Annotated in this window: 49 protein-coding genes and 1 pseudogene; 24 read left to right on the top strand and 26 right to left on the bottom strand. The window is 69.8% G+C overall.

The annotated features are described in order from the left end of the window. From ON27_RS26770 to ON27_RS26760, 3 genes are all read right to left on the bottom strand, one after another. On the bottom strand, window positions 1-678 hold a 678-nt coding region (locus ON27_RS26770; RefSeq protein WP_043733745.1), incomplete at its 3' end, for an exodeoxyribonuclease III. Window positions 679-712: 34 nt separating this feature from the next. Beyond that, on the bottom strand, window positions 713-1,720 hold the full coding sequence (locus ON27_RS26765) for an N-acetylglutamate synthase, CG3035 family (RefSeq protein ID WP_043733741.1): 1,008 nt from the start codon (window positions 1,718-1,720) through the stop codon (window positions 713-715). Continuing rightward, complete coding sequence (locus ON27_RS26760) at window positions 1,710-2,300, bottom strand: peptide deformylase (RefSeq protein ID WP_043733739.1); 591 nt, start codon at window positions 2,298-2,300, stop codon at window positions 1,710-1,712. Before ON27_RS26760 ends, ON27_RS26765 begins: the two co-directional genes overlap by 11 nt. 181 nt (window positions 2,301-2,481) lie before the next feature. On the opposite strand from ON27_RS26760, the gene napA reads away from it, so the two are divergent. From napA to ON27_RS26735, 5 genes are all read left to right on the top strand, one after another. Next, window positions 2,482-2,835: a nucleoid-associated protein NapA gene (napA, locus tag ON27_RS26755; RefSeq protein WP_043733737.1), complete on the top strand. Its 354-nt coding sequence runs from the start codon at window positions 2,482-2,484 to the stop codon at window positions 2,833-2,835. 48 nt (window positions 2,836-2,883) lie between these two features. Then, window positions 2,884-3,456 (top strand): LytR C-terminal domain-containing protein, encoded by a 573-nt coding sequence (locus ON27_RS26750; RefSeq protein WP_043733734.1) that lies wholly within the window; start codon window positions 2,884-2,886, stop codon window positions 3,454-3,456. A 158-nt stretch (window positions 3,457-3,614) separates the two neighbouring features. Then, window positions 3,615-4,298, top strand: a complete 684-nt coding sequence (gene sodC, locus ON27_RS26745) for a superoxide dismutase[Cu-Zn] (protein ID WP_043733732.1) — start codon at window positions 3,615-3,617, stop codon at window positions 4,296-4,298. Window positions 4,299-4,310: 12 nt separating this feature from the next. Next, the gene (locus ON27_RS26740) at window positions 4,311-5,456 is read left to right on the top strand and encodes a glutamate--cysteine ligase (protein ID WP_043733729.1); all 1,146 of its coding nucleotides are present in this window, start codon (window positions 4,311-4,313) and stop codon (window positions 5,454-5,456) included. 76 nt (window positions 5,457-5,532) lie between these two features. Beyond that, window positions 5,533-6,891: a phosphatase PAP2 family protein gene (locus ON27_RS26735; protein ID WP_051047021.1), complete on the top strand. Its 1,359-nt coding sequence runs from the start codon at window positions 5,533-5,535 to the stop codon at window positions 6,889-6,891. A gap of 11 nt (window positions 6,892-6,902) precedes the next feature. On the opposite strand, the gene mnhG is transcribed toward ON27_RS26735, so the two are convergent. The 13 genes from mnhG to ON27_RS26670 all read right to left on the bottom strand — a co-directional run bounded on the left by mnhG (window position 6,903) and on the right by ON27_RS26670 (window position 21,132). Then, window positions 6,903-7,238 carry a monovalent cation/H(+) antiporter subunit G gene (mnhG, locus tag ON27_RS26730; protein ID WP_043733725.1) on the bottom strand — a complete coding sequence of 112 codons (336 nt, stop codon included), beginning with the start codon at window positions 7,236-7,238 and terminating at the stop codon, window positions 6,903-6,905. Beyond that, on the bottom strand, window positions 7,235-7,495 hold the full coding sequence (locus ON27_RS26725; RefSeq protein ID WP_043733772.1) for a monovalent cation/H+ antiporter complex subunit F: 261 nt from the start codon (window positions 7,493-7,495) through the stop codon (window positions 7,235-7,237). Before ON27_RS26725 ends, mnhG begins: the two co-directional genes overlap by 4 nt. Next, window positions 7,492-8,067, bottom strand: coding sequence for a Na+/H+ antiporter subunit E (locus tag ON27_RS26720; protein ID WP_043733722.1), 576 nt, complete (start codon window positions 8,065-8,067; stop codon window positions 7,492-7,494). The genes ON27_RS26725 and ON27_RS26720 overlap by 4 nt, the downstream gene beginning before the upstream one ends. Then, window positions 8,064-9,677, bottom strand: coding sequence for a Na+/H+ antiporter subunit D (locus ON27_RS26715; RefSeq protein WP_174377882.1), 1,614 nt, complete (start codon window positions 9,675-9,677; stop codon window positions 8,064-8,066). The genes ON27_RS26720 and ON27_RS26715 overlap by 4 nt, the downstream gene beginning before the upstream one ends. Then, window positions 9,674-10,051 carry a Na(+)/H(+) antiporter subunit C gene (locus ON27_RS26710; RefSeq protein WP_043733720.1) on the bottom strand — a complete coding sequence of 126 codons (378 nt, stop codon included), beginning with the start codon at window positions 10,049-10,051 and terminating at the stop codon, window positions 9,674-9,676. The genes ON27_RS26715 and ON27_RS26710 overlap by 4 nt, the downstream gene beginning before the upstream one ends. Further along, window positions 10,048-12,951: a Na+/H+ antiporter subunit A gene (locus tag ON27_RS26705; RefSeq protein ID WP_043733717.1), complete on the bottom strand. Its 2,904-nt coding sequence runs from the start codon at window positions 12,949-12,951 to the stop codon at window positions 10,048-10,050. The genes ON27_RS26710 and ON27_RS26705 overlap by 4 nt, the downstream gene beginning before the upstream one ends. A gap of 107 nt (window positions 12,952-13,058) precedes the next feature. Next, window positions 13,059-14,366 (bottom strand): hypothetical protein, encoded by a 1,308-nt coding sequence (locus ON27_RS26700; RefSeq protein WP_043733715.1) that lies wholly within the window; start codon window positions 14,364-14,366, stop codon window positions 13,059-13,061. A gap of 130 nt (window positions 14,367-14,496) precedes the next feature. Further along, the gene (locus ON27_RS26695; RefSeq protein WP_043733713.1) at window positions 14,497-16,764 is read right to left on the bottom strand and encodes an AAA family ATPase; all 2,268 of its coding nucleotides are present in this window, start codon (window positions 16,762-16,764) and stop codon (window positions 14,497-14,499) included. Window positions 16,765-16,838: 74 nt separating this feature from the next. Further along, window positions 16,839-17,276, bottom strand: a complete 438-nt coding sequence (locus ON27_RS26690) for a hypothetical protein (RefSeq protein ID WP_043733710.1) — start codon at window positions 17,274-17,276, stop codon at window positions 16,839-16,841. Window positions 17,277-17,347: 71 nt separating this feature from the next. Next, entirely contained in the window at window positions 17,348-17,701 is a 354-nt protein-coding gene (locus tag ON27_RS26685) for a UBP-type zinc finger domain-containing protein (RefSeq protein ID WP_043733707.1), read from the bottom strand. After that, window positions 17,698-19,200: an ATP-binding protein gene (locus ON27_RS26680; RefSeq protein WP_043733704.1), complete on the bottom strand. Its 1,503-nt coding sequence runs from the start codon at window positions 19,198-19,200 to the stop codon at window positions 17,698-17,700. The genes ON27_RS26685 and ON27_RS26680 overlap by 4 nt, the downstream gene beginning before the upstream one ends. Before the next feature lie 13 nt (window positions 19,201-19,213). Beyond that, window positions 19,214-20,881 (bottom strand): NAD(P)/FAD-dependent oxidoreductase, encoded by a 1,668-nt coding sequence (locus tag ON27_RS26675; protein ID WP_043733701.1) that lies wholly within the window; start codon window positions 20,879-20,881, stop codon window positions 19,214-19,216. A gap of 53 nt (window positions 20,882-20,934) precedes the next feature. Further along, window positions 20,935-21,132: a hypothetical protein gene (locus ON27_RS26670; protein ID WP_043733698.1), complete on the bottom strand. Its 198-nt coding sequence runs from the start codon at window positions 21,130-21,132 to the stop codon at window positions 20,935-20,937. A 206-nt stretch (window positions 21,133-21,338) separates the two neighbouring features. Here ON27_RS26670 and ON27_RS26665 point away from each other — a divergent pair, with 206 nt between their 5' ends. Next, the gene (locus tag ON27_RS26665) at window positions 21,339-21,794 is read left to right on the top strand and encodes an SRPBCC family protein (RefSeq protein ID WP_043733695.1); all 456 of its coding nucleotides are present in this window, start codon (window positions 21,339-21,341) and stop codon (window positions 21,792-21,794) included. 110 nt (window positions 21,795-21,904) lie between these two features. On the opposite strand, the gene ON27_RS26660 is transcribed toward ON27_RS26665, so the two are convergent. Continuing rightward, a complete protein-coding gene (locus ON27_RS26660; RefSeq protein WP_043733693.1) occupies window positions 21,905-22,933 on the bottom strand; it encodes a beta-ketoacyl-ACP synthase III in 1,029 nt (342 codons plus the stop codon). A 222-nt stretch (window positions 22,934-23,155) separates the two neighbouring features. Here ON27_RS26660 and ON27_RS26655 point away from each other — a divergent pair, with 222 nt between their 5' ends. The 7 genes from ON27_RS26655 (at window position 23,156) to ON27_RS26625 (ending at window position 28,449) form a co-directional block, all read left to right on the top strand. Then, the gene (locus tag ON27_RS26655) at window positions 23,156-23,428 is read left to right on the top strand and encodes a GlsB/YeaQ/YmgE family stress response membrane protein (RefSeq protein ID WP_043733691.1); all 273 of its coding nucleotides are present in this window, start codon (window positions 23,156-23,158) and stop codon (window positions 23,426-23,428) included. A 103-nt stretch (window positions 23,429-23,531) separates the two neighbouring features. Next, window positions 23,532-24,260, top strand: coding sequence for a phosphatidylserine decarboxylase (locus ON27_RS26650; protein WP_043733688.1), 729 nt, complete (start codon window positions 23,532-23,534; stop codon window positions 24,258-24,260). Then, the gene (locus ON27_RS26645; protein WP_051047020.1) at window positions 24,260-25,177 is read left to right on the top strand and encodes a CDP-alcohol phosphatidyltransferase family protein; all 918 of its coding nucleotides are present in this window, start codon (window positions 24,260-24,262) and stop codon (window positions 25,175-25,177) included. The genes ON27_RS26650 and ON27_RS26645 overlap by 1 nt, the downstream gene beginning before the upstream one ends. A 146-nt stretch (window positions 25,178-25,323) precedes the next feature. Then, on the top strand, window positions 25,324-26,238 hold the full coding sequence (locus ON27_RS26640; protein ID WP_051047019.1) for an RNA polymerase sigma-70 factor: 915 nt from the start codon (window positions 25,324-25,326) through the stop codon (window positions 26,236-26,238). Window positions 26,239-26,319: 81 nt separating this feature from the next. Further along, a complete protein-coding gene (locus tag ON27_RS26635; protein ID WP_043733685.1) occupies window positions 26,320-27,408 on the top strand; it encodes an NAD(P)/FAD-dependent oxidoreductase in 1,089 nt (362 codons plus the stop codon). Between the two features lie 77 nt (window positions 27,409-27,485). Beyond that, window positions 27,486-28,211, top strand: a complete 726-nt coding sequence (locus ON27_RS26630; protein WP_043733684.1) for a Clp protease N-terminal domain-containing protein — start codon at window positions 27,486-27,488, stop codon at window positions 28,209-28,211. A gap of 7 nt (window positions 28,212-28,218) precedes the next feature. Then, window positions 28,219-28,449, top strand: coding sequence for a hypothetical protein (locus tag ON27_RS26625; RefSeq protein WP_043733682.1), 231 nt, complete (start codon window positions 28,219-28,221; stop codon window positions 28,447-28,449). Here the strand turns inward: ON27_RS26625 and ON27_RS26620 are convergent, their stop codons facing one another. Continuing rightward, window positions 28,450-29,124 (bottom strand): suppressor of fused domain protein, encoded by a 675-nt coding sequence (locus ON27_RS26620; protein ID WP_043733680.1) that lies wholly within the window; start codon window positions 29,122-29,124, stop codon window positions 28,450-28,452. Between the two features lie 62 nt (window positions 29,125-29,186). Continuing rightward, the gene (locus ON27_RS26615) at window positions 29,187-31,244 is read right to left on the bottom strand and encodes an NAD(+) synthase (RefSeq protein ID WP_083887827.1); all 2,058 of its coding nucleotides are present in this window, start codon (window positions 31,242-31,244) and stop codon (window positions 29,187-29,189) included. A gap of 190 nt (window positions 31,245-31,434) precedes the next feature. Here ON27_RS26615 and ON27_RS26610 point away from each other — a divergent pair, with 190 nt between their 5' ends. Together ON27_RS26610 and groL are read left to right on the top strand one after the other, a co-directional pair. Beyond that, entirely contained in the window at window positions 31,435-31,728 is a 294-nt protein-coding gene (locus tag ON27_RS26610; RefSeq protein WP_043733678.1) for a hypothetical protein, read from the top strand. A 223-nt stretch (window positions 31,729-31,951) separates the two neighbouring features. Beyond that, window positions 31,952-33,577, top strand: coding sequence for a chaperonin GroEL (gene groL, locus ON27_RS26605; protein WP_043733757.1), 1,626 nt, complete (start codon window positions 31,952-31,954; stop codon window positions 33,575-33,577). A gap of 74 nt (window positions 33,578-33,651) precedes the next feature. Here groL and ON27_RS26600 read toward each other — a convergent pair whose 3' ends face one another. Further along, window positions 33,652-34,671, bottom strand: a complete 1,020-nt coding sequence (locus ON27_RS26600; protein WP_245560174.1) for an SMP-30/gluconolactonase/LRE family protein — start codon at window positions 34,669-34,671, stop codon at window positions 33,652-33,654. 101 nt (window positions 34,672-34,772) lie between these two features. On the opposite strand from ON27_RS26600, the gene ON27_RS26595 reads away from it, so the two are divergent. The 4 genes from ON27_RS26595 to ON27_RS26580 all read left to right on the top strand — a co-directional run bounded on the left by ON27_RS26595 (window position 34,773) and on the right by ON27_RS26580 (window position 37,976). After that, a complete protein-coding gene (locus ON27_RS26595; RefSeq protein WP_245560172.1) occupies window positions 34,773-35,225 on the top strand; it encodes a MarR family winged helix-turn-helix transcriptional regulator in 453 nt (150 codons plus the stop codon). Between the two features lie 80 nt (window positions 35,226-35,305). Further along, on the top strand, window positions 35,306-36,112 hold the full coding sequence (locus ON27_RS26590; protein ID WP_043733676.1) for an HAD-IIA family hydrolase: 807 nt from the start codon (window positions 35,306-35,308) through the stop codon (window positions 36,110-36,112). A gap of 325 nt (window positions 36,113-36,437) precedes the next feature. Further along, the gene (locus tag ON27_RS26585; protein ID WP_245560162.1) at window positions 36,438-37,070 is read left to right on the top strand and encodes a TetR/AcrR family transcriptional regulator; all 633 of its coding nucleotides are present in this window, start codon (window positions 36,438-36,440) and stop codon (window positions 37,068-37,070) included. 48 nt (window positions 37,071-37,118) lie between these two features. Then, complete coding sequence (locus ON27_RS26580) at window positions 37,119-37,976, top strand: alpha/beta hydrolase family protein (protein WP_043733673.1); 858 nt, start codon at window positions 37,119-37,121, stop codon at window positions 37,974-37,976. 31 nt (window positions 37,977-38,007) lie between these two features. Here the strand turns inward: ON27_RS26580 and ON27_RS26575 are convergent, their stop codons facing one another. Both ON27_RS26575 and ON27_RS26570 read right to left on the bottom strand, forming a co-directional pair. After that, window positions 38,008-40,065: a prolyl oligopeptidase family serine peptidase gene (locus ON27_RS26575; RefSeq protein ID WP_043733671.1), complete on the bottom strand. Its 2,058-nt coding sequence runs from the start codon at window positions 40,063-40,065 to the stop codon at window positions 38,008-38,010. Between the two features lie 33 nt (window positions 40,066-40,098). Further along, complete coding sequence (locus tag ON27_RS26570) at window positions 40,099-40,641, bottom strand: AMIN-like domain-containing (lipo)protein (protein WP_043733750.1); 543 nt, start codon at window positions 40,639-40,641, stop codon at window positions 40,099-40,101. 220 nt (window positions 40,642-40,861) lie between these two features. Between ON27_RS26570 and ON27_RS26565 the strand changes: the two genes are divergently transcribed. The 3 genes from ON27_RS26565 to ON27_RS45905 all read left to right on the top strand — a co-directional run bounded on the left by ON27_RS26565 (window position 40,862) and on the right by ON27_RS45905 (window position 42,807). Then, entirely contained in the window at window positions 40,862-41,836 is a 975-nt protein-coding gene (locus ON27_RS26565) for a dipeptidase (protein WP_043733669.1), read from the top strand. Between the two features lie 148 nt (window positions 41,837-41,984). Further along, window positions 41,985-42,359 carry a hypothetical protein gene (locus ON27_RS26560; protein ID WP_043733666.1) on the top strand — a complete coding sequence of 125 codons (375 nt, stop codon included), beginning with the start codon at window positions 41,985-41,987 and terminating at the stop codon, window positions 42,357-42,359. 73 nt (window positions 42,360-42,432) lie between these two features. Beyond that, window positions 42,433-42,807 (top strand): hypothetical protein, encoded by a 375-nt coding sequence (locus ON27_RS45905; RefSeq protein ID WP_043733664.1) that lies wholly within the window; start codon window positions 42,433-42,435, stop codon window positions 42,805-42,807. A 32-nt stretch (window positions 42,808-42,839) separates the two neighbouring features. Here the strand turns inward: ON27_RS45905 and ON27_RS26550 are convergent. Together ON27_RS26550 and ON27_RS26545 are read right to left on the bottom strand one after the other, a co-directional pair. Next, window positions 42,840-43,864 (bottom strand): annotated as a pseudogene (locus ON27_RS26550) (NADP-dependent oxidoreductase). A 129-nt stretch (window positions 43,865-43,993) separates the two neighbouring features. Further along, a complete protein-coding gene (locus tag ON27_RS26545) occupies window positions 43,994-45,049 on the bottom strand; it encodes an AraC family transcriptional regulator (protein WP_051047018.1) in 1,056 nt (351 codons plus the stop codon). A 131-nt stretch (window positions 45,050-45,180) separates the two neighbouring features. Between ON27_RS26545 and lpdA the strand changes: the two genes are divergently transcribed. Both lpdA and ON27_RS26535 read left to right on the top strand, forming a co-directional pair. Then, on the top strand, window positions 45,181-46,584 hold the full coding sequence (gene lpdA, locus ON27_RS26540) for a dihydrolipoyl dehydrogenase (RefSeq protein ID WP_043733660.1): 1,404 nt from the start codon (window positions 45,181-45,183) through the stop codon (window positions 46,582-46,584). A gap of 128 nt (window positions 46,585-46,712) precedes the next feature. Then, on the top strand, window positions 46,713-47,420 hold the full coding sequence (locus tag ON27_RS26535; protein WP_043733658.1) for a polysaccharide deacetylase family protein: 708 nt from the start codon (window positions 46,713-46,715) through the stop codon (window positions 47,418-47,420). A gap of 10 nt (window positions 47,421-47,430) precedes the next feature. Here ON27_RS26535 and ON27_RS26530 read toward each other — a convergent pair whose 3' ends face one another. Both ON27_RS26530 and ON27_RS26525 read right to left on the bottom strand, forming a co-directional pair. Further along, the gene (locus ON27_RS26530) at window positions 47,431-47,859 is read right to left on the bottom strand and encodes a PPOX class F420-dependent oxidoreductase (protein ID WP_051047017.1); all 429 of its coding nucleotides are present in this window, start codon (window positions 47,857-47,859) and stop codon (window positions 47,431-47,433) included. A gap of 43 nt (window positions 47,860-47,902) precedes the next feature. Beyond that, window positions 47,903-48,189 (bottom strand): winged helix-turn-helix transcriptional regulator (locus ON27_RS26525; protein WP_043733650.1); only part of this gene is annotated, 287 nt, incomplete at its 5' end.

Here is a 48,189-nt window from a genome sequence, read left to right as displayed (position 1 = left end):
TTTGCGCGGGAAGCGCAGCTGCGTGTAGTCCCAGTAGGTGTAGACGCCGGGCCCCGGTGCGAACGGACGCATGACGTCGGCGTAACCGGCGTCGACGACGGCCTGGAAGGCATCGCGCTCCGGCTGCGAAGTGTGCGTCTTGTCGGCGAAGTACTCCACGGACCACACATCGTCGTCGGTGGGCGCGATGTTCCAGTCGCCCACCAGCGCGATCTTCGCCCGCGGGTCCTCGGCCAGCCAGCGGGCGCCGTTGTCCCGCAGCGCGGCAAGCCATTCCAGCTTGTAGGCGTAGTGCGGATCGCCCAGCGTGCGGCCGTTGGGCACGTACAGGCTCCACACGCGCACGCCACCGCAGGTGGCCCCGAGCGCGCGGGACTCGACCACCGGCGTGCTGATCAGCGACTCGCCCGCGTCCTTGTCGAACCCGGGCTGGCCGAGGAAGGCGAACTCGACGTCGGCGAGGCCGACCCGGGAAGCGATCGCCACGCCGTTCCACTGGTTGATGCCCAGGTGGGCCACCTCGTAGCCGAGTTCGTCGAAGCGCTCGAACGGGAACTGGTCGTCCCGGCACTTGGTCTCCTGCAGGGCGAGCACGTCGATGTCCTGGCGGTCGAGCCAGTCCGCGACACGGTCGAGCCGGGAGCGGATCGAGTTGACGTTCCAGGTGGCGAGACGCACTGCGGCCTTCCTTCGCACTGTTGACAGGTCTGTTCTACCGCAGGCCGCCGGGCCCGGCGAGCGGTTCCGGCGCGGCGTAGCGGTAGGCGTGGTGTTCGACGAAACCCAGGTCGCGGTACATCGCGACGGCCGGCTCGTTGGCGGCCTCCACCTGGAGATAGGCATGTGTCGCGCCGCGGTCGTTGCCCCAGCGCACCAGCTCGGCGCAGACCAGCGAACCGAGACCGTGCCTGCGGTGCGCGGCGGCGACGGCCACGCAGGTGAGGCCGACCCAGCGGCGTCCGTCCGGGGCGGTGGTGAGCGCAGCGCGGCCGATCGCGATGGGCCGCGGCAGGCCGAGCGAGGCGAAGCCGAGTTCGCCGTCGATGACCGCGGTCAGCACCTCGGGGTCCGGCGCGGGAGCCGAATACGCCCGCGCGGCCGGATCTTCACCGCCGTAGCGGTGCAGCTCCAGCCAATCGGCGTCCGGGGCGGGCGCGATCCGCACCATCGAAGGCCCCTGAGGCAGTACGAAGTTGTCGATATCGATGGCCAGAACGAGCGTCTCCCGCCAGCTGTGCCAGCCGGGAGGCGCCGGGGCCAGCCGGTCGGGCAGCGCGAGCCGCAACGGCAGGCCGTGCGCGGTGTACCACTCGCCGATGCGGTGCAGCGTGTCCGCGGACGCGACGGCTGGGCTCGCGGAACTGCCCAGCGGCACAGCGGAATTCGCTCGACCGGTGTACCCGTGGCCGGCCCGCGCCAGCCAGCCGTCGATCCAGGTGTGCTCGACACCGGGCCAGGCGTAGGCGGCCGCCGCCTCCAGCGCGCGGATCTCCTTCGTGCGGATCGGGCGGGGACCGATGGCCTTCAGCGCGATCACGCGGTCCGGCGCGACCGAGACGATCTCGCCGCCCGCGCCGCGCACGGTCGGCGGGTCCAGCGACACGAGCTCGCCGATCACGTCGGTCAGCGGTTGGGGATAACCCGCGGGAAGTTGATAGCGCAGCACCACGCGGCGGCCGAGCGGGATATCGGGCAGGCCGGCGGCGGGGTCAGTCGTCATGCCCGAACGGGTCCGGGTCGGTGCCGGGCAGCCAGCTCAGACCCGGTGTGCCCCAGCCGTTGCGCTTGATCGCCTTCTTGGCCGCCCGTGCGTTGCGGCCGATCAGGACGTCCACGTAGAGATAGCCGTCCAGGTGCCCGACCTCGTGCTGGAGCATGCGGGCGAAGAAGCCCTTGCCCTCCACCTCGACCGGCTCGCCGTGCTCGTCGGTGCCGGTCACCTTGGCCCATTCGGCGCGGCCGGTGGGGAACTGCTCGCCGGGCACCGACAGGCAGCCCTCCTCGTCGTCGTCCGGGTCGGGCATGGTCTCCGGGATCTCCGAGGTCTCCAGCACCGGATTGATCACCGCGCCGCGGCGCCGGGTGGCGGTGCCGTCCGGGCCGAGGTCCGGGCAGTCGTAGACGAACAGGCGCAGCCCGACGCCCACCTGGTTGGCCGCGAGTCCGACGCCGTGCGCCGCGTCGAGCGTGTCGTACATGTCCGCGATGAGCGGAGCCAATTCCTCCGGCGATCGGTCGACCCGCGCGGTCGGGTTGTGCAGAACCGGGTCGCCGACGATCACGATCGGGAGGATTGCCATGGGCCAATTATTGCCGTGGGGGCCGCGTCACAGCGCCTCGGGTGTCCGCGCCGCCGGGAAGACTACCGGCGGGTAGGGAACACGCCGCGCCGCGGACCGGCGATTTCCCGCGAGCGTGGTTGAATATCCCGCGACGTACAAGCACCATTTTCGTCTGGTGGTCACTCGGCGAGGGAGCGAGATGGACGGCGCAGCGGCACGGAATCTTTCCGCGACCCAGGACGGCCCTGCCGCGAGCGAAGACGGCACGGCTGCAGCCGCCGCGGCCGAGCAGGCCGGCGGCGACGGACTGAGCCGCCGCGAGCTCGACATCCTGGCCTTCGAGCGGCAGTGGTGGAAGTACGCGGGGGCGAAGGAGGAGGCGATTCGCGAGCTGTTCGCCATGTCGCCGACCCGGTACTACCAGGTGCTGAACGCGGTGGTCGACCGGCCGGAGGCGCTCGCCGCCGATCCGATGCTGGTGAAGCGGCTGCGCAGGCTGCGAGCGAGCAGGCAGAAGGCGCGGTCGGCGCGGCGCCTGGGATTCCAGGTCTGACCCGGCGATGCCGACCCGGACCCGCCCGGTGCGACTAGGCTCGCGAGGGTGAGCTACCCGAATCCCACCTCCGGTGGGCCACCGTTGCGTGCCCTGGCGATGGTGCTGATCGCGTTGGCCATCGTCTTCGCGGGCCTCGGCGCGATGTCGCTGTCGAATTCCGACGCCGATACCGACGCCTCGGGAACCAGCGAAACGCCGACCTCGAGCGCGTCCGCCGTGCCGCAGGTCCCGGCGAGCACGACCGTGCCGAAGGCGCCGACCTCGGCCGCGGCCTCGTCCACCGCGGCGGCGACCGGCACGCCGACCACCACCGCCGCGGCGACCACCACCACCACCGCGGCCCGTGCGGTGCCGGTGCGCGTGCTCAACAACAGCATGGTGGCCGGGCTCGCCGCCAAGACGGCCGACCAGCTCTCGGCGAGTGGCTGGACGATCGCGGAAACCGGCAACTACCCGGGCGCGAATATCGCGAAAACCACGGTCTTCTACGGCAATTCACCCGGTGAGAAGGAGGCGGCGCAGGCCATCGCCGACGAACTCGGCGCGTCGGTCGCGCCGAAATCGAGCGGGATCGGGGACTCCGGGCCGGGTGTAACGGTGATCGTCACGGGTAATTGACCCGTGACCGCCGCGCACACGCGGCCCGGCGGAGGCCGGATGAGGGCGCGCCGCCCTGTCGAGGGCGTGACATGGCGGGCGTGGCATCATCTTGTCCGGTAACGAACGTGTCCACCCAGCTTTACTCGTAAACTCGGTACTCGTAAAGGAGTTCCCCGATGGCCCCGTCCACTACTCGACGCCCGTCCTGGCGGACTGTGACCCCGGTGCTCGCGGTCGCGGTCTTCGGCCTCGCCGCCTGCTCGAACAGCCAGGAGTCGAGTGACGTCCAGGGAACGACGCCGCCGGTGTGGACCGGGGCCTCCGCCCCGGCCGGGCTGCCGAGCACCGAGCACGGCACGCCGCACACCGCCTCCGGGGCGAGCGTGCAGCTCAAAGACCCCTCGGGCGCCTCGGTCGGCACCGCGAGCTTCGTCGAGGAGGGCAACCACCTGCAGGTCACCGTGGAGGCGCACGGCCTGCGTCCCGGTTTCCACGGCATGCACGTGCACCAGGTCGGCAAGTGCGAGGCGAATTCGGTCGCGCCGACCGGCGGCCCGGCGGGCGATTTCCTGTCCGCGGGCGGTCATCTACAGGTCGGCAGCGCCAACGCGCACCCGGCCAGCGGTGACCTGACCTCGCTGGAGGTGCGCTCCGATGGCGCCGCCAAGCTGGTCACCACCACCGATTCGGTCACGCTGGACGAGGTGAAGGGCAAGGCCCTGATCATCCACGCCGACGCCGACAACTTCGGCAACATCCCCAACCGTTACGTCCGCGCCGATGGCGTCGCGGGCCCCGACGAATCGACCCTAGCGACGGGCGACGCGGGTGGCCGTGTCGCCTGTGGCGTGATCCAGTAACGCGGGTGGCATATGGCCGGGGCAGGAATCGAACACGTTCCCTTCGAGGGTTCGCCCCGGCCCACCATCGGGGTCGAATGGGAGATCGCGCTGGTGGACAAAGTGACCCGCGATCTGTCGAATACCGCTGCGGCGGTGTTCGATTCGCTCGGTGACCTGCATGCCCACGACGGCACGCCACAGGTGACCAAGGAGCTGCTGCGCAACACTGTGGAACTCGTCACCGGCGTGCACGATACCGTGGGCGCGGCGGTGGAGGACCTGACCGGCACCATGAACACGGTGCGGCGCGCGGCCGACCCGCTCGGGGTCGACCTGTTCTGCGCGGGCACCCATCCGTTCGCGCAGTGGTCGGCCCAGCAGCTGACCCGGTCGGAGCACTACGACGAGCTGATCGAGCGCACCCAGTGGTGGGGCCGCCAGATGATGATCTGGGGCGTGCACGTGCACGTCGGAGTCTCCCACCGCGACAAGGTGTTCCCGATCCTCAACTCGTTGCTGCTGTCGTATCCGCATCTGCTCGCGCTGTCCGCGGCTTCGCCGATGTGGTCCGGGTCGGACACCGGTTACGCCAGCAACCGGACGCTGATGTTCCAGCAGTTGCCGACCGCGGGCCTGCCGTTCCAGTTCGAGAACTGGACGCAGTTCGAGCATTTCGTGCACGACCAGATCAAGACCGGGGTGTTCACCCAGCTCGGCGGCATGCACTGGGATATCCGCCCGGCGCCCAAGTGGGGCACCATCGAGGTGCGGGTGTGCGACGGCATCTCCACACGCGCCGAACTCGCCGCGATGGCCGCGCTCATCCACTGCCTGATCGTCGACCTGGATCGCCGCGTCGAGAACGGGGAGGACCTGCCGACGCTGCCGCCTTGGCATGTGCAGGAGAACAAGTGGCGGGCCGCGCGTTACGGGCTGGACGCGATCATCATCACCGACGCCGACAGCAACGAGCGCTTGGTCACCGACGACCTGAACGATCTGTTGAACCGGCTGGAGCCGACGGCGGCGCGGCTGGGCTGCGCGGACGAACTCGCGCTGGTGGCCGAGATCCCCAAGCGGGGCGCCTCTTATCAGCGGCAGCGCCGGGTGGCCGCGGCAGCACAGGGCGACCTGGTCGCGGTGGTGGACGCGCTGGTCGAGGAGCTGAAACAGTAGCGTCCGCCCGCGGGTAGGTCGGCTGCTGTTCAGCTGGCCAGGGGGACGGCGTTCACCCCCCGTTTACTATGGTCGGATGCTGGTCGAAGACCCGGGTTTCAGAGCAGGAAGTGCGGCGCCGAGCCGCCACGTGCCACAGACCCGGGTTCGGGTCGTCGCGGCGGTGGCCGCGGTGCCGGTTCTGCTGATCGTGCTCCAAAGCATCGCCGCCTGGCGGGGATTCGAAGGCCCGCTGGAAAGCTTGGCGCGGGATTACGTCGGCACACCCAAATCCATGTCGGTGCCCTGGGCCGGGCTGGTGCTCGCGCTGGTGGGCATTTCGGCCCGGCGGCGGGTGATCGCGGTCGGCGCCGCGGTGACGATCGACGTGGTGTGGGCGGGCGCTCGCCTGCTGGCGGGGGAACCGTTCGCGGTCGGCAACGGCCCGGTGCTCGTGCTGACCGGCCTCGCGCTGGTGGCTTGGCTGCGCTGGTCCGGCGTCGAACGGCGCGACGCGCTGCGCGCGGCCGCGCTCGGCGCGTTGCTCATCTTGGCCACCAAGGTCGGCGACGTGTGGCTGCACGTCACCGTGATCGGCAAGCCCACAGTGCTGGACGAGTACGTGATGCTGGCCGACCACGCGCTGGGTGACCCGTCGTGGGTGCTCGGCCGGGCGGTCGACGCGCTCGGGCCGGTGGTCTACGCGGTGCTGCACTGGGTCTACATCGAGCTGCCTGTGGCGGCCATCGTCGTGGCTGTGTGGCAGCTGCGCCGAGTGGCGTCGTCGGGCCGGTGGCCGTCGCATTATCTGGTGCGGACCTTCCTGGTGCTCGGGCTGATCGGCCCCCTGGTGTATGTGCTGTTTCCGGTGGTCGGGCCGATGTTCGCCTACGGCCCGGACGGCAACGGGCTGCAACTGGGGAACTATTGGCCTGCCGTGGTGCCGCCGATCGACCGGAATCCGATGCCGCTGCCGTTCGACGCGGCGGTTCCGCGCAATTGCATGCCCTCCATGCACACGGCGTGGGCGCTGTCGGTGTTCCTGCACACCCGCCGCGGCATCGACGGCGAGGCCGCTCCGAGCTGGCTGCGCTGGGGCGGCACGTTCTGGCTGCTGGCCACCCTGGCCGCCACCCTCGGTTTCGGTTACCACTACGGCGTCGACCTGGTCGCGGGCGCGGTGCTGTGCCTCACCGTCGAGTCGGCGCTGCGCGAGCCGGAGCGCGGCTGGGGATGGTTCCGGGTGCGGCTGGTCGCCGCCGGTGCGGCCGTGCTGGCCGCGCTGCTGCTGTCCTACCGGTACCTCGCCGTGCCGATGGCCGAATACCCGGTGCTCGCGGGCACCGTCGTGCTCGGGTTGCTGGCCGGACTGGCGGCGGCGTTCCACGCGACGTGGTTCGCGACCGTGCGGCAGGAGCGGGAGGCCGAACGGGAAGTCGAGCCGGCCACGCCCTGAGGCCGGGCGGGCTAGTCGACGTCGTCGTCGCGCAGTTCGTTGACGCGCAGCAGACCGTCGCGGTGGCGCTGCTCACGGTAGGCCGTGCGGCCGATGATGTGCGCGATCACCGGGGCGGTGAGCAGCGTGAACAGCCCGACCAGCACCAGCGCCCAGACGTTGCCGTGGCCGCGCAACTGGATCGCGGCGCCCATGAGCACCAGGATCAACCCGACCACCTGCGGTTTGGTGGCGGCGTGCATCCGGGTCAGCGTGTCGGGGAAGCGCACGATCCCGATCGCGGCGGTCAGCGCGAGCGTCGAGCCGAACAGGATCAGGGCGCCGGCGAGCACCTGCCAGAGGTTCATTTGTTATCCCGCACCCGGAATCGGGACACCGCGGCGGAGCCCAGGAAGCCGACCAGCGCCAGCGCGACGATCGCGGGCAGCACGGTGGTGTCGGCGCTGTAGGCCGCCCACACGGCCAGTCCGGAGGCGGCGATGGCCATCAGCGAGTCGACGGCGACGACCCGGTCCAGCGTGCTCGGCCCGACCACGACGCGGTAGGTGGTGAGCAGGGCGGCCGCGGTCAGGATGACGGCGGCCAGGATGGCGACGACGGTCACGCGGGCGCCTCCGGCGGCGTGGTCGGCCGGGAGAAAGGCCATCCGGTCGGGCGTTCGAACGCTTCGATCAGCAGGCGTTCCAGCCGCCGGGTGGTCCGGTAGAAGGCGGCGACGGCCGCGTCGCTGCCCACGTCCAGAACGTGCACGTAGACGACGTAGCGCCCCCGGTCGATCTCCAGCACCATGGTGCCGGGAATCAGGTTGAGCAGGTCGGTCCACAGCACCAGCACCAGATCCGATCGGGTGGCCGAGTACACCCGCAGCACTCCGGACACCGGCGTCGCGGCGGGGCGGATCGCGAACCAGGCGACCTGGAGACTGGACTCCAGCGCGTAATAGGCGCTCACCACGAGCAGTTCGACCAGCGGAAGCGGGTTCAGCCGACCGGTCACCGGCACCCGCGGCAGGGGCAGCGCCACCATGATCAGCGCGCCGACCAGCAGCCCGCCCAGTACGTTCGCGAGGCTCAGATCGCCCCACAGGGCCAGCCAGACGACGGTCAGCCAGATCAGGATGCCGACCCGGACCACCGTGTCGCGCCGCCATCCCCGGCCGGTCTGCTCGGCGGTCATCGCGGACCTCCCGGGCGCTCGGGTGCGCCGCCGAGCACCGCGCCGATGTACACGCCGGGATCGCGCAGGTCGATCGCCGCCCGGTCGGCGATCGCGAGGATCGGACCGGCCAGCACCGACAGGCACAGGCCGACCGCGACGAGCGTCGCGGTGGACAGCACCATCAGCGGCGGCATCCGGCCGGGATCGGCGCGCTCGTCGTAGTGCACGTCGGTCGTTTCCTCGATCAGCGTCGGCGGCTTCGCCGCGGTGAGATGTCCCTCGGGCGCGTCTTCGCGCGGCCGCCAGAACGCTTTGCTCCACACCCGGGCGACCGTGTAGAGGGTGAGCAGGCTGGTGAGCACCGCGCCGCCCACCAAGACCCAGGCCAGCGCAGTGCCCTGCTCGGCGCCCGCCTGCAGGAGCGCCACCTTGCCGACGAACCCCGAGAACGGCGGAATGCCACCGAGATTGAGCGCGGGGACCAAGAACAGCACGGCCAGCAGCGGGCTGGCCGCGGCGAGCCCGCCCAACCGGCGCAGCGAGGTCGATCCGGCTTGCCGCTCGATCAGTCCGGCCACCAGGAACAGCGCGGTCTGCACCAAGATGTGGTGCGCCACGTAGAACACCGCGCCCGCCAGCCCGCCCGCGTTGGCCAACCCCACCCCGAACACCATGTATCCGATGTGACTGACCAGCGTGAACGACAGCAGACGGCGGATATCGCTCTGCGCGATCGCGCCGAGGATGCCCACGAGCATGGTGAGCAGACCGCCCACCAGCAGCACCGAGTCGAAGCCGCCGTCGGGAAACAGCAGCGAGTGCGTCCGGATGATCGCGTAGACGCCCACTTTGGTGAGCAGACCCGCGAACACGGCGGTGACCGGGGCCGGGGCGGTCGGATAGGAGTCGGGCAGCCAGTTCGACAGCGGGAAGACGGCGGCTTTGATGCCGAAGGCCACCAGCAGCACCGCGAAGACGGCCGTGCGGGTGCCCTCCGGCACGGCGCCGAACCGCACCGCGAGCTGGGCGAGATTCAACGTCCCGGTAGCCGCGTAGGTCAGCCCGATACCGGTGAGGAAGATCAGCGACGAGACCGTCGAGACCATCACGTATGCCACGCCCGCGCGGATGCGTTCGGTGGTCGCGCCCACGGTGAGCAGCACGAACGACGCCGCGAGCAGGATCTCGAAGCCTACGAAGAGGTTGAACAGGTCACCGGCCAGGAAGGCGGCCGAGACGCCCGCGGTCAGCACGAGATAGGTGGGGCGGTAGATGGAGGTCGGCTGCCGCTCGTCACCGTCGCGGATGTTCTGGCCCGCGCCGTAGAGCGCGACCGACAGCAGCACGATCGACGAGACGAGCAGCATCGCCGCCGAGAGCCGGTCCACCACCAGCGTGATGCCGATCGGGGCCGCCCAGTTGCCGACCTGCAACGCGGTGGTGCCGTCCCGGTCGACCAGGACCAGCAGCAGCGCGCAGATCACCACGACGCAGGCCAGCGCGCCGACGCTGATCGCGCTCTGGACGCGGGGCCTGCGGCCGAACACGAGCGTGCCCGCCGCGCCGAGCAGCGGAACGAGCACCGGCAGCGGCATGAGGACCGGCAGCAGGCCGGGAGCGGGGTTCACGTCTCCGGGTCCTCTCCGGCCCGCCGCCGCGCGACCTCCGCGTCCTCCTCGTCGTTGGCGACGTCGTCGCTGGTGGTGAGCATGTAGGCGCGGTAAGCGAGCGCGAGCACGAACGCCGCGATGCCCATGGTGATCACGATCGCGGTGAGCACCATCGCCTGGGCGAGCGGATCGGCCATCTCCTCGGTCTCGGCGGCGCCCCGGATGGGCGGTTCGCCGTCGCCGCCGCCCGCGGTGAGGATCAGCAGGTTCACCGCGTTGCCGAACAGGATCAGCCCGAGCAGCATCTTCGACACCGCGCGTTCCAGGATCAGATAGACCCCGCACGCCACCAGGATGCCGATCACCACCAGCAAGGTCAGATTGGCCGTCATGCGCCCGGACCGCCGTTCCCCGCCGGGGTCCGCGCGTCGGCCAGCTCGCTGTCCAGCCGTGCGCCGAGGCTGCGCAGCACGTCCAGCACCAGGCCGACCACGATGAGATAGACGCCGAGATCGAACAGCAGCGCGGTGACCACCTTGACGTGCCCGACCACCGGCAGCGAGACCTCGATGATCGCCGAGGACAGCGGGGGCGCGCCGAGCAGCAGCGACGACACCGCGGTGCCCGCCGCCAGCAGCAGGCCCGCCCCGAGCACATGGCCCGCGTCGACGGGCAGCGCCTCGCCCAGTTCGTAACGGCCGCCGGCGAGATACCGCAGGGTCAGCGCGAGCCCGGCGGTGAGCCCGCCCGCGAATCCGCCGCCGGGAGCGTTGTGGCCGGAGAAGAAGAAATAGACCGACAGCACCATGATGGTGGGGAACACCAGGCGCGTGGTGAGCTGCAGGACCATCGACCGCTCGGCCCGGTCCACCAGCCGGCCCGCGGGCAGCCAGCTCACCAGCGCCGGATCGTAGTCGGGTGAGTCCGCCGCCCGCGGCGCGCTGCCGAAACGCCTGCTGCGGAACACCAACGAGGCCACGCCGGTCGCCGCGACGACGAGTACCGAGATCTCGCCCAGGGTGTCCCATGCCCGCAGGTCGACGAGCAGGACGTTGACGGCGTTCTTGCCGCCGCCGAACTCGTAGGCGGCGTCGGGGATCAGCGGCCAGATCGGTTCGGCGGTACGGGCCGCGACGGCGAATCCGGCCAGGACCGAGACCACCGTTCCCGTCGCCACGGCCAGCAGCGCCCTGCGCACTTTGAACGCGGTCCTGCGGCGCGCCTCGATCCGCGCGGGGAAAGCGCGCAGGACGAGGACGAAGATCACCAGCGTCAGCGTCTCGACCAGGAATTGGGTGAGGGCGAGATCGGGCGCACCGTGCAGCGCGAAGATCACACCGCTGCCGTAACCGGTCACTCCGACGACCAGCACGCTGGCCAATCGGTTGCGCAGCACCGTCGCGGCGAGCGCGGTCACCGCCATGATCGCGCCGATGGCCAATTGCAGGGGCGAATCCCACAGGCGCAGGGTGACTCCGGTGCGGGCGCCGAGGGCGAGCAGGACCGTCGGCAGGATGATCAGCGTGACCAGGATCGCGGCCTGACTCAGCGGCAGCGATCCCCGCTGCACGGCGCCGGTCATCCGCAGGGAGAGGGTGTCCATCGCGCGCAGCGTGGCGTCGTAGGCGCGGTCGGCGTTGCCCAGGCGCGGCCGCGCCGATTCCGGGAAGCGGTCGCGCAGCCGGTACAGCAGGACGCCCACGGCGACGATCAGCAGCGTCGCGGCCAGGGCAGGGGTGAATCCGTGCCACAGCGCGAGGTGCGCAACCGGCGGACCGGTGAGCGTTTCGGCATAGGGGCGCAATCGAGCGTCGAGCCAGGACGGCGCCAGACCGGCCACCAGGCTCGCGACGGCGAGAAGCGCCGGCGCCGCCAGGAAAAGGGCGCCTGGCGGGTGCCAGCGGAGGTGACCGCCGGATTCCGGCTGGTCCGCGGCGACGGGTATCTCGCTCGGGTGGTGGGCGAGCGGAGTGGCGCCGGGACCGGGCTGCGCTCGGACGCCCTTGTCGGCGAAGGCGCCCTGGACGAACCGGATGCTGTAGGCGACCGTCAGCATCGAACCGAGCACGACGCCGGCCAGCACCACGCCACGCACGGGCGCGGTGAGCACGTCCGCGTCCAGGACGGCGCTCAGCGCGCTCTCCTTGCCGACGAAGCCGAGCAGCGGCGGGAGACCGGCCATGCTGAGCGCGGCGAGGATCGCGGTGCCGTACAGCACCGGAGCCCGGCGGCCGAGACCGGACAGCCTGCGCAGATCGCGGGTCCCCGCACCGTGATCGATGATCCCGACCACCAGGAACAGGCACGCTTTGAACAGCGCGTGCGCGACGATCATCGTCACGCCCGCCAAGGCGGCGGCGGGTGTGCCGATGCCGACCAGCACGATCAGGAACCCCAGCTGGCTCACGGTGCCGAAGGCCAGCACCAGTTTCAGGTCCACCACCTGGAGTGCGCGCAGTCCGGCCAGCAGCATCGAGGCCAGGCCGAGGGTGAGCACCAGCGGGTGCCACACCGGGTTGTGCGCGAACACCGGCGCGAGCCGGGCGATCAGGTACACGCCGGCCTTCACCATGGCCGCGGCGTGCAGGTAGGCGCTCACCGGCGTCGGCGCGGCCATCGCGCCGGGCAGCCAGAAATGCAGTGGCACCACCGCGGATTTGGTCAGCGCGCCCACCAGCAGCAGCGCGACCGCGACGTCGACCGCGACCCCGCTGGGCGGCTGGGCCGCCAGCAGATCCGACAGCAGATAGCTGCCGTTCGCCGTGCCCAGCACGACGATCCCGGCCAGCATCGCCAATCCGCCCGCGCCGGTCACCAGCAGCGCCTGGATCGCCGACCTCCGGCTGGCCGCCTGCTCGGCGTTGTGCCCGATCAGCAGGAACGACAGCACCGTCGTCGCTTCCCAGAACACGTAGAGCAGCACCATGTTGTCGCTGGTGACCAGGCCGAACATAGCGCCGGCGAACGCGACCAGCTCGGCGGCGAAAACGCCGAGCCGCGGCTCGTCTTCCTCGAAGTATCCGGCGCAGTACACCAGCACCAGCGCTCCGATGCCGAGCACGAGCGCGCACAGCACGGCCGCGAGCGGGTCGAAACGCAGGTCGATGTTCAGCGCGATGCTCGGCGCCCAGGTCAGATGAACTCGCCGCGGCTCGGACCAATTCGCGATCACCCAGCCGAGACAGCCGAGCGGCACCAGCGCCAGCAGGTAGAAAGCGTTGCGCCCCAGTGCCCGCACCCACAGCGGTGCCGTCAACGCGGCCGCGGCATGGGCGAGCAGGATTACGAGCAAACCTCACTCCGTCGGGTAGGGGCGGCGGGGTGTTCGGGACAATCCTACGTAAGGCCCGTATTTTTCGCGGAATAGGTATGGCGGCCGTCATGCCTACGGGCCGGGAGCTATATATCCGCTAATGATTCGCTTTCGGTTTGCCCCTTTGCTGGACGCTTGCTGCGCGGCCGGAATTTGCGCAGTACGACCAGTCCGACGGCGCTGCCGACGACAATGGCGAGCGCGGTGCGGCCCGGCGTCGTGTCGTGTACCGCCACGTCCTCGCGCCAGTCCTTGAACTTGTCCGGCATCACCGAGACCGCGGAGGGCAGGTAGAGCGCGGTGATCGCGAGGACGCCGCTGGGCGCGTAGTGCGGTCGCGCCGTGCCGCAGCAGTAGCCGGCGGTCAACGCGATGACGCCGCTGATCAGCGCGAAGGCGACCGTGCCCGCGGAGGTCGAGGTGACGATGGCGAAGACCGCGATGCCCGCCAGCAGCAGGATGGCGAGGGCGGCCGAGGGCATGCGGGCGCCGATGGCGAGCCCGGCCGCGGTCAAGGCGATCAGCACCGCGGAGGTCCAGCCGGGCCGGACCGCGTAACCCACGGCGTCGACGGCCGCGGTGAGGCTCACGGCCAGGTAGACGCCGGTGCCGTCGCGGCCGGGCAGCAGCATGGCCGCGGCGGTCGCGCTGACGATCGTCGCGGCGACGACGATCCCGACCTCGACCGCGTGACTCTCGGCGGGCAGCTTGCTGTACTGACGGCCCAGCCACTCGGTGCCGGCCAGGACCACCAGCGCGAGCACCATCGCGGCGAGGATCGGCGCCACCGGCAGCGCGATCGCCATCCCCGGCGTCTTCGGCTCCGCTGTGCGCTTCCAGTTGTGCAACGTGCTGATCACCAGCAGGGCCAGCGCCGCTCCGAGCATCCACCGCGTCGGGGTCTCCAGCACCGCGTACGCGTCGGCGTTGAGGTTCAGCAGTTCCGCCAGGTCGCCGAAGCCGAAGAACCCGACTCCGCCCACCGCGAACGCCGCGCCGGGCAGCGGGCGGCGCAGCACGACGGCCCCCAGCCCGCCGAGCAGTACGGCGGCACACACCGAGTCGATGTAGTTCTGCGTGGTGAGCACCTCGGCCGTCGACACCTGACGTCCGGCGAAGTGGTTGATCAGTTGCACGGCGGCGGCGGCGGTCGCTGTCGCCCACCCGGTCAGCGGCCGCGTGGTGGTGGTGACCAGCACGGCGACCGCCACGGCGACGATCATCCCCAGCGCCGCGCTGCGCGGCACGCTGTTGAGCAGGCCCGCGATCCGGTACGACGTGGACTGGCCGTCCGCTCCGACGGTGACCGGCAGGAACAGCGTGACGCCCGCGACCGCGGCTCCGGTGAAGGCCGTGGTCGCGTCGACGATCTCGCCGACCCTGACCCTGCGCACGATTGTCGAACATACCCGTGGTGTGCACGCGATCTAGTGATTGCCCGAAATTCGCCCGCAAATGTCTCGAGCAGGAAAACTGCGGCTCAAGTCGAATTACCGGGAAATGGCTACAGTTCCGGACTTGGTCCTAGCCGCGACTGTCGGCGTACCGGCGCAACGTGTCGATCTGCGACGGGTCCAGCGAGGGCCGCACCACCGCCCGGGCAGCCAGCACGTCGGCCGCGGTGACGTCGGCCGCGTGCACGTCCCGGCGCATCGCCGCGAGCGCGGACTCGCGCAGCAGCGCCGCGCAGTCGGCGGCGGAGTAACCGTCCAGTTCCTCGGCGAGCGCGTCCAGATCGACGTCGTCGGACAGCGGCACCGCGCGGCCCGCCGTGCGCAAGATCTCCCGGCGAGCGGCGGCGTCCGGCGGCGGTACGAAGACCAGCCGTTCCAGCCTGCCCGGCCGCAGCAGCGCCGGGTCGATCAGCTCCGGCCGGTTGGTCGCGCCGAGCACCACCACGTCACGCAGCGGTTCCACGCCGTCGAGTTCGGTGAGCAGTGCCGCGACCACCCGGTCGGCGACACCGGCGTCGGCGCTCTGGCCGCGGCGCGGGGCCAGCGCGTCCACCTCGTCCAGGAAGATCAGCGACGGCGCGGAATCGCGCGCCCGCTGGAACAATTCGCGCACCGCGCGCTCGGACGAGCCGACCCACCGGTCCAGCAGTTCGGCGCCCTTGACCGCGTGCACGCTGAGCTGGCCGCTGCCGGCCAGCGCTCGCACCAGGAAGGTCTTGCCGCAGCCCGGCGGGCCGTAGAGCAGGACTCCGCGCGGCGGCTCGATGCCGAGGCGGGCGAAGGAGTCGGGGTGGCGCAGCGGCCACAGCACCGCCTCGGTCAGCGCCTGCTTGGTCTCCGTCATGTCGCCGACGTCGTCCAGGCCCAGGCTGCCGATGGCGAGTTCCTCCATGCCCGAGCGCGACAGCGGCCGGATCACCTCGAGCGCGCCGAGCAGGTCGGGTTGGGTGAGCTGGGGCTCACCGTGCTCCCTGGCCCGCGACGCCGCGCGCAGCGCCGCCTCCCGGCACAGCGCCGCCAGATCCGACACCACGAATCCCGGCGTGCGGGCGGCGATCTCGTCGAGTTCCAGCGCGGCGGTCGGCACCCGGCGCAGCAACTGCTCCAGCAGGGCCGCGCGCACCGCGGCGGAGGGCAGCGGCAGCGCGAGTTCCCGATCGCACAGGTCAGGTCCCCGCAGCCGCTGGTCGATCCCGGCGGGATGCGCCGTGGTGGCGAGGAACGCGACGCCGGGCTCGGCGATCGCCGCGCGCAACTGGTCGAGGATGAGCGTGGCGACCGGCTCGGCGGCCGCGGGCAGCAGCGCGTCGATGTCGCTGATCAGCAGGACGCCGCCCTTGCCGCAGCCGATGTCGGCCACCGCCTCGGCGACCACGCGCAGCCGCGCACCGCTCTCGGCCGCGCCGATGGTCGGGCCGTCCAACTCCACCACGCGCCGCGGCGCCGCGACCGAGCGGGCCAGCGTCGCTTTGCCGACCCCGGCCGGGCCGGTGATCAGCACGCCGAGGTGCGGACGCGCGCCGAGCGTGCGCAGCAGTTCGGGCTCGTCCAAGGCCAAGCTGAGCCACTCGGCGAGCTTCGCGGCCTGGCTACGGGAGCCGGCCAGGTCTTCGACCGAGATGCGCGCGGTGGCGTCGCCGCTCGCCGCGATTCGGCCGACCGTGGCGCCGTTGGTGCCCGCGGCCGTGTCGAAGACGGCGGCTTCGACGGCGCCGCGCGAAGCCTCGCCCACCGGAATCGGTGTTCCGGCCGAGGCCAGATCGGCGGCGTCGCGCGCGGCGACCGCTCCCGCGCCCCAGACGACGGCGGTGTTCGGCTGCACGCTCACCGGCCCGCGCGGATCGGTGCCGGTGACGGTGAGCAACTCCGTGGTCCAGGCGATGCCGAAGGTGCGCGACAGCGCCTGGGTGGCCGCCGTGGAGCTGATGTCGGGGCCCAGGTCGCGCGGCAACAGCGAGACCGCGTCGCCGACCGTGACGACCTTCCCGAGCAGCGCCTGCCGCAGGGTCGCGGCCGGAATCGTCCGGGTGGCGTGCACCGAGCCGCTCACCGTGATCTGTTTCGCGCCGTAGACCGTCGCGGGGGAGATCACCACGGTGGCGTCTTCGCGCAACCCGGCGTTGGACAGCGTGACGTCATCGAGCAGGGCGACCCCGGCGGGCGTGCCCTGGCGCGCCACGCCGACCACCGCGGCCGTGCGCCGTGAGCCGACCAGCATGATGCCGTCCCACTCCCGCAAGCCCAACGCGGTCAGCGCCTCCGGATGCAGCCGCACCACCCCGCGCCGGGCGTCGGCGGCCGAGGGATTCAAGCGGGCGGTGAGTGCCAGTTCTGCCACTGTGCCATTCTGCCGCGCGGGCCCGCCATCGGTCACGGTTCATCGTTCCGGAGGCGGTGGAACAGGCTCGCCGGCTACTTCTCCACGATTCCGGCGGCGACCGCGACCGAGGTGTCGGCGACGCTCGGCGACAGGCACACCAGTTTGGCGGTGCCCAGCGCGACGTTCGGGCTGCCGTCGAACGGGCCGCCGGGGTTCTCCGCGAGGATCTGCTCGATCAGCGCCTTCTCGCCCTCGGTGTCCAGTTTCCGGAACTCGCCGCAGGTGGTGCTGGACGCCGGGCCGAGCGCGGCGTCGCCGCGTCTCGTCGTGACCGGCGCGTCCGTGTCTGCCGGGGTGTCCGGCGTCGCCGTGCCGGGAGCGGTGGTGCGCGCGGCCGAGGCGGACGTGGTCGCGCTCGCGGAGCCCTTGCGCAAACCGTTCGCGTCGGTGGACTCGTCCGCTCCGCCGCAGCCTGCCAGCAGGAAACCCACCGTCCCGACGGCCAGGACGATGGCGGAAATTCGTTTCATACCGTGCTTCCCGGGTGGATCGTGACGCCGGAGTCCCCGGCGTTCGCAGCAGCGTACCGGTTGCGAGGGGATCAGTGGATGTGTGCCCGCCAATCCGCGGGAACGCGTCCGCGCGGGCCGGGCACGCCCTGATCAGCCGGATGACTGTGCGGTGGAGCCAACTCCGGCCCCTCGGTGTACATCTCCCCGGTGTCGAAGTTGTAGTACCAGTCCTCGCCCGGCTCGAAACTCTGGATGAACGGGTGACCGGTGCTCTTGGCGTGCCCGGTCGCGTGCTGCGCGGGGGAGGTGTCGCAGCAGCCGACATGCCCGCATTGGGCGCAGCGCCGCAGATGCACCCACCAACCGGAGTTCTGCTCGCACTCCGCGCAACCGGGGCCGCTGGGCGGTACGGCGGGATCGATGCCCGCGAGGTTCTCGGTCATGACTGTCCTTCCGTGTTCGCGGGAGTGCCGCCGTCGATCTGCTCCTGTTCGGGGCGGTGCAGCGGCAACCAGACGGTGAACCTGGTGTCGCCCGGCTCGGAGTCCACCCGGATGTCGCCGTTGTGCTTGTTGACCACGATGCGGAACGAGATGTCCAGCCCGAGGCCGGTGCCCTCGCCCATCGGTTTGGTGGTGAAGAACGGTTCGAAGATCCGGTTGCGCGCCTCCGGCGCGATGCCGGGTCCGGTGTCGCCGATCTCGACGACGGCGCAGTCTTTCTCGAGTCTGGTGCGGATGCTCAAGGTGCCCGCGCCGTTCATCGCGTACACCGCGTTGTCGATCAGGTTGGTCCACACCTGGTTGAGTTCGGCGGCGTAGCACGGCACCTGCGGCAAGGTGCGGTCGTACTCCTTCACCACGCGCACCTCGTCGCCGATCTTGCGGCTGAGCATCACCAGCGTGCTGTCGAGCAGTTCGTGGATGTCGACCACCTGGAACGGCGCCCGGTCCATCTGCGAGTACTGCTTCGCGGCGCCGACCAGCGAGGAGATGCGGGTGGTCGAGTCGCCGATCTCGTTCATCAGCAGTTCGGTCTCGATGGTGTAGTTCAGCCAGCGGACGGCGCCCTGGAAGACCTGCTCCGGTGCGCCCTCCAGGGTGGCGGCCACCCGTTCCAGCCAGTCGGTGTCGAAACCGGCCTGCACGAAGTTCGGCGCGAGGTTCCAGGCGTCGGCGACGCCGTGCTCCTCCAGCCATTCCCCGAGCAGGTCCTCGCGGTCGGCGGCCTCCATCGGCGAGAGTTCCGGCGCCTTCGCGACCTGGGCGGCCGCCTCCTCCTGCAGGCGCACCAGCGCGCCCAGCGACGACGGATCGAACTTGCCCTCCGCCATCATCGCGAGCTTGTGCCGCATGCCCGCGACCCGTTCGCGCAAGCCGGCGGTGGCGCGCACCGCGGCGGCGGCCGGATTGTTCAGTTCGTGGGTGAGGCCCGCCGACAGCGAACCGAGCGCGAGCAGCCGTTCGCGCTCACCGATGCGCGCGTTGGTGTTGCGGTTGCCGAAGAACACGCCCTCGAGCAGGTGCACGGCCATCGGGAACCACTCGTGCATCATCCGGGCGAAGACCTCGGCGTCCAGGACGTAGAACCGCGACGGCCGCGTCACGTACATCGAGCCGCTGTAGGTCTGCTCGACCTTGTCGCCGATGTAGGACATCCAGGCGCCCGCGTAGGAGCCGTGGTGCTCGGTGCGGACCAGCTCGATCTCGGTGCCCGCGGACTGCTTGGTGAGCACCACCTCGCCGTCCATCAGCACGTAGAAGCAGGTGGCCGGGTCGCCCTCGCGGAAGACGAGACCGGGTTCGATGGTCTCGATCCGGCCGTCTGCGCACAGCCATTGCAGCTGCTCGTCGTTCAGCTTCTCGAACAGGAACAGGGTGCGCAGCTCGGCGGGGTCGCACACCAGCCTGCTGCTGCGGTCCGCGGTCTGGTTCGAAGTCATTGCGGCCTCCTGGTCAGGCGAGATAACGGTGGACGAGCATGACGGCCATCGCGCCTTCTCCGACGGCGGAGGCGACGCGCTTGGCCGACTCGGCGTGCACGTCGCCCGCCACGAACACCCCGGGCACGCTCGTCTCCAGATGGTGCGGTGGCCGCGACAGCTCCCAGCCCGCGGGCCGGGCGCCGTCGACCATCAGGTCCGGCCCGGCGAGCACGTACCCCGCGTCGTCGCGCGTGACGACGCCGTCGAGCCATTCCGTCTGCGGCGCGGCGCCGATGAACAGGAACAACCGCTCCGCGTCGGCCTTCTCCTCGGCGCCGGTCCGGTTGTCGCGCAGCACGATCTGCCGCAGGTGATCGTCGCCGTCGGCGGCGACCACCTCGGTGTTGGTGTGCACCTCGATGTTGGCGATCTGCGCGATCTGCTGGATCAGGTAGTGCGACATGGACTGCTCCAGCGAATCCGCCCGGACCAGCAGGTGCACGGTGCGCGCGTTGCGGGACAGGAACACCGCGGCCTGTCCCGCCGAGTTCGCGCCACCCACGATGTAGACCTCGTGATCGGCGCATTCGGACGCCTCGGTCATGGCCGAGCCGTAGTAGACGCCGCGCCCGGTGAAGTCGTCGACGCCCGGCGCCGGGTGCCGGCGATAGTCGACGCCGGTCGCGATGATCACGGTGTGCGCGCACAGGCTGCCGCCGTCGGCGAACCGCACGGTGCGCGCGGACCCGTGCACCTCCAGCGCCACCACCTCGCGCGTGGTGACCACCTCGGCGCCGAATTTCGCGGCCTGCCGCCGCGCCCGATCGGCGAGTTGGGCGCCGGACAGGCCGTCGGGGAAGCCGAGGTAGTTCTCGATGCGCGAGCTCTGCCCGGCCTGCCCGCCGGTCGCGGTGCGTTCCACGAGCACGGTGCGCAGTCCCTCGGACGCCCCGTAGACCGCCGCGCCCAGACCGGCGGGACCGCCGCCGACCACGATCAAGTCGTAGAACTCCCCGGCCGGAGCGACGGTCAGGCCGACGTTCTGGGCCAGTTCGCTGTCGGAGGGCTGCACCAGCGCCTCGCCCGCCGAGGTGATCACCACCGGGCATCGCTCCGGGTCGGCTCCCGCGGCCTCCAGCAGGCGCGCGCCCTCGGGCTCGTCGGCCAGGTACCACCGGTAGGGCAGCTGGTTGCGCGCGAGGAATTCACGGACCTGCGAGGACCGCGGCGACCAGCGATTGCCGACCACCTTGGTCTCGGTGACCGGCCGATGCTCGCTGCCGCGCCAGGCCTCCAGCAGCCCGTCCAGCACCGGGTAGAGCTTCTCCTCGGGCGGATCCCACGGCTTGAGCAGGTAATGGTCCAGGTCGACGACGTTGATCGCGTCGATCGCCGCGTTCGTGTCGGCATAGGCGGTCAGCAGCACGCGGCGCGCGTAGGGGTGCAGGTCCATCGCCTGCTCCAAGAATTCGATGCCGTCCATGCCCGGCATCCGATAGTCGGCGATCAACACCGCGACCGGCTGGCCGCGCAGCTTCATCTCACGCAGCGCCTCCAGCGCCTGCGCACCCGACTCCGCGCGCAGAATCCGGTAATCGGCGCCGTAACGGCGGCGCAGGTCGCGCACGACCGCACGGGAAACGCCTGGATCGTCGTCGACGCTCAGGATGGCCGGTTTGGTGGCAGCGGGTGAACTCACCTGACGAGTATGGAGCCTGTCGGTGCGGTCTGTCGTGGGCGTTCGCCGAGGGCTCAGAGCCGATGACGCCGGACGAGATCGAACTCACGCGGAGTGAGCAGGCGCTCCAGCCGTTCTTCCCGCGCGGCCGCGCGGGCGGTGCGCGGCAATGCCGTCGTGCCGCGGAATCTTCGCCCGTCCTCGGGCTCGATGGCGGGCAGTAGCGGAACCCGGTCCGCGGGTCGCCGATGCAGCAAGGAGCGCAGTTTCACGGCCGATCACCTCACGTTGGACGCCGAAAGTTGGAGGCAGTGTCTGTGCTTGATCTATCTGCGATTGTGCGCCGCGCATTACAGCGGCGGGTGCGGCGGTAGCGAAAATGTGACGCAACTGTCGTCCCGTCTAAAATGTGCGCGCATCGTCCACACGCGTTCGGACAACCGGCCATCGGTCCGTCGCTCGTATCCCGGAGGCAGCGTTGCCGAAAAATCTCGAAGCCACCATCGACATCGCCGCGCCCCCGGAGCGGGTGTGGGCGGTGGTCGCCGATCTGAAGCGGATGCCGGAGTTCAGCCCGCAGTGCGTGCGCATGACGGCGCTGGGCGCGCTGAAGGCGGGCACCTGGACGATCAACTTCAACCGGGACGGCAAGAAGTACTGGCCGACCACCGGGCGCATCGTGCGGGTCGAGCCCAACCGGGCATTCGCCTTCCGGATCAACGAGAACCGGACGGTATGGAGCTACACCCTGGAACCGACCGAGTCCGGCACGCGACTGATCGAGCGGCGCGACGTGCCCAACGGCACCAGCTGGTTCTCCCGGAAGGCGATCGACGCCGTGCTCGGCGGCGAGGCGTCGTTCGAGGAGGCGCTGGTGCGCGGCATGAACGAGACGCTGGGCAAGATCAAGAAAGCGGTCGAGGCGGGCGCCTGAGCGCCGCGCGGCGACCCGTTCGCCGCGACGCACAAGTCACGCGATGCTCGCCGCGGCAGCGTCACGGTGGACCGTGACCGGCGCCGCGGCGAGCATCGGCGAATGCGGTGTTACTTCCAGTCGGGCAGGGTCACGACCTGCGCCGCGTAGGAGAGCCCTGCGCCGAACGCGATGAGCAGCGCCGTGTCCCCCGGCTTCGACTCACCCTTGCGCAGCAGCGCCTCCATGGCCAGCGGGATCGAGGCGGCCGAGGTGTTACCCGCCTCCTCGATGTCGTTGGCCAGCGCGCAGTGCTCGGGCAGCTTCAGCACCCGGGCCATGATCTCGATGATCCGGCCGTTGGCCTGGTGCGGGATCATCGCGTCCAGGTCCTCGGGGGACAGGCCCGCACGGTCGATGGCGTCGCGGCACACCTTCTCCAGCGAGTGCGCGGCCCACCGGAACACCGCGGTGCCTTCCATGGCCAGATAGGGCCGCACCGCGTCCAGGCCCTTCTCGTCGATCTCGTGGAAGTACTCCATCCAGTCCTTGTCCTGCCGGATGGCGTGGTGCTGGGTGCCGTCCGAGCCCCACACGGTGGGGCCGATGCCCGGCTCGTCGGCGGGGCCGACGATCACCGCGCCCGCGCCGTCGGCGAAGAGGAAGGCGGTGGAGCGGTCGGTCGGGTTCACCGTGTTCGTGAGCTTCTCCACGCCGATCACGAGCACATGTGCGGCGGTACCGGCCCGGACCAGGTCCGACGCCAGCGCGATGGAGTGGCAGAAGCCCGCGCAACCGGCCGAGACGTCGAAGGCGGCGGCGCCGTTCATGCCGAGTTCGGTGGCGATGCGCGGGGCGGCGGCCGGTGTCAGCAGCAGATGGGTCGAGGTAGCAACGATCACGCAATCGACTTGGTCGACCGCGATGCCCGAGGACTCCAGCGCGCCGCGCGCGGCGGCGACGCTCATGCTCTGAATCGTTTCCGATTCGTCGGCGAATCGCCGGGTCCTGATGCCCGACCTGGTGCGGATCCACTCGTCGCTGGAGTTGATCGGACCTGCCACCTCGTCGTTGGTGACCACTCGAGCAGGGCGGTAAACGCCGAGCCCGAGAAGCGCCGTGTGCTCAGCCCCGGTGGTCTGGGCGATTCGAGCAGCCATCTGCGTCTCCTATGTACCTGCGGCGGCGCCGCCGGGTGTTCCCCGAAAGCATCGAAATCGGTCCCTCATCAGCCTCCTGCCCATCGGTGGATAGACATGAGGCTTCCTCATATTAGCCCGAAAGTCGCTCATTCGCCGCGCGTATTCGGACAATCGCTGGGTATCTCGTCCACGCACGCCACTGCTGCACGAGGCGTGGCCCAACTAGGATGCGAGGACACCATGCTCGGTCTCGGGATTATCGGATGGATCATCATCGGCGGTCTGGCCGGATGGATCGCCAGCAAGATCATGAAGACGGACGCTCAGCAGGGCATTCTGCTGAATATCGTCGTCGGCGTGATCGGCGGTCTGCTCGGCGGGTTCATGCTCAAGCTGTTCGGCGTGGACGTCGAGGGCGGCGGCCTCTGGTTCAGCTTCTTCACCTGCCTGGGCGGTGCCGTCATCCTGTTGTTCCTGGTGCGCCTGGTCACCGGCGCACGAGTGAGGTCCTGACCCCACGTGCCACGGGCTCCTTTCCCGTAAGGTGTGAACGCTTGCGCCCGTCCTATCGTGGAGGGGGCGCAACCCGTTTGCATCGAGCACGAAAGAGGAGCCTGTGGCCCGCCGTCCCACCCCGCCCGGCACGCCTGAACGCACCGGAGTCGGCCACGTCGTCGACCTGGTCCGCAACGCGATCCCTCCGTTGCATCCCGCCGGGCTCCCGTTCGTCGCCGCACCCCTCGCGGTCGCCGTCGTCGGCGGCAAGCGTAAATGGGTGCGGCGCACGGGTCTGTTCGCCGCGGCGGCGTGCGCGACCTTCTTCCGTCATCCGCATCGCGTGCCGCCGAACCGGCCGGGCGTCGTAGTCGCCCCCGCCGACGGCGAGATCGCCTTGGTCGACACCGCCGCTCCCCCCGCCGAACTCGGTCTCGGCGACGAGCCGCTGCCCCGGGTGAGCATCTTCCTGTCCGTGCTGGACGTCCATGTGCAGCGCACGCCCGTCTCCGGCATCGTGCGAACGGTCCTGCATCAGCCCGGCCAGTTCCGTTCCGCGGACCTCCCCGAGGCGAGCTCGGTGAACGAGCGCAACACCATGGTGCTGGAGACGCCGGAGGGCAACCGGATCGTCGTGGTGCAGATCGCCGGGCTGCTCGCGCGGCGCATCGTCTGCGACGCCCAGGTCGGCGACGTGCTGACCATCGGCGACACCTACGGCCTGATCCGCTTCGGCTCCCGCGTCGACACGTACTTCCCGCCGGGCACCGAACTACTGGTGCAGCCCGGTCAGCGCACCATCGGTGGCGAGACCGCGCTCGCCGTGCTCGGCGCCACCGCCGACGCGTGATGGAAGCGGCGGTACCCACCCAGCGGCGCCGCAGGCGGAGCGTCCGGCTGCTGCCCAGCATCGTCACCATCCTGGCGCTGTGCTCCGGGCTGTCGGCGGTGAAATTCGGCCTCGACGGCAAGCTCGGTATCGCACTGGCCATGATCGGCGCGGCGGCCGTGCTGGACACCCTCGACGGCAGGCTGGCCAGGATGCTCGACGCGACCACGAAGATGGGCGCCGAGCTGGATTCGCTGTCGGATGCCATCTCCTTCGGCGTCGCACCCGCGCTCGTCCTGTACGTGACTCTGCTCAGCAGCAACAGCGTGGGCTGGATCGTCGCTCTGCTGTTCGCGGTCAGCATCGTGCTGCGCCTGGCCAGATTCAACACCCTGATGGACGACGACACCCGGCCGGACTGGGCGCGGGAGTACTTCGTCGGCGTGCCCGCTCCAGCCGGTGCGCTCATCGCGATGGTGCCGGTGGGGCTGCTCGTGCAGTTCGGCGACGGCTGGTGGGTCGGCTTCTACGAAGTGGCGGCGTGGACGGTGTTCTCGGCCGCGCTGTGCGTGAGCACCATCCCGACGCTCGCCATGAAGTCGGTGTCGGTGGCGCCGCAAGCGGCGGCGGGGCTGCTGGTGCTGGTCGCGCTCGCCGCGGCGGCGCTGGTCACCTACCCGATCGTGCTGCTGCTGGTGCTGGTCGCGCTGTATCTCGGTCATATCCCGTTCGCCTGGCATTCCCAGCGCTGGGTGGCCGCGCGTCCGGAGACCTGGACGCACAAACCCGCCGAGCGACGGGCGCAACGCCGGGCCGACCGGCGGCTGCCCGCGATCCGGCGGCCTGCCATCCGCGGCTCGTCGGCTCGTCTGCGCCTGCGCCGCCCCGGGGCGAAGCAGCGCAACGGGCACCCGCCACCGAGTTCGGATCTCCAGTAGCTCTTTCGGAGCACAACTGGTTTCGTGAGTACATGGGTAACTCGTCGGGCACGCCTGATCCGGCAGCGGCACTGAACGCAGGACCTGGACGCACGTCTCGCGTCACCCGACCGGTCCGGCCCGAAGACCCGGAGAGGCGGGGGGGCTTGCGGGAATTCGAGGGGCATCGACCGCGGCTTTTCGCGCTCGCCTACCGGATGCTCGGCTCGGCCACCGAGGCCGAGGACGCGGTGCAGGAGACCTACCTGCGCTGGGACGGCGCCGACCGCGCCCAGATCCGTTCCGCCGAGGCGTGGTTGACCACCGCCCTGGTGAATCTCTGCCGTACCTGGTTGGTTTCGGCGCGGGCCAGGCGGGAGACCTACGTCGGGCCGTGGCTGCCCGAGCCGGTGCCGACCGCGCGCGGCGAGCTCGGTCCGCTGGAGACCGTCGAGGAGCGCGAACTGGTCTCGCTGGCGCTGCTGGCCGCGCTGGAGCGGCTGACCCCGGTGGAGCGCGCCGTCTTCGTGCTGCGCGAGGCGTTCGGCTACGCGCACCGTGAGATCGCCGACATGCTCGACGTGACCGAGACGAACTCCCAGCAGATCTTCCGCCGGGCGGGCCGACGCGTGCGGGAAGGGCGGACTCGCTTCGCCATTCCCGCCGAGCATGCCAACGAACTGGTCGAGCGGTTCCTGAAGGCGGCGCGCGACGGGGACATCGAGGCGCTGGAACGGATGCTCGCCGCCGACGTGAGCGCGACCGCCGACGGCGGCGGGCAGGTCAGCGCGGCCCGGCGGCCGGTGGTCGGCGCGAACCAGGTGGCGCGGTACCTGGCGGGCCTGCTGCGGTGGGAGGTGCCGGGAATGCGACTGCTGGTGGAAGAGGTCAACGGCGCCCCCGCCGCGGTCGCGCGGGTGGACGGCGCGCCGCTGGTCGTGGTGGGCATCGAGGTGGCCGACGGAGCTGTCACCGCGCTGCGGTTGATCGTCAATCCGGAGAAGCTGTCGTATCTCGCCCGGTCGACCGCGCCGGATGGCGTGGTCGGCGCGCTGCCGGAGCGGCCTCGACGCTCCCTGTGACGCGCTTCACGGCTCTGATCTGTCAGGTTCCGGGGGGCTGTCCGGTCTGAAGGGTGATGGCCGATCGAAAGGAGCCACATCATGACCGGACAGCATCGGGTCGTCGTTCTCGGCGCGGGGTACGCGGGGCTCGCGGCCGCCCGCAGGCTCGCTCGCACGGCACGGGACGCACGGATCACCGTGGTGGACGCCCACACGTCGTTCGTCGAGCGGGTACGGCTGCACCAGCAGGCGGCCGGGCAGCACATTCCCACCTGGGACCTGCGGGAATCGCTGGAGCGCAAGCGGATCGACTTCGTGAACGACCGGGTGACCGACATCGATACGGCCGCGAAGCGCGTGGTCATGGACTCGGCGCGGGCCCTCGAATACGACAGCCTGATCTACGCCCTCGGCAGCATCGCCGATGTCGAGAGCGTTCCCGGCGTCGCCGAACACGCCTGTTCGGTGGCGACGCTGGAGGATGTGCGCGCTCTGCCCACGCCGGGCGGACCGGTGGCGGTCGTCGGGTCCGGGGCGACCGGCATCGAACTGGCGGCGGAACTGGCCGAATCGCGTGCGGGCACTCGGGTGCTGCTGATCGGGTCGGAGGAGCCGGGCGCCTGGCTGTCGCCGCGGGCACAGGCGCACATCCGGCGGACGCTGGAGCGTCTCGGGGTGGAGATCCGCTCCGGAGCCAAGGTGATCGAGGTCTCGCCTGGGGGCCCGCGTTTGGCCGACGGGTCGTTGGTCGAGGCCGCGGCGACGGTGTGGACCACCGGATTCCGCGTGCCCGACCTCGCCGCCCGGTCCGGCTTGGCGGTGGATTCCGACGGCCGCGTGCTGACCGACGCCACCCTGCGTTCGGTGTCGCATCCGGACATCTACGCCGCGGGGGACGCGGCCGTCATCGCGGGGCCGGGCGGGCGCGATCTGCGGATGGCGTGTGCCACGGCGCTGCCCACCGGCAAGTACGCGGCCGACGCCGTAGTGGCCCGGATGTGCGGCCGTGAGCCGGAAGAATTCCGCTTCCGGTATGTGCTCCAGTGCCTGAGCCTCGGTCGCCGGGATGGGGTCGTGCAAGCCGTGCGCGCCGACGACGCACCAGCCCGGACGGTGCTGACCGGGCGGACGGCGGCCTGGGTGAAGGAGCGCATCGTGCGGAGCGCGGCCTGGGCGGCGCGTCCCTGAGAATGCCGGTCAGCTGATCCGAGCAGTACCGTCAACCAATGGTTGACGATTGCTCATCGTCAACCTATCGTTGACGCATGACATCACAATTCCGCCTCGACGACCTGATCGAAGGCATCAAGAAGGCCCGTCCCGACAACGTGCTCGAGCAGCTGTCCGACGCCGTGGTCGTGGGCGATCACCTCGGCGAAGTGGCCGATCACCTGATCGGTCACTTCGTCGACCAGGCCCGGCGCTCCGGCGCCTCCTGGACCGACATCGGGGCCAGCATGGGCGTCACCAAGCAGGCCGCGCAGAAGCGCTTCGTACCGAAAGTGCCCGATCCGGCCGCCGCGGCGGCCATGGACCCCAATACCGGGTTCGCTCGTTTCACCCCGCGAGCGCGGGCGGTCGTGGTGGCGGCACAGGAGGCCGCGCGCACGGCGGGCAATCGTGAGATCGCCCTCGGGCACCTGGTGCTGGGCCTGCTCTCCGAGCCGGAGGGGCTCGCGGTGCGCGAACTGCTCGATCAAGGCGTCGCCGTGGACGTGCTCGCCGCCGCGGCCTCCGCGTCCCTGCCGCCGAGCGCGGACGATATTCCCGCGCTGATCCCGTTCGGCGCGGAGGCCAAGAAGGTTCTCGAGCTCACCTTCCGCGAGGCGCTCCGGCTGGGGCACAACTACGTCGGCACCGAGCACATCCTGCTCGCACTGCTGGAACAGGAGAACGGCGCCGGCCTGCTCAGCGATCTCGGCGTCGACAAGGCGCGCGCCGAGACGCATCTGGTCGAACTGCTCGCCTCCATCACGCCGGGGAAACCCTGATTCCGCGATGAGCGGCGGAAAGTCCCGCGCGGGGATCGCTTTCGCGGTGACCTTGCTGGTGGTCGGCCTGTCCCGGCGCGCGTCCCGGAGTCACCGCATTCGCAACGTGGTCAACGGGTTGCGCGGTGCGCGGGCCGCACGGGCGCGGCGGCGCCGGGCGTTGCGCACCCGGGGAGCCGGGATTCCCGGACCACGCCCCACCGCCGCGTTCGAACGAAAGGTGGTGCAGGCGGCCTGATCACCCCCGACCGGCCAGGCCACCGCCCCATCGCGGCCACCGAGCCTGCGGCTTCGGCTCGGCGACCAAAGGCTCGCGATGGATGTCGGTGATGTACAGGGGTAGTCGCGATTGCAGCTCGGCGAGCAGCGCGAGGCCGCGTCCGCCCTGGGCCGCGCGGTACTCCGGCATGGTCAGCCCGACGACTTGCAGGAACACCACGCGGCCGTGCGGGCTGTCGATGGCTCCCAGTTCCGGGTCGGTCGTGAAACAGACGGCGTGATTGGTGCAGTCCGCGTGGCCCGCCGCGATCGGACCGTTCGCTTTGATGGTGTGCCCCGGTTCGAACCACTTGCCGGACTGGAAGACGTAACGGGCGAGGTTCTGCACGAAGTTCGCCGGCCACACGGGCGGTTCGGTGTCGCCGGGCTCGCGCGCCAACCGGAAGGTGAATTCGAAGCCCCACCCGGACTCCGCTGGGTTGTCCCATTCCTTCTCGTACAGCTCAGTCATCCCATAGCTGACGTAGTGCCAGTGCGGCACCGGGTCGGTGCGGGGATAGGCGCTGATCCCGTCGAGCGGGTCCGCGCCGCCGAGGGACCACGGATGGTCGGACGCCCAGTGGAAGGGCTCGATGTCGCCGTACAGCGGCCGCAATGCCGCATCGATGGCATCCCAGCCGGGTTTCTCACTCACCCAGTCACCATAGGCACGGCGCAATCGGCCGTACGCGAGGGCGTCGTCCGCTCAGGACGGGGTCAGGCATCGGGGACGTTGCGGGCGAGCTCGGCCAGCCACGCCGCCGCCGAGGCGTCGCTGGGCGCACGCCAATCGCCGCGCGGCGAGAGCGAACCGCCGGAGCCGACTTTCGGCGCGTTGGGCAGCGTCGAACGCTTGAACTGACTGGTCTGCACGAAGCGCAGCAGGAACTCGCCGAGCCAGTGCTTGATCGTCGCGAGGTCGTAGGCGTTGCGCTGGTCGGCGGGGACGAGGTCGGGCCAGCGGCCGGTCGCCGCATCCGACCAGGCGTGCCTGGCCAGGTACGCGACGCGGCTGGGCAGGTAGCCGAAGCGCAGCACGTAGTAGAGGTGGAAGTCCTGCAACTCGTACGGGCCGACAGTGGCCTCCGAACTCTGGGCGGGCGCGGAGGAGTCGGCGTGCGGGACGAGTTCGGGGGAGATCTCGGTGCGCAGGATCGACGACAGTACGTCGCCCGCTTCGGGGCCGAGCTGCTCGGTGTCCGCCGCCCAGGCGATCAAGTACTTGATCAGCGTCTTGGGCACCGAGGCGTTGACGCTGTAGTGCGCCATGTGGTCGCCGACGCCGAACGTGCACCAGCCCAGCGCGAGCTCGCTGAGGTCGCCGGTCCCGACCACCAGCGCGCCGTGCAGGTTGGCCAGCCGGAACAGGTGCGAGGTGCGCTCGCCCGCCTGCACGTTCTCGTAGGTGATGTCGTACACCGGCGCGCCGTCGGCGGCCGGATGGCCGAGGTCGCGCAGCATCTGGGTGGCCGAGGGGCGGATGTCGATCTCGCGCGCCGTGACGCCGAGGGCGGCCATCAGGCGGTGCGCGTCGGTCCTGGTCCTGGTGCTGGTCGCGAAGCCGGGCATGGTGTAGGCCAGCACGTTCGACCGCGGCAGGCCGAGCCGATCCATCGCCTTGGCCGCCACGATCAGCGCCTGGGTGGAGTCCAGCCCGCCGGACACCCCGAGCACCACGCGCTCGAGCCCGGTGGCGCGCAGACGGGTGCTCAATCCCTCGACTTGGATGTGGTGCACCTCGGCGCAGCGCTCGTTGCGCACGGCCGGGTCGGCGGGAACGTAGGGGAAGCGCTCGATCTCGCGGCGCAGCGGGACCGTGCCCTCGGGGACGGGCAGCCGCACGTCGACGCGCCGCATCGCGACCAGCCGTTCCCGGTGGTCGTGCACATTGTCGGCGAAGCTGGTGGTGCGCAGGCGATCGGCGGCGAGGCGGCGCAGGTCCAAGTCGGCGGTGATCAGCTGGGGATGATCGCAGAACCGCTCGCCCTCGGCGAGCAGGTCGCCGTTCTCGCAGATCAGCGCTTGCCCGTCCCAGGCGAGATCGGTGGTGGACTCGCCGTGCCCCGCCGCGGAGTACAGGTACGCGGCGAGATAGCGCGCCGAATGGGAGGTGCACAGCGACCGCCGGTAGTCGGCCTTCCCGATCACGATATTGCTCGCGGACAAGTTGACCAGCACGGTCGCCCCGGCCAGCGCGGCGAACCCGCTGGGCGGCAGCGGCACCCACCCGTCCTCACAGATCTCCAGGTGGAAGACGAAATCGTCCAGGTTGTTCGCGCGAAAAAGCAGATCGGACCCGAACGGCGCGCGGTGCCCGGCCACCGTGACGTGATCCTCCAGCACCTCCCGCGCCGCCGCGAACTGGCGCGTCTCGTAGAACTCGCGATAGTTCGGCAGGTAACTCTTCGGGGCCACACCCAGCACGAGGCCGCGGCAGATGGCGATCGCGCAATTGAACAACCGGCCCTGTGCCCGTATCGGGGCGCCCACCACGAGCACCGTGTCGATGTCGGTGCTCGCCGCGACGACGCGCTCGAGCGCGGCCTCGACGGCGGCGTCCAGCGCGTCCTGGTGGAACAGGTCGTCGGCGGTGTAGGAGGACAAGCCCAGCTCGGGGAACACCGTCAGCACCGCGCCGTCGGCGGCGGCCTGCGCGGCCAGTTCCACGGTCTGCTCCACGTTGTAGGCGGGGTCGGCCACCCGCACCCTGGGCACCGCGACCGCCACCCGGGCGAAGCCGTGCCGGTAGAGCGAATCGAACGGCAGGTCGGCCACCCTGCGTCCCCTTCCGGGCTGGGATCGATCATGGTCCAGTCGGAATCTACGCCCCGAGCGGCGCGGCGGCGCGCTGTCGCGGCTGCGTCCGTCGGTGCGGGGGTTCCGTTATCTGCGTCTTCGTCGCCCGAGCCGGGCGCGGCGAATCGTCCGGCCGAAGACGGGAACCGTCGGCGGCTAAGCTATAGCAATGGCGGATGAAATGGATTCCGACCTAATAGCGGGGGAACGGCGCGCAGATCTGCTGCGCGCGCTTTCGTATGTGTCCACCGAGTCCCAACCGGACGGCAGTTACGTGGTGAACGGCGACCTACCGCCGGACGTCGCTCCGCCGTTCATTCGCGCCATCATGCGGGTGGAGGCGGAGCTGCTGCTGCACGACGCCGAACTCGTCACCGTCGAGGAGGGGGAGCCGCGCACCCCCGAGGAGCGCCGCACCGACGCCTTCGTCGCGCTGGTGCTGCGCGTCGACGACCGCCATTAGCGGCGCGGCGGCGCGGCCGGACCTTGCACTCGCCACCCTTGAGTGCTAAAAATGCTCTTGGCACTCTCGACCTGTGAGTGCCAGGTCGGGACGGTGAGACCGGGTTCCGTAGACACCCTCGGTCGTCCGTCGCGGGCACCGAACCTGGCCAGCGTAACTGGGGCGACCCAACCGGCGGTCGTCCTGTGTGTCAGCCATACACATGGAGGATCTCAACAACGCCATGGCCAAGACAATTGCGTATGACGAAGAGGCCCGCCGCGGCCTCGAGCGGGGCCTGAACAGCCTCGCCGACGCGGTCAAGGTGACGCTGGGCCCCAAGGGTCGCAACGTTGTCCTGGAGAAGAAGTGGGGCGCCCCCACGATCACCAACGATGGTGTGTCCATCGCCAAGGAGATCGAGCTGGAGGACCCGTACGAGAAGATCGGCGCCGAGCTGGTCAAGGAAGTCGCCAAGAAGACCGACGACGTCGCGGGCGACGGCACCACCACCGCGACCGTGCTCGCCCAGGCGCTGGTGCGCGAGGGCCTGCGCAACGTCGCGGCCGGCGCGAACCCGCTGGGCCTGAAGCGCGGCATCGAGAAGGCCGTCGAGGCCGTCACCGCCAAGCTGCTCGACACCGCCAAGGAGGTCGAGACCAAGGAGCAGATCGCCGCCACCGCCGGTATCTCGGCCGGCGACGCGTCCATCGGTGAGCTGATCGCCGAGGCCATGGACAAGGTCGGCAAGGAAGGCGTCATCACCGTCGAGGAGAGCAACACCTTCGGTCTCCAGCTGGAGCTCACCGAGGGCATGCGCTTCGACAAGGGGTACATCTCCGGCTACTTCGTCACCGACCCGGAGCGTCAGGAAGCGGTCCTCGAGGACCCGTACATCCTGCTGGTCGGCTCGAAGGTCTCCACCGTCAAGGACCTGCTGCCGCTGCTGGAGAAGGTCATCCAGGCCGGCAAGCCGCTGCTGATCATCGCCGAGGACGTCGAGGGTGAGGCCCTGTCGACCCTGGTCGTGAACAAGATCCGCGGTACCTTCAAGTCCGTCGCCGTCAAGGCGCCCGGCTTCGGCGATCGCCGCAAGGCGCAGCTGGCCGACATCGGCATCCTGACCGGTGGCGAGGTCATCACCGAAGAGGTGGGCCTGTCGCTGGAGAACGCGGGCCTCGAGCTGCTCGGCCAGGCGCGCAAGGTCGTCGTCACCAAGGACGAGACCACCATCGTCGAGGGTGCTGGTGACCCGGAGGCCATCAAGGGCCGGGTGCAGCAGATCCGTGGCGAGATCGAGAACTCCGACTCGGACTACGACCGGGAGAAGCTGCAGGAGCGGCTGGCCAAGCTGGCTGGTGGCGTCGCGGTGATCAAGGCGGGCGCGGCCACCGAGGTGGAGCTCAAGGAGCGTAAGCACCGCATCGAGGACGCTGTGCGCAACGCGAAGGCGGCCGTCGAGGAGGGCATCGTCGCCGGTGGTGGCGTGGCCCTGCTGCAGTCGGCTCCGGCGCTGGAGGAGCTGAAGCTCGCCGGTGACGAGGCCACCGGTGCGAACATCGTGAAGGTGGCGCTGTCGGCTCCGCTGAAGCAGATCGCGTTCAACGCGGGCCTCGAGCCCGGCGTGGTCGCCGAGAAGGTGTCGAACCTGCCCGCGGGTCACGGCCTGAACGCCGACTCGGGCGAGTACGAGGACCTGCTGGCCGCCGGTGTCGCCGACCCGGTCAAGGTCACCCGTTCGGCGCTGCAGAACGCGGCTTCGATCGCGGCTCTGTTCCTGACCACGGAGGCCGTTGTCGCCGACAAGCCGGAGAAGGCCGCCGCTCCCGCCGGCGACCCGACCGGTGGCATGGGCGGCATGGACTTCTGAGTCCGGCCGCCAGGCAGCACAGTTCGAACTGGAAGCCGGTCCACCGCGAGGTGGGCCGGCTTCCGGCTTTTCGGTCAGATCCCGTCCGAGGTGACGACCGCGAACGGCGTCTTCGGGGTGCCGGGCCCCATCGGGCCGCCCTTGTCGAATTGGGAGGAGACGATCAGGGTTCGGTCACCGGCGCGGGCCAGGGTGGTGGGGATGGCCAGCTTTTCGTCGGTGCGCTGCTGTGCGAGTGTCGCGGTGGCGCCGTCGTCGGAGATGGTCCAGCGGCTGATCGTGTTGGTGGTGTTGTGCGCGGCCCAGAGGGTTCCGTCGCGCAGTTCGAGTCCGTCGCCCTGCCGGAGATCGCCGCCATGGAGGGCGACTTCGCCGATCGGGCTCGCTTCTCCGGTCAAGGCGATGCGGTACAGGCCGCCGCGTGGCATGTCGACGGTGAGCAGGTAACGGCCCGCCGGATCGGCGACTATGCCGTTGAGGCTGAACTCGCCCGGCCCGATCGGCGGCAGCGCCGAGCGCAGGTCGAATCGCGGGGTCAATTCGCCGCGCCCGCCTTGTGCCCGCGCGGCGGCCAGTTGCTCCGGAGTGACGCGATAGACCACCGCCCGCATGCTGTCGGTGAGGTACGCGGTGCCGTCCGGCGTGATGGCCAGATCGTTCACGAAGCGCGGCTCGGCGCCGGGCACCGTGAGATCGGCGAGCAGGGCGCGAGTCGCGATGTCGTATACCGCGACTCCGGTGGTCGAGTCGGTGACCCAGAGCCGACCGGCCGCGTCGACCTTCAAGCCGTTGGCGGTCTTGTGGCCGCTCGCGCCTTCGGGCAGGAAGACCTCGGCTCGGTGCGCGTTCGCTGTCGCGCGGTAGACCGCGCCGGTGGCGTAGGAGCCGACGTAGCTGTCCCCGGTGCGCGCGTCCACCGCGATGCCCTCGGGGTAGACGCGCTCGCCCGGCAGTTCGTAGACGGTGTGGACGGCGGCGCCGGGAGCGTGGCTCGTGCCGCAGGCCGCGAGCGCGAGGCAGGCGCTCGCGGCGGCCAGGCTCGACAGCAGGCGGCGGGGCAGGGCGTGGGGCATGGAGTACCTCTTCGAGATCATGCGATCGAACGTGTGCACATGGACTAGTAGACGCGAATGTATATTAGAACTCTAATGATAAGCAAGACTCGAATAAAAATGCGGGCGGATACCATGCGCATATGACGTCGATGCCCGCCGCCGAACGGATCGGCTCGTATCTCAAACGCGCCGAGCAGTCCCTCAACGTGGCCAAGAACGCCGCGTTGAAGCCGGCGGGCGTGACCGTCCCGCAGTACGCCGCGCTGCTGTTCCTCGCCGAGAACCCGGGGATCTCGGCTGCCGCCCTGGCCCGGCTCTGTGGCGTCACCCCGCCCTCGATGAACACCGTGCTGGGCAATCTGCAGGACCGAGGTCTCATCGAGCGCACTCCGCATCCGTGGCACAAGAACGTCTTGGAGACCACGCTGACCGACAAGGGCGCGGCGCTCATGCACGACGCGGACGTGCGCGCGATCCGTGTCGAACGCGCTCTGGCCGAGGAGTTCACCGCTGCCGAGCGAGCCACGCTGCAGGAGTTGCTCACTCGGTGTGCCGACCGGCTGGACTCGATCCGTCCCGATCCGGCCCCTTAGTCGCGGCCGAGGTCGAGTCGGCCACACCGCGATCGTCGCACCGCCCGCGAACGCTCGCCCTGTGGCCGTACGCTGAAGCCATGCCTGACCGCGGTCGGATCCGAGGCGTGCTCTACGACATCGACGGCGTCCTGGTGACCTCCTGGCAGGAGATCGCGGGCGCCGCCGACGCGGTGCGCCGGGTCGGCGAGCGCGGACTGCGCCGGGCCTTCCTGACCAACACCACCTCGCGAACCTGCGCCGAGATCGCGCGACGCCTGTGCGACAGCGGCATCGAAGTGGACGCCGCCGAGATCGTCACTGCCGCACGCCTCACCGCCGAGTTCGTGCGCGGTCGCTACCCGGACGCCGCCGTCTGGGTGCTCAATCACGGTGACATCGAGGCGGACCTCACCGGTTTGACGCTCGACGCCGATCAGCCGGGCGTGGTCGTGATCGGTGGAGCGGGACCGGAATTCACCCATTCGGCGCTGAGTCGCGTGGTGGAACTGATGCTGGAGGGTGTGCCGGTGGTCGCCATGCACAGCGGGCTGACCTGGGCGACGGCCGAAGGGCTTCGCGTCGACGCGGGCGTGTACCTGCCCGGCCTGGAGGCGGCGGGCAATGCGCGCATCGAGGTGGTGGGCAAGCCCGCGGCGTCCGGTTTCCGGACCGCCGCGGCGCTGATGCGGCTGGACCCGGCGCAGGTCATGATGATCGGCGACGACCTGTACTCGGATGTGCTCGCGGCGCAGGACGCCGGGTTGACGGGGGTCCTGGTGCGCACCGGCAAATTCCGGCCCGGAGTTCTCGCGTCGGCCGACCGCGCGCCGGATCACGTGATCGATTCGGTGGCCGCGCTGCCGGAATTCCTGGCCGATCCGACAGAGCGGGCGAACCCGCCGTAACCGACTAATCGGAATGGAAATAAAAAGTTCTACCGATTCCCTCTAAAATTGCCCGCGATCGCAACCTCGCTAGGTATCGTCTGTTCCGGCAAATAGCCAGTGACAAGGAATGTTTCACGGACAGATCGGAGTTGTCGGATGCTCCATTCGCTGATGAGCGTGCTTGTACGCAAACTACTATGGTCGCCGGGCTTCGGCTCGGCGACCGACCAATGAGGTAGCAACTGCTCAGCCAACTTTCGGCTAACTCCTGTTCGGCCGACGGTTGTAACGAAGGGCCCGATCCCTGACGATGAGTTCGGGCCCTTCTGTATTGTCTGCCCCGATGTCACAGGATGCGAATACGGGTCGAATGTATGCCGGGCAACCCGTGGAGGACCGGCAGCGTCAGCGGCGTGCGCGTTTTCTGGAGTCAGGCCTGACGGTCTTCGCGCGAGACGGCTACGCCAATAGTTCGGTCGGCGCCATCTGCAAGGACGCCGGACTGTCCTCGCGGCAGTTCTACGAAGAATTCACCGGTCGTGAGTCGCTACTCCTAGAGCTGTACGAGCAGATCGACCGGGAGTCGCGGGACGCGGTGAAGAAGGCGCTGGACGCTCAGTCCGGCGCCAAGTCGCTGGACGTCATCGACGCCGCCGTGCGCGCCTACGTCGAATCCATCGGATCCGATCCGCGCAAAGCGCGCGTCGCCCTGGTCGAAGTGGTCGGCGCGGGCCCGAAGGTGGAGAAGTTCCGCCTCGCGGTGCGCCGGGAATGGGGTTCGCTGCTGGCCGGCGCCGCCGAAGACGCCGCGCTGCACGGCGAGATCCCCACCGGCGACTACGAGATGCGGATGCTCGCCATAATCGGCGCGGTCAACTACGTGGTGGACTCGTGGAGCGGCGCGGACCCGCGCCCACCGCTCGACGACGTGATCCGGGTCATGAGCAGGGTGATCATCGGCGCGGTTCGCGCATAGCGTTCCGGCCTGCGAGTCCGGGGGCCGGGTGCGCGGTAGCGTGCGGGGATGCAAACAGTTCCGATCCAGATGCCGGACGGCACCACGGTTCCGGTGCGTTTGGTCCCCGCCGAGGGGGTGCACCGGCATACGGTCACCCCGGACGCACCGCGCCCGGTCCTGGTGATCGTGCCCGGCCTCGGCGTGCCGGCGGGCTACTACGAACTGTTCGCCTCGGCCTTGGCTGCGCGCGGGTTCGACGTGGCCATCGGGGAGATGCGCGGCAACGGCGACAGCAGGCCGAAGCCCAGCGCCGCCAGCACCTTCGGCTACCACGAGCTGGTCTCGGTGGACTTCCCGGCGATCTTCGAGGTGGTCCGCGAGCAGTTCCCGGACAGTACGCCGTACCTGCTCGGGCACAGCATGGGCGGACAACTCGGGGTCATGTACGCGGCCCGCATCCGAGGCAGGCTGGGCGGGCTGATCCTGATCGCGTCCGGAACCCCTTATTACCGTGGCTATCGGGGGCTTTCGGGCCCGGGCATGCTGGTGGGCACCGCCGCGATCTCGCTGACCGCCAGCCTGGCGGGCTTCTGGCCCGGCGACCGGGTCACGATGGGTTTCGGCCGCCAATCCAAGGTGCTGATCTCGGACTGGGCCCGGCTGGCGCGCACCGGCCGGTTCGTGCCGGTCGGCGCGGACATCGACTACGAGGAGCGCATCGCGCGGCTGCGGCTGCCGGTGCTGTCCATCACGATGACCGGCGACGACCTCACTCCGCCCAGCTCCGCCGATCACCTGCTGGAGAAACTGCCCAACGCCGAGGTGACGCGCTGGCGGCAACCCGAACCGCTGGGCCACAACGGCTGGATCCGGCAGTACGGCAGCACCGTCGACCAGATCGAGAAGTGGTTGCGCGACCGCTAGGCCTGCCCCGCCGGGGCCGCGCGCCCACCGGTCAGGCGTGCCGCTCGATCAGCATCTGCGTGAAGAACTCGTAGATCAGCGCCGCCTGGAACGCCGACTGCTTGTTGTCCGCCGCGCCGCCGTGGCCGCCTTCGATGTTCTCGTGATACCAGAACTCGTGGCCCTGTTCTTCCAGCAGCGCCGCCATCTTGCGGGCGTGGCCGGGATGCACCCGGTCGTCCCTGGTCGAGGTGGTGAGCAGGATCGGCGGGTAGGCGCGGTCGGCGCGAGCGTTCTGGTACGGGGAGTACGCGCTGATGTATGCCCACTCCTCCGGCTTGTCCGGGTCGCCGTACTCGGCCATCCAGGACGCGCCTGCCAGCAGCAGGTGGTAGCGCTTCATGTCCAGCAGGGGCACCTGGCAGACGAGCGCACCGAACAATTCGGGGTAGCGGGTCAGCATCACGCCCATGAGCAGTCCGCCGTTGCTGCCCCCGACCGCGCCGAGCCGGTCGGCGGTGGTGATGCCGCGCGCGACGAGATCCTTGGCGATCGAGGAGAAGTCCTCGTACACCTTGTGCCGGTTGGCTTTCTGCACGGAAGTGTGCCACTGCGGGCCGTACTCGCCGCCGCCGCGGATGTTCGTCATCACCCAGGTTCCGCCGCGCTCCAGCCACCCCATGCCCGAGGCGCCGCTGTAGGCGGGGGTGCGCGACACTTCGAAGCCGCCGTAGCCGGACATCACCGTCGGCCCCGGACCGTCACCGCGGTCGCGATGGCGGATCACGAAGTACGGCACCGGCGTGCCGTCATCGGACCGGGCGAAGAACTGCTCGGTCTCGACCCCGTCGGCGTCGAAGAAGCCGGGTTCCTGCTTGAGCCGCTCGGTGCGGCCGCTGACCGCGCCGGCCAGCAGCGTGGACGGTGTGGTGAAACCGCTGGTGTTCAGCATGAACTCGTCGCCGCCCTCCAGCGGGTCGAGATTGAGCACGCTGGTGGTGGCCATCGGCGGGGTGTCGGCCAGTGGCGCGCGCCGCCAGCCGTCCGCGCCGGGGGTCAGCACGTAGAGCTTGGTCTGCACGTCCTCGAGGGTGACCAGCAGCAGGTGGTTCTCGGTCCAGCCGTAGCCGTGCAGCGAGGTGTGCGCGTCGGGAGTGAAGAGAACCTCGAAATCCCGTGCGCCGCCCAGGAACTTCTCGAAGTCGGCGGCCAGCAGCGCACCCGCGGGATAGTTCGCGCCGCCGACCTCCCACGGCGACTTCAGCCGCACCAGCAGCCAGTCCTTGTACCAGGACTCGCTGGCGTCGCTGGGGATGTCGAGATGACGCAGCGTGCCGTCGTCGGCGAGCAGGTAGACCTCTTCGTTGAAGAAGTCGGTGGCGCGGCCGATGTAGTGCCGCTCGTAACCCGGTGTGCGGTCGTAGCCCGCCGAGACCGCGACGTCGCCGGGCTCGCCCTCGAAGACGGTCTTCGCCTCGGTCAAGGGGGTGCCGCGGCGCCACAGTTTCGCGATGCGCGGATACCCCGAGTCGGTCAGCGAGCCGGGACCGAAGTCGGTGCCCACGTACACCGAGTCGATATCGATCCAGCGGATCTCCGACTTCGCCTCGGGCAGGAAGTACCCGCCGTCGGCCGGATCGAGGAACACCCTGCGCTCGAGGTCGAACTCGCGGACCACCTTCGCGTCCGCACCGCCGCGCGACAGGCTGATCAGCGCGCGGGACTGTTCCGGGCGCAGCACGGCGGCCCCGCCCCACACCCAGTTCTCCTCTTCGGCGGCGGCCAGCGCGTCCAGGTCGATCAGCACGTCCCAGTCCGGCGTGTCCTCGGCGTACTCGGCGAAGGTGGTGCGCCGCCACAGGCCGCGCGGGTGCGCGGCGTCGCGCCAGAAGTTGTAGAGCCACCGGCCGCGACGCGCCGGGTAGGCGATCTTCGTGTCGGTGTCGAGCATGTCGAGGATGCGCCGCTCCAGCTCACGGAAGCGATCGGAGTCGGCGAACCGGGCGCGCACGACGGAATTGTGCGCGCGGGCCCAGTTCAAGGCGCGCTCGTCGGTCACTTCTTCGAGCCACAGGTAGGGGTCGGTCACATTCCGCTCGATGCCGCTCATCCCCACATTGTCGCCGAACCGCGCGCAGCGGGGTCACCAGGTGTGTGCCACGTCGACCACCACGCGCGATCCGCTGCCCGGCCCGGCGAGAGTGTGCACCTTGACCGGCAACCGGGCGCGCGTGCCGAGGCCGACCGTGGTCTGGCCTTCGAAGGAGCCGGCCCAGGCCACCTGACGGAAGGTGCGGTAGTCCCGCACGTCGGCGAGTTCGGCCCGGTTGCCGGGGTTGTAGGTGGGGGTGAACGCGTCGTCGTAGCTGGGCGCGTTGACGGTGATGCTCAGGAACGCCCCGCCGCGCAGCGGGACGGGCGCCCCGGAGCCGTCCATGACCACCCGCTCGACGTAGCCGACGTGGTACCCCGGCGCCGGACCTGCGACGTCGAAGACCAGGCGGTCGAAGCATTCGTGCCGTCCGGCGCGCACGCCGGTCAGCGGGGCGAGCGTTTGCGCACGGCTCACCTTGGGGATGGAACCCCAACCGGAGGCGCATTCCGGGGCGGCGGACGCGGGAGCGGGCGCGATCCAGAGGCCGGCGAATGTCACGAGGGATGAGAACAGCAGAAGCAAGCGACGCATGGTCGCACCGCCTTCGGGGCACAGGGGATTGATGTACAACATGCATCGCAGGCCGGGATCGCGCCGTTACGCGGGTTGAAAGCCGAAATCCATTGATTAGCCGGGTAACTCGGGCAGTTCGCGCCACTCTGGCGGCTCGGGGTTTGCTGCGCGACGAGGTGCGTCCGGCTCGGACAGTAGGATCGCTGATCCGGTACCGATCCGACCAGGAGGCCTCAGGTTGCCACCGTTTCTCTGGGAACAGCACTGCTGCCTACCGCTGTCGCCCGCCGCGCGCATCGGCGACCTCGCGCGCTACCCCGCCGGAACGTACCTGTCGGTGAACGTCGGCTATTCCCGTCAGTCGACCGCGGACTCCCTGGCGCTGCTGCACCGTTTTCGCCGGGAAGCGTCGGCGGACGGACGGTTTCGCCTGGTCCACGGCGTCGACGACATCGGGGCGCCCGGCGTCGTCGCGCTGGCGTTCGATCTGGAGGACGCCGGACCGCTCGGAGGCGATCTGGACAACGTCGCGCGGTTCTACGACCTCGGCGTGCGCTCGCTGCTGCCTGCCTACAACCACGCCAACGCCGCGGGCTGCGGGTGCCTGGACACCGAGGACACCGGCCTCACCGGTTACGGGCGCGACCTCGTCCACGCCCTCAACGAAGTCGGGATGTTCGCCGACGGCTCGCACTGCTCCCGGCGCACCGGGCTGGAGCTGGCCGAGTTGAGCGTCGTCCCGATGATCTACAGTCACTCGAACTTCGCCGCCCTGTGGGAGCATCCGCGCAACATCACCGACGAACAGGCGCGAGCCTGCGCGGCGACCGGCGGCGTGATCGGAATCAACGGCGTCGGGATCTTCCTGGGTCGCAATGCCGCGGGCGAGCGCGCGGAGCGGATCGAGGCGATGGCGCGGCACATCGAGTACGGCGCCGAACTGGTCGGGATCGAGCACATCGGGATCGGCTCGGACTACTCCTTCGACGCCGAGGACTTCAACGCCGAAATGCGGCAGAATCCCGACGCCTTCTCCGAGGCGTACACGAAATGGGGCCCTTTGCAGTGGGTTCCGCCGGAAGACCTGCTCGGCGCCGCCGACCTGCCCGGCCTCGATGCGGCGCTGGTCCGGCGTGGATTCACCCCTGCGGATCGGGCGGCGGTCTTCGGTGAGAATTTCCGGCGAGTCGCCGCGCAGGTGTGGCGGGACTGACGATTTACCGGTCGTTAAGGATCCTTTAAGTCCGATCGGTGAGGGTGATCGCGAAACCGGCGGTGTATCCAGGGATTTCATGATCCCGGATTGCGATGCCCGACAGTCGTTCCCATCGACGGTGATTCGATTTCGAACAGGAGCCTCGATGATCACAACCCGTCTCGCCCTGCTGGGGCTGCCCGCGCTCGTGCTGGCCGCTGTCGCCGGTTCGGTGACCGCGCCCACTGCCACGGCGCAACCCCCACTGCCGACTTATACGTGCAAGTACACGCCGATCGAGCATTACTTCGTGGTATTGAACTCGATGAAAGGGCGCAAGTGCACGGCGTCGCCGGGCGCCCCGCTGGATGACATATATTTCCACCCCGTCCGGATGGAGAACAGCGTCACCGGTGAGAAATGGGAATGCGGTGGCGCGTTCGTGTACTTCGACAATCCGATTCACCCGGGCATGTCGCAGAACGACGCGGAACAGGTGCTCAACGCCGGGGTGGACGCGAGCAACTGCCGCCCGATCTGACCGCGCGCCGCCGGCAATGCACGCGCGAACCGCTTCCCCTAGTCACCGATTTCGATTCAGGACGAGAACCGCGATGATCACAACCTCCCTTCTCCGCCTCGGGCTGCCCGCGATCCTGCTGGCCGCTGCCGCCGGTCTGGCCACCACACCCACCGCCGCGGCGCAAGCCCTGCCGACCTACACGTGCAAGTACACGCTCGACCAACCGCACTTCGGATCCGTGAAAGGGCGGGAATGTACGGCCTCGGCGGGTGCCCCGTTGGCCGGTTGGCACATGATCACCTTCCAAATGGAAAACAGCGACACCGGCGAGAAATGGGTGTGCGGTAGCGTCGAGGCCGCCCTTGTCCCGTATTACCTGGACAAGGTCGATCCGGATTACTCCGATATCGAGCGGGCATATGGTCGCGGCGCCGACGCCAGTATCTGTGACCGCCTGCTGTCCTGAATCCGATCAGTGCGGTTGGCGTCGAGGGGTGATCACGCCAGGCGGACCAGCATCTTGCCGATGTTGGCTCCGGAGAGCACGCCGAGGAAGGCGGCGGGGGCCTGGTCCAGACCGTCGTACACGGTCTGCCGGTGCGCAGGGTGCCGTCGGCCAGCCAGCCCGCGGCTTTGGCGATGTACTCGCCGAAGATCGGAAAATAGCTGCTGACCAGCATGCCGCGCAGAGAAATTTCCTTGATCGCGGCCAGGTACAGGTCCGGGCCAGGGTCCGCGTTCGCGCCGTTGTAGCCGCTGATGGCGCCGACCAGCGCGACGCGGCCCCGGGGGCGCATGGCCTCCACCGCGACGCGCAGGTGTTCGGCGCCGACGCTGTCGAGGTACACATCGATGCCTTCAGGAGCGACCGCCGTCAACTGTCCCGCGAGATCACCTCGCCGGTAGTCGACGGCGGCGTCGAAGCCGAACTCATCGAGCAGCAGGGCGGTCTTGGCCGCGCCGCCCGCCGACCCGATGACCCGCCCCGCTCCGAGCGCCTTGGCGATCTGGCCCGCCACGCTGCCGACCGCGCCCGCCGCCGCGGAGACGAACACGGTGTCGCCCGGCTCGACCCGCGCCACGTCGGTCAGCGCCGCGTACGCGGTCAGGCCGGTGGTGCCGAGCGCGCCGAGGTAGTGCTGCGGTGCGGCGAGCGAGGTGTCCACGGGTGTGGCGGTGGCGGCGTCGACCACCGCGTAGTCGCGCCATCCGGCGAAGTGGGTAACGGTGGCGCCCACCGGAACGGCCGCGGCGGCCGACGTGATCACCTCGCCCAGCGCCGAGCCCTCCATGACCGCGCCCACCTGGAACGGCGGGATATAGGAGGGGCGGTCGTCCATCCGGCCGCGCATGTACGGGTCGACGGACATCCAGGTGTTGCGCACCAGGATCTGTCCGTCGGCAAGGGCGGGGATCGGCCGTTCGACCAGGGCGAAATTCGCGGCGGCCGGCGCGCCGACCGGCCGCGCGGCGAGGTGGATCTCACGCGCGGCGGTCGGGAGGGGCGAGGTGGTCTCGGTCATGACGGGTGCCTTTCCGAATGGATGCGATGCGGTGCAGATGACGCTATGAGCGCTCCGCTTCCGCTCCCAGGTCCCGCGCCGCCATCAACCGGTCCGGACGCGCCGCCCTTCACCGGGGCATGGTCTGCCCTATCTCTCTCGCGCTTGTGACGGGGACGATCCGCTCCACCGGTGATACGCCTTGCGTAACGCCCGATCGTCGGTGTATCCGAGTCGTCTCGCGATCGCGGCCGTGGTCAGGCGGCCCTCGGCGAGCAAGGCGCGCGCCTGCTCGTAACGGGCGAGGTCGTATTCCTGGCGCCATGTCGTGTCCTGCTCGGCCAGCTGGCGCTGCAACGTGCGGGTGCTCACGGTCAGGCGGCGGGCGACGGCGGCCAGCGACGGCTCGCCCTCATCGATCGCCGCGGCGAGCGCGATCCGGAACGCCTCCAGCGGTACCGGCAGCGGCCGGGCGGTGGCGAGCACCAAGTCGGCGTGACTGCGCAGCAGGTCGGCCAGCCGGGGATCGGCGTGCACCAGCGGTGCGCGGGCGTCGGCCTCGGCGAAGGTGATCGCGTCGGAAGCGGCGTCGAAGTCGATGCGGGCGGTGCCGAAGGCCTCGGTGAGAACCCGGTGCTCGGCCGGTGCGGGACCGCTGAAGGTGACTCGCGTGGGAACCACGAGACGGCCCGTGGCCTCGCGGGCCCGGCGCAGGTAATAGGCGAGCACGTATTCGGCGATCACCGTGGCCGCCGGGTCCGGCGCGGTGGTGTGGAAGGCGACGGTCAGTCCGCCGTCGTCGTTCAGGTCGAGGCGTTCGGCGGCCGCGGTGACCAAGCGGTGATACGGCTGGGCCGCGCGGAGGGAATCCACCAGCGTCCGCCCGTTGGTGACCAGATAATCCCAGGTGGTCAGGGTGCCGAGGGGTGCGGCGGCGGCGACGGCGAGCCCGGCGCCGGGCCCTGACGCGGTCTGGGTGAGCAATTCCCACAGTCGCAGCAGGGACGGCAGCGGTATCCGGTTCAGTTCGCTGGCGAGCGCGATGTCGTCGGTGCCGGTGACGGCGGCCAAGCGGTCGGCTCCGACTCCCGCGGCTCGGGCGGCGTCGCGCACCAGTCGCGTCAGGTGCGTGGAGGCGGTCCCGTCCAGCGGATGCGGCGAAGCGGCGGGCGAGGGTGCCGAATGCTGGTCGCCACGGCTGTTCACGCGGCATGCTAACCCCACGGATGCGCCCCGTTCTTCCCGCTGACTGGAAGTTTCCGGCGCTGTGTGGTCCACGCCTCACTGTGGTGGGGGATGGGTGGGTGAACTCCCCGCTACAGAGTTAGGCTCGGTTCGTGACTTCCCACTACGATGTCGTCGTTCTCGGTGCTGGTCCCGGCGGATACGTCGCCGCGATCCGCGCCGCTCAACTCGGCCTGCGAACAGCGATCGTCGAGCAGAAATACTGGGGCGGTGTGTGCCTGAACGTGGGCTGCATCCCGTCCAAGGCGCTGCTGCGCAACGCCGAACTCGCCCACATCTTCACCAAGGAGGCGAAGACCTTCGGCATCTCCGGTGAGGTGAACTTCGACTTCGGGGTCGCCTTCGACCGCAGCCGCAAGGTCGCCGACGGCCGGGTCAAGGGCGTCCACTTCCTGATGAAGAAGAACAAGATCGACGAGTTCGACGGCAAGGGCACCTTCACCGGCCCGAACTCGCTCTCGGTCGAGCTCTCCAAGGGCGGCACCGAGACGGTCACCTTCGACAACGCGATCATCGCGGCGGGCACCGTCACCAAGCTGCTGCCCGGCACCCGGCTCAGCGCCAACGTGGTCACCTACGAGGAGCAGATCCTCACCCGCGATCTGCCCGGCTCGATCCTCATCGTCGGCGCGGGCGCGATCGGCATGGAGTTCGGCTACGTGCTGAAGAACTACGGCGTCGACGTGCGCATCGTGGAGTTCCTCGATCGCGCGCTGCCCAACGAGGACGCGGACGTCTCCAAGGAGATCACCAAGCAGTACAAGAAGCTCGGCATCACCATCACCACCGGTGCGGCCGTGCAGTCCATCGAGGACGACGGCGCCAAGGTCACCGTGTCGATCAAGGACAACAAGTCCGGTTCGGTCGAGACCGTCACCGTCGACAAGGTCCTGCAGGCGGTCGGGTTCGCGCCGCGCGTCGACGGCTATGGCTTGGAGTCCACCGGCGTGCAGGTCACCGATCGCGGCGCGATCGGGATCGATGACTACATGCGCACCAACGTGCCGCACATCTACGCGATCGGCGACGTCACCGGCAAGCTGCAGCTCGCGCACGTCGCGGAGGCCCAAGGTGTGGTCGCGGCCGAGACCATCGCGGGTGCGGAGACCGTCACCCTGGGCGACTATCGGATGATGCCGCGCGCCACATTCTGTCAGCCGCAGGTCGCCAGCTTCGGTCTGACCGAGCAGCAGGCGCGCGACGAGGGCTACGACGTGAAGGTGGCGACCTTCCCGTTCACCGCCAACGGCAAGGCGCACGGCTTGGGCGACCCGACCGGTTTCGTCAAGCTGGTCGCCGACGCGAAGTACGGCGAGCTGATCGGCGGGCACCTCATCGGTCCGGATGTGTCGGAGCTGCTGCCCGAGCTCACCCTCGCGCAGAAGTGGGACCTGACGGTCAACGAGTTGACGCGCAATGTGCACACCCACCCGACGCTCAGCGAGGCCCTCCAGGAAGCCTTACACGGCCTGGCCGGCCACATGATCAACTTCTGATCCGGTTACGGAGAAAGGGCGTGCGGTCCTCGACCGCACGCCCTTTTCCTCTGCCGGGCAATGGGTTTCCGCGCGGGTAGGGTGGTCGCCGGTCGGCGTCGGCGCGGACGATCTGCTATACAGCGTGCATGTTTCGCAGGTGGCTGATCGGAAGTGTGCCGGTGCTCGTCGTGGTGGTGCTGCTGGGGACGGGCACCTTCTACTTGATGAAAGCGCGCACCTTCCAATTGGCCGGGCACGTGGTCAGCCGGGTGCACACCGACGCGAGAGTGGTCGCGCTGACCCTGGACGACGGCCCGTCCGAGCGTGCGCCGGAAGTGTTGAAAGTGCTCGCCGACGCGCAGGTTCCGGCCACTTTCTATCTGAACGGCCGTGATCTGGCCGCGCACCCCGAGCACGGCAGGGCGATCGCCGCGGCGGGCCACGAGATCGGCAACCACACCTACACCCATCGGCGGATGGTCTTCGTCACGCCCGGCACGGTCCGCGAGGAAGTCGAGGGCACGGACGCCGAGATCAGGAAGACCGGTTACACGGGCCCGATCACCTTCCGCCCGCCCTACGGCAAGAAACTGTGGGTGCTGCCGCGCTACCTCGCCGAGCACGACCGGGTCACCGTGACGTGGGACGTCGAGCCCGATTCGGGCCGGGTGGACGCCGGCGCGGACGACATCGTCGCCGAGACCCTCGGCAAAGTCCGCCCCGGTTCGATCGTCCTGCTGCACGTCATGCACGGGCACGCCGATCCCTCGATCGCCGCCATTCCCCGCATCGTCGCCGAATTGCGGGCCGCGGGCTACGAATTCGTCACCGTGTCGGATCTGATGTCCCGCTGAGGCTCGGGATTCAGTTCGCGGGCGGGAGCATGCCGTAGGCGTGCGTCGGGGTGAACAGGACCAACGCGCGGCGATCGGTGACCATCGCTTCGCGGTACTCGTCCCAGTCGGGATGCTCGCCGTTGGCGGTGCGGTAGTAGTCCACGAGCGCGTCGACGGTGGGATCGTCGGGTGCGGCGGCCACGGGGGTGAGTTCCACCGTGCCTTCGAGCACGGCGTAGGCGAAGAAGTCCTCGCGAGTCACGTGCAGCGCCGCCCACGGGTCGCGCACGAGGTTGTGATACTTCGCCCGGTCGGCGGTGATGGAGATGCGAATGCGGCCGTCGGCCCCGACGACGTGCAGCACGTTGGACAGTTGCGGGCGTCCGTTGCGGCGGATCGTGGTGAGCACGGACCGGCGGTGGTCACGCGCGAAATCTATTGCGGCGGCGAGTTCCATGCCCGTGTAACCCGGGGTGACGCCGGTCTCTTCCCGGCGCGGTTCAATCGCGGTGGTAGGCCGCTTGGGCCTCGCGCACGCGCGGCATGTTGGTTTCCAGCACCTGGATCAGTGCCTCGAGGTGCGCGGCAACCTCCGCGCCCAGTTCCGTGAGGGTGTACTCGACCCGCGGCGGGATCGTCTCCAGCACTTCCCGATGCACCATGCCGTCGCGTTCCAAGGCCTGGAGGGTCTGCGACAGCATGCGCTCGCTCACGCCCTCGACCCGCCTGCGCAGAGCGCTGAAACGGTAGGGGCCTTCGCGCAGCGCGACCAGCGCCAGGGTGCCCC

Source organism: Nocardia asiatica NBRC 100129, assembly GCF_000308415.1.
Classification (GTDB): Bacteria; Actinomycetota; Actinomycetes; order Mycobacteriales; family Mycobacteriaceae; genus Nocardia; species Nocardia asiatica.
Note: the sequence above shows the minus strand (reverse complement) of the source record. Positions and strands in the feature narration are given on the sequence as shown.

Bases quoted from the DNA above. Each gene is read 5' to 3' on its own strand.
- ON27_RS26625 (WP_043733682.1), top strand. From the start codon at position 28,219: ATGAGCGGCGGAAAGTCCCGCGCGGGGATCGCTTTCGCGGTGACCTTG.
- ON27_RS26535 (WP_043733658.1), top strand. From the start codon at position 46,713: ATGTTTCGCAGGTGGCTGATCGGAAGTGTGCCGGTGCTCGTCGTGGTG.
- ON27_RS26635 (WP_043733685.1), top strand. From the start codon at position 26,320: ATGACCGGACAGCATCGGGTCGTCGTTCTCGGCGCGGGGTACGCGGGG.
- ON27_RS26530 (WP_051047017.1), bottom strand. From the start codon at position 47,859: ATGGAACTCGCCGCCGCAATAGATTTCGCGCGTGACCACCGCCGGTCC.
- ON27_RS26575 (WP_043733671.1), bottom strand. From the start codon at position 40,065: ATGAGCGGCATCGAGCGGAATGTGACCGACCCCTACCTGTGGCTCGAA.
- ON27_RS26740 (WP_043733729.1), top strand. From the start codon at position 4,311: ATGGCCGGGGCAGGAATCGAACACGTTCCCTTCGAGGGTTCGCCCCGG.
- sodC (WP_043733732.1), top strand. From the start codon at position 3,615: ATGGCCCCGTCCACTACTCGACGCCCGTCCTGGCGGACTGTGACCCCG.
- ON27_RS26690 (WP_043733710.1), bottom strand. From the start codon at position 17,276: ATGAAACGAATTTCCGCCATCGTCCTGGCCGTCGGGACGGTGGGTTTC.
- ON27_RS26655 (WP_043733691.1), top strand. From the start codon at position 23,156: ATGCTCGGTCTCGGGATTATCGGATGGATCATCATCGGCGGTCTGGCC.
- ON27_RS26595 (WP_245560172.1), top strand. From the start codon at position 34,773: ATGACGTCGATGCCCGCCGCCGAACGGATCGGCTCGTATCTCAAACGC.
- ON27_RS26630 (WP_043733684.1), top strand. From the start codon at position 27,486: ATGACATCACAATTCCGCCTCGACGACCTGATCGAAGGCATCAAGAAG.
- ON27_RS26685 (WP_043733707.1), bottom strand. From the start codon at position 17,701: ATGACCGAGAACCTCGCGGGCATCGATCCCGCCGTACCGCCCAGCGGC.
- mnhG (WP_043733725.1), bottom strand. From the start codon at position 7,238: ATGAACCTCTGGCAGGTGCTCGCCGGCGCCCTGATCCTGTTCGGCTCG.
- ON27_RS26570 (WP_043733750.1), bottom strand. From the start codon at position 40,641: ATGCGTCGCTTGCTTCTGCTGTTCTCATCCCTCGTGACATTCGCCGGC.
- ON27_RS26760 (WP_043733739.1), bottom strand. From the start codon at position 2,300: ATGGCAATCCTCCCGATCGTGATCGTCGGCGACCCGGTTCTGCACAAC.
- ON27_RS26710 (WP_043733720.1), bottom strand. From the start codon at position 10,051: ATGACGGCCAATCTGACCTTGCTGGTGGTGATCGGCATCCTGGTGGCG.
- ON27_RS26610 (WP_043733678.1), top strand. From the start codon at position 31,435: ATGGCGGATGAAATGGATTCCGACCTAATAGCGGGGGAACGGCGCGCA.
- ON27_RS26660 (WP_043733693.1), bottom strand. From the start codon at position 22,933: ATGGCTGCTCGAATCGCCCAGACCACCGGGGCTGAGCACACGGCGCTT.
- ON27_RS26720 (WP_043733722.1), bottom strand. From the start codon at position 8,067: ATGACCGCCGAGCAGACCGGCCGGGGATGGCGGCGCGACACGGTGGTC.
- ON27_RS26585 (WP_245560162.1), top strand. From the start codon at position 36,438: ATGTCACAGGATGCGAATACGGGTCGAATGTATGCCGGGCAACCCGTG.
- ON27_RS26680 (WP_043733704.1), bottom strand. From the start codon at position 19,200: ATGACTTCGAACCAGACCGCGGACCGCAGCAGCAGGCTGGTGTGCGAC.
- ON27_RS26560 (WP_043733666.1), top strand. From the start codon at position 41,985: ATGATCACAACCCGTCTCGCCCTGCTGGGGCTGCCCGCGCTCGTGCTG.
- ON27_RS26600 (WP_245560174.1), bottom strand. From the start codon at position 34,671: ATGATCTCGAAGAGGTACTCCATGCCCCACGCCCTGCCCCGCCGCCTG.
- ON27_RS26765 (WP_043733741.1), bottom strand. From the start codon at position 1,720: ATGACGACTGACCCCGCCGCCGGCCTGCCCGATATCCCGCTCGGCCGC.
- ON27_RS45905 (WP_043733664.1), top strand. From the start codon at position 42,433: ATGATCACAACCTCCCTTCTCCGCCTCGGGCTGCCCGCGATCCTGCTG.
- ON27_RS26735 (WP_051047021.1), top strand. From the start codon at position 5,533: ATGCTGGTCGAAGACCCGGGTTTCAGAGCAGGAAGTGCGGCGCCGAGC.
- ON27_RS26580 (WP_043733673.1), top strand. From the start codon at position 37,119: ATGCAAACAGTTCCGATCCAGATGCCGGACGGCACCACGGTTCCGGTG.
- napA (WP_043733737.1), top strand. From the start codon at position 2,482: ATGGACGGCGCAGCGGCACGGAATCTTTCCGCGACCCAGGACGGCCCT.
- ON27_RS26645 (WP_051047020.1), top strand. From the start codon at position 24,260: ATGGAAGCGGCGGTACCCACCCAGCGGCGCCGCAGGCGGAGCGTCCGG.
- groL (WP_043733757.1), top strand. From the start codon at position 31,952: ATGGCCAAGACAATTGCGTATGACGAAGAGGCCCGCCGCGGCCTCGAG.
- ON27_RS26590 (WP_043733676.1), top strand. From the start codon at position 35,306: ATGCCTGACCGCGGTCGGATCCGAGGCGTGCTCTACGACATCGACGGC.